General features: G+C 58.3%; 52 protein-coding genes, 1 tRNA gene and 7 pseudogenes (2 of these 60 only partly in view). 33 read left to right on the top strand and 27 right to left on the bottom strand.

The features are described 5' to 3' along the window. A protein-coding gene (sbcB, locus tag AC07UI_RS08555; RefSeq protein WP_494992067.1) for an exodeoxyribonuclease I crosses the window boundary here: on the top strand, nt 1-769 show its 3' portion. The gene continues 659 nt to the left of window position 1, outside the view; the window shows 769 of its 1,428 coding nt (coding positions 660-1,428); the start codon falls outside the window, past its left edge; the stop codon is at nt 767-769. A 98-nt stretch (nt 770-867) separates the two neighbouring features. Here the strand turns inward: sbcB and mvaT are convergent, their stop codons facing one another. Further along, a complete protein-coding gene (gene mvaT, locus AC07UI_RS08560; protein ID WP_494992068.1) occupies nt 868-1,245 on the bottom strand; it encodes a histone-like nucleoid-structuring protein MvaT in 378 nt (125 codons plus the stop codon). 350 nt (nt 1,246-1,595) lie between these two features. Here mvaT and purU point away from each other — a divergent pair, with 350 nt between their 5' ends. Both purU and AC07UI_RS08570 read left to right on the top strand, forming a co-directional pair. Next, nucleotides 1,596-2,444: a formyltetrahydrofolate deformylase gene (gene purU / locus AC07UI_RS08565; protein ID WP_494992069.1), complete on the top strand. Its 849-nt coding sequence runs from the start codon at nt 1,596-1,598 to the stop codon at nt 2,442-2,444. Nucleotides 2,445-2,598: 154 nt separating this feature from the next. Next, a complete protein-coding gene (locus AC07UI_RS08570) occupies nt 2,599-2,781 on the top strand; it encodes a hypothetical protein (RefSeq protein WP_494992070.1) in 183 nt (60 codons plus the stop codon). On the opposite strand, the gene gpgF is transcribed toward AC07UI_RS08570, so the two are convergent. The 5 genes and pseudogenes from gpgF to AC07UI_RS08595 all read right to left on the bottom strand — a co-directional run. Further along, nucleotides 2,768-3,763 carry a glucosaminyl phosphatidylglycerol flippase gene (gene gpgF / locus AC07UI_RS08575; protein WP_494992071.1) on the bottom strand — a complete coding sequence of 332 codons (996 nt, stop codon included), beginning with the start codon at nt 3,761-3,763 and terminating at the stop codon, nt 2,768-2,770. The genes AC07UI_RS08570 and gpgF overlap by 14 nt on opposite strands. Next, a complete protein-coding gene (gene gpgD, locus AC07UI_RS08580; RefSeq protein WP_494992072.1) occupies nt 3,760-4,536 on the bottom strand; it encodes an N-acetylglucosaminyl phosphatidylglycerol deacetylase in 777 nt (258 codons plus the stop codon). The genes gpgF and gpgD overlap by 4 nt, the downstream gene beginning before the upstream one ends. After that, a complete protein-coding gene (gene gpgS, locus AC07UI_RS08585; protein WP_494992073.1) occupies nt 4,529-5,650 on the bottom strand; it encodes an N-acetylglucosaminyl phosphatidylglycerol synthase in 1,122 nt (373 codons plus the stop codon). The genes gpgD and gpgS overlap by 8 nt, the downstream gene beginning before the upstream one ends. Before the next feature lie 230 nt (nt 5,651-5,880). Further along, complete coding sequence (locus AC07UI_RS08590) at nt 5,881-6,645, bottom strand: methyl-accepting chemotaxis protein (protein ID WP_494992150.1); 765 nt, start codon at nt 6,643-6,645, stop codon at nt 5,881-5,883. A gap of 93 nt (nt 6,646-6,738) precedes the next feature. Further along, nucleotides 6,739-7,770: pseudogene (locus AC07UI_RS08595) on the bottom strand (cache domain-containing protein); the annotation flags it as partial. Between the two features lie 193 nt (nt 7,771-7,963). Between AC07UI_RS08595 and AC07UI_RS08600 the strand changes: the two are divergent. Both AC07UI_RS08600 and AC07UI_RS08605 read left to right on the top strand, forming a co-directional pair. Then, nucleotides 7,964-8,169: pseudogene (locus AC07UI_RS08600) on the top strand (helicase HerA-like domain-containing protein); the annotation flags it as partial. Between the two features lie 15 nt (nt 8,170-8,184). After that, a pseudogene (locus AC07UI_RS08605) lies at nt 8,185-8,572 on the top strand (helicase HerA-like domain-containing protein); the annotation flags it as partial. On the opposite strand, the gene AC07UI_RS08610 reads toward AC07UI_RS08605, so the two are convergent. Further along, the gene (locus tag AC07UI_RS08610) at nt 8,473-8,943 is read right to left on the bottom strand and encodes a DUF721 domain-containing protein (RefSeq protein ID WP_494992074.1); all 471 of its coding nucleotides are present in this window, start codon (nt 8,941-8,943) and stop codon (nt 8,473-8,475) included. The pseudogene AC07UI_RS08605 and the gene AC07UI_RS08610 overlap by 100 nt on opposite strands. A gap of 308 nt (nt 8,944-9,251) precedes the next feature. Between AC07UI_RS08610 and secA the strand changes: the two genes are divergently transcribed. The 4 genes from secA (at nt 9,252) to AC07UI_RS08630 (ending at nt 15,074) form a co-directional block, all read left to right on the top strand. Continuing rightward, a complete protein-coding gene (gene secA, locus AC07UI_RS08615; protein ID WP_494992075.1) occupies nt 9,252-11,993 on the top strand; it encodes a preprotein translocase subunit SecA in 2,742 nt (913 codons plus the stop codon). 121 nt (nt 11,994-12,114) lie between these two features. After that, a complete protein-coding gene (gene argJ / locus AC07UI_RS08620) occupies nt 12,115-13,332 on the top strand; it encodes a bifunctional glutamate N-acetyltransferase/amino-acid acetyltransferase ArgJ (protein WP_494992076.1) in 1,218 nt (405 codons plus the stop codon). Between the two features lie 168 nt (nt 13,333-13,500). Further along, on the top strand, nt 13,501-14,133 hold the full coding sequence (locus AC07UI_RS08625) for a glutathione S-transferase family protein (RefSeq protein WP_494992077.1): 633 nt from the start codon (nt 13,501-13,503) through the stop codon (nt 14,131-14,133). Continuing rightward, nucleotides 14,130-15,074 (top strand): Nudix family hydrolase, encoded by a 945-nt coding sequence (locus AC07UI_RS08630; protein WP_494992078.1) that lies wholly within the window; start codon nt 14,130-14,132, stop codon nt 15,072-15,074. The genes AC07UI_RS08625 and AC07UI_RS08630 overlap by 4 nt, the downstream gene beginning before the upstream one ends. A gap of 127 nt (nt 15,075-15,201) precedes the next feature. On the opposite strand, the gene AC07UI_RS08635 is transcribed toward AC07UI_RS08630, so the two are convergent. Genes AC07UI_RS08635 through AC07UI_RS08645 form a run of 3 tightly spaced genes read right to left on the bottom strand, consistent with a single transcriptional unit; the run spans nt 15,202 to nt 18,785 of the window. Beyond that, complete coding sequence (locus tag AC07UI_RS08635; RefSeq protein ID WP_494992079.1) at nt 15,202-15,783, bottom strand: cob(I)yrinic acid a,c-diamide adenosyltransferase; 582 nt, start codon at nt 15,781-15,783, stop codon at nt 15,202-15,204. A gap of 2 nt (nt 15,784-15,785) precedes the next feature. After that, nucleotides 15,786-17,822 carry a sensor histidine kinase gene (locus tag AC07UI_RS08640; RefSeq protein WP_494992080.1) on the bottom strand — a complete coding sequence of 679 codons (2,037 nt, stop codon included), beginning with the start codon at nt 17,820-17,822 and terminating at the stop codon, nt 15,786-15,788. Between the two features lie 45 nt (nt 17,823-17,867). Next, a complete protein-coding gene (locus AC07UI_RS08645) occupies nt 17,868-18,785 on the bottom strand; it encodes a putative 2-dehydropantoate 2-reductase (protein ID WP_494992081.1) in 918 nt (305 codons plus the stop codon). Nucleotides 18,786-18,930: 145 nt separating this feature from the next. On the opposite strand from AC07UI_RS08645, the gene AC07UI_RS08650 reads away from it, so the two are divergent. After that, complete coding sequence (locus AC07UI_RS08650) at nt 18,931-19,416, top strand: YajQ family cyclic di-GMP-binding protein (protein ID WP_489073061.1); 486 nt, start codon at nt 18,931-18,933, stop codon at nt 19,414-19,416. Nucleotides 19,417-19,551: 135 nt separating this feature from the next. Then, entirely contained in the window at nt 19,552-20,394 is an 843-nt protein-coding gene (locus AC07UI_RS08655; protein WP_494992082.1) for a mechanosensitive ion channel family protein, read from the top strand. A 303-nt stretch (nt 20,395-20,697) separates the two neighbouring features. On the opposite strand, the gene AC07UI_RS08660 is transcribed toward AC07UI_RS08655, so the two are convergent. Then, nucleotides 20,698-22,023, bottom strand: a complete 1,326-nt coding sequence (locus tag AC07UI_RS08660) for an OprD family porin (RefSeq protein ID WP_494992083.1) — start codon at nt 22,021-22,023, stop codon at nt 20,698-20,700. A 912-nt stretch (nt 22,024-22,935) separates the two neighbouring features. Here AC07UI_RS08660 and AC07UI_RS08665 point away from each other — a divergent pair. Beyond that, complete coding sequence (locus AC07UI_RS08665) at nt 22,936-23,361, top strand: HIT domain-containing protein (protein ID WP_494992084.1); 426 nt, start codon at nt 22,936-22,938, stop codon at nt 23,359-23,361. A 3-nt stretch (nt 23,362-23,364) separates the two neighbouring features. After that, nucleotides 23,365-23,571 (top strand): SlyX family protein, encoded by a 207-nt coding sequence (locus AC07UI_RS08670; protein ID WP_489073069.1) that lies wholly within the window; start codon nt 23,365-23,367, stop codon nt 23,569-23,571. Nucleotides 23,572-23,664: 93 nt separating this feature from the next. On the opposite strand, the gene AC07UI_RS08675 is transcribed toward AC07UI_RS08670, so the two are convergent. Further along, the gene (locus tag AC07UI_RS08675; protein WP_494992085.1) at nt 23,665-24,267 is read right to left on the bottom strand and encodes a cold-shock protein; all 603 of its coding nucleotides are present in this window, start codon (nt 24,265-24,267) and stop codon (nt 23,665-23,667) included. Nucleotides 24,268-24,649: 382 nt separating this feature from the next. On the opposite strand from AC07UI_RS08675, the pseudogene AC07UI_RS08680 reads away from it, so the two are divergent. The 18 genes and pseudogenes from AC07UI_RS08680 to nadA form a co-directional block, all read left to right on the top strand. Further along, nucleotides 24,650-24,766, top strand: a pseudogene (locus tag AC07UI_RS08680) (DNA starvation/stationary phase protection protein); the annotation flags it as partial. A gap of 198 nt (nt 24,767-24,964) precedes the next feature. Next, nucleotides 24,965-25,186 carry an FmdB family zinc ribbon protein gene (locus tag AC07UI_RS08685; protein ID WP_010457489.1) on the top strand — a complete coding sequence of 74 codons (222 nt, stop codon included), beginning with the start codon at nt 24,965-24,967 and terminating at the stop codon, nt 25,184-25,186. A gap of 107 nt (nt 25,187-25,293) precedes the next feature. After that, nucleotides 25,294-27,069, top strand: coding sequence for an aspartate--tRNA ligase (gene aspS / locus AC07UI_RS08690; protein ID WP_494992086.1), 1,776 nt, complete (start codon nt 25,294-25,296; stop codon nt 27,067-27,069). A gap of 114 nt (nt 27,070-27,183) precedes the next feature. Beyond that, on the top strand, nt 27,184-27,930 hold the full coding sequence (locus AC07UI_RS08695; protein ID WP_160106257.1) for a YebC/PmpR family DNA-binding transcriptional regulator: 747 nt from the start codon (nt 27,184-27,186) through the stop codon (nt 27,928-27,930). A 180-nt stretch (nt 27,931-28,110) separates the two neighbouring features. Then, nucleotides 28,111-28,635, top strand: a complete 525-nt coding sequence (ruvC, locus tag AC07UI_RS08700; RefSeq protein WP_258699405.1) for a crossover junction endodeoxyribonuclease RuvC — start codon at nt 28,111-28,113, stop codon at nt 28,633-28,635. A gap of 118 nt (nt 28,636-28,753) precedes the next feature. Then, nucleotides 28,754-29,362 (top strand): Holliday junction branch migration protein RuvA, encoded by a 609-nt coding sequence (gene ruvA, locus AC07UI_RS08705; RefSeq protein WP_123426655.1) that lies wholly within the window; start codon nt 28,754-28,756, stop codon nt 29,360-29,362. Next, nucleotides 29,363-30,424, top strand: a complete 1,062-nt coding sequence (gene ruvB / locus AC07UI_RS08710) for a Holliday junction branch migration DNA helicase RuvB (RefSeq protein WP_494992087.1) — start codon at nt 29,363-29,365, stop codon at nt 30,422-30,424. 138 nt (nt 30,425-30,562) lie between these two features. Next, the gene (gene ybgC, locus AC07UI_RS08715; RefSeq protein ID WP_494992088.1) at nt 30,563-31,030 is read left to right on the top strand and encodes a tol-pal system-associated acyl-CoA thioesterase; all 468 of its coding nucleotides are present in this window, start codon (nt 30,563-30,565) and stop codon (nt 31,028-31,030) included. After that, a complete protein-coding gene (tolQ, locus tag AC07UI_RS08720) occupies nt 31,020-31,715 on the top strand; it encodes a protein TolQ (RefSeq protein WP_494992089.1) in 696 nt (231 codons plus the stop codon). The genes ybgC and tolQ overlap by 11 nt, the downstream gene beginning before the upstream one ends. 23 nt (nt 31,716-31,738) lie before the next feature. Next, nucleotides 31,739-32,191: a protein TolR gene (tolR, locus tag AC07UI_RS08725; RefSeq protein WP_494992151.1), complete on the top strand. Its 453-nt coding sequence runs from the start codon at nt 31,739-31,741 to the stop codon at nt 32,189-32,191. Beyond that, nucleotides 32,191-33,288 (top strand): cell envelope integrity protein TolA, encoded by a 1,098-nt coding sequence (gene tolA / locus AC07UI_RS08730; protein WP_494992090.1) that lies wholly within the window; start codon nt 32,191-32,193, stop codon nt 33,286-33,288. Before tolR ends, tolA begins: the two co-directional genes overlap by 1 nt. Before the next feature lie 38 nt (nt 33,289-33,326). Next, complete coding sequence (gene tolB, locus AC07UI_RS08735; RefSeq protein WP_494992152.1) at nt 33,327-34,586, top strand: Tol-Pal system beta propeller repeat protein TolB; 1,260 nt, start codon at nt 33,327-33,329, stop codon at nt 34,584-34,586. A 52-nt stretch (nt 34,587-34,638) separates the two neighbouring features. Beyond that, a complete protein-coding gene (pal, locus tag AC07UI_RS08740) occupies nt 34,639-35,136 on the top strand; it encodes a peptidoglycan-associated lipoprotein Pal (protein WP_123426662.1) in 498 nt (165 codons plus the stop codon). 6 nt (nt 35,137-35,142) lie between these two features. Beyond that, nucleotides 35,143-35,970, top strand: a complete 828-nt coding sequence (gene ybgF, locus AC07UI_RS08745) for a tol-pal system protein YbgF (RefSeq protein ID WP_494992091.1) — start codon at nt 35,143-35,145, stop codon at nt 35,968-35,970. 181 nt (nt 35,971-36,151) lie between these two features. Next, nucleotides 36,152-36,799: a 7-carboxy-7-deazaguanine synthase QueE gene (gene queE, locus AC07UI_RS08750; RefSeq protein ID WP_494992092.1), complete on the top strand. Its 648-nt coding sequence runs from the start codon at nt 36,152-36,154 to the stop codon at nt 36,797-36,799. Between the two features lie 13 nt (nt 36,800-36,812). Beyond that, nucleotides 36,813-37,502, top strand: coding sequence for a 7-cyano-7-deazaguanine synthase QueC (queC, locus tag AC07UI_RS08755; protein WP_494992093.1), 690 nt, complete (start codon nt 36,813-36,815; stop codon nt 37,500-37,502). Nucleotides 37,503-37,565: 63 nt separating this feature from the next. Next, nucleotides 37,566-37,641 (top strand) — tRNA-Lys (locus tag AC07UI_RS08760). A gap of 274 nt (nt 37,642-37,915) precedes the next feature. Then, a complete protein-coding gene (gene nadA, locus AC07UI_RS08765; protein WP_494992094.1) occupies nt 37,916-38,974 on the top strand; it encodes a quinolinate synthase NadA in 1,059 nt (352 codons plus the stop codon). 737 nt (nt 38,975-39,711) lie between these two features. Here nadA and AC07UI_RS08770 read toward each other — a convergent pair. The 10 genes and pseudogenes from AC07UI_RS08770 to AC07UI_RS08815 all read right to left on the bottom strand — a co-directional run. After that, complete coding sequence (locus AC07UI_RS08770; RefSeq protein WP_494992095.1) at nt 39,712-40,200, bottom strand: RDD family protein; 489 nt, start codon at nt 40,198-40,200, stop codon at nt 39,712-39,714. A gap of 95 nt (nt 40,201-40,295) precedes the next feature. After that, on the bottom strand, nt 40,296-40,508 hold the full coding sequence (locus tag AC07UI_RS08775) for a cold-shock protein (protein WP_105346577.1): 213 nt from the start codon (nt 40,506-40,508) through the stop codon (nt 40,296-40,298). 399 nt (nt 40,509-40,907) lie between these two features. Continuing rightward, nucleotides 40,908-42,032, bottom strand: a complete 1,125-nt coding sequence (gene gcvT / locus AC07UI_RS08780; protein WP_494992096.1) for a glycine cleavage system aminomethyltransferase GcvT — start codon at nt 42,030-42,032, stop codon at nt 40,908-40,910. A 42-nt stretch (nt 42,033-42,074) separates the two neighbouring features. After that, on the bottom strand, nt 42,075-43,451 hold the full coding sequence (locus AC07UI_RS08785) for an L-serine ammonia-lyase (RefSeq protein WP_494992097.1): 1,377 nt from the start codon (nt 43,449-43,451) through the stop codon (nt 42,075-42,077). Nucleotides 43,452-43,652: 201 nt separating this feature from the next. Beyond that, complete coding sequence (gene gcvP, locus AC07UI_RS08790) at nt 43,653-46,505, bottom strand: aminomethyl-transferring glycine dehydrogenase (protein ID WP_494992098.1); 2,853 nt, start codon at nt 46,503-46,505, stop codon at nt 43,653-43,655. Nucleotides 46,506-46,516: 11 nt separating this feature from the next. Next, a complete protein-coding gene (gene gcvH / locus AC07UI_RS08795; RefSeq protein ID WP_494992099.1) occupies nt 46,517-46,900 on the bottom strand; it encodes a glycine cleavage system protein GcvH in 384 nt (127 codons plus the stop codon). Nucleotides 46,901-47,312: 412 nt separating this feature from the next. Then, a complete protein-coding gene (gene gcsR / locus AC07UI_RS08800) occupies nt 47,313-48,821 on the bottom strand; it encodes a transcriptional regulator GcsR (RefSeq protein WP_494992100.1) in 1,509 nt (502 codons plus the stop codon). Nucleotides 48,822-48,988: 167 nt separating this feature from the next. Continuing rightward, nucleotides 48,989-49,348, bottom strand: coding sequence for a DUF5064 family protein (locus tag AC07UI_RS08805; protein WP_494992101.1), 360 nt, complete (start codon nt 49,346-49,348; stop codon nt 48,989-48,991). Nucleotides 49,349-49,428: 80 nt separating this feature from the next. Further along, nucleotides 49,429-49,562, bottom strand: a pseudogene (locus tag AC07UI_RS08810) (carbamate kinase); the annotation flags it as partial. A gap of 93 nt (nt 49,563-49,655) precedes the next feature. Next, nucleotides 49,656-49,739: pseudogene (locus AC07UI_RS08815) on the bottom strand (hypothetical protein); the annotation flags it as partial. A 387-nt stretch (nt 49,740-50,126) separates the two neighbouring features. Between AC07UI_RS08815 and AC07UI_RS08820 the strand changes: the two are divergent. Further along, nucleotides 50,127-50,213, top strand: a pseudogene (locus tag AC07UI_RS08820) (hypothetical protein); the annotation flags it as partial. A gap of 32 nt (nt 50,214-50,245) precedes the next feature. After that, nucleotides 50,246-51,115: a DNA-3-methyladenine glycosylase family protein gene (locus AC07UI_RS08825; protein WP_494992153.1), complete on the top strand. Its 870-nt coding sequence runs from the start codon at nt 50,246-50,248 to the stop codon at nt 51,113-51,115. Between the two features lie 129 nt (nt 51,116-51,244). Here the strand turns inward: AC07UI_RS08825 and AC07UI_RS08830 are convergent, their stop codons facing one another. From AC07UI_RS08830 to AC07UI_RS08850, 5 genes are all read right to left on the bottom strand, one after another. Continuing rightward, complete coding sequence (locus tag AC07UI_RS08830) at nt 51,245-52,603, bottom strand: CoA transferase (RefSeq protein ID WP_494992102.1); 1,359 nt, start codon at nt 52,601-52,603, stop codon at nt 51,245-51,247. Nucleotides 52,604-52,798: 195 nt separating this feature from the next. Beyond that, nucleotides 52,799-53,200, bottom strand: a complete 402-nt coding sequence (locus tag AC07UI_RS08835) for a YbaN family protein (protein WP_494992103.1) — start codon at nt 53,198-53,200, stop codon at nt 52,799-52,801. A gap of 172 nt (nt 53,201-53,372) precedes the next feature. Further along, nucleotides 53,373-53,981, bottom strand: a complete 609-nt coding sequence (locus AC07UI_RS08840; RefSeq protein ID WP_494992104.1) for a biliverdin-producing heme oxygenase — start codon at nt 53,979-53,981, stop codon at nt 53,373-53,375. A 112-nt stretch (nt 53,982-54,093) separates the two neighbouring features. Further along, the gene (locus AC07UI_RS08845; protein WP_494992105.1) at nt 54,094-56,679 is read right to left on the bottom strand and encodes a TonB-dependent receptor; all 2,586 of its coding nucleotides are present in this window, start codon (nt 56,677-56,679) and stop codon (nt 54,094-54,096) included. Between the two features lie 120 nt (nt 56,680-56,799). Next, a protein-coding gene (locus tag AC07UI_RS08850) for a FecR family protein (RefSeq protein ID WP_494992106.1) crosses the window boundary here: on the bottom strand, nt 56,800-56,934 show its final stretch. Its footprint extends 834 nt past the window's final position; 135 of the gene's 969 nt are visible here — the last part of the coding sequence; the start codon falls outside the window, past its right edge — the gene reads right to left on this strand; the stop codon is at nt 56,800-56,802.

Below are 56,934 nucleotides of genomic sequence, written 5' to 3' on the forward strand. Positions count from 1 at the left end.
GCATATCTCGGGGCGGTTTTCCGCTGCCCGGCATTACATTGGCGTGGTTCTGCCGCTGGCCTGGCATCCGCGTAATCGTAATGCCTTGATCGTTTGCGATCTGCACCTCGATCCACAGGGGTTGATGGATCCGGACGTCGAATCCTTGCGTCAGCGGCTGTATACACGCCACGACGATCTGGCGGAAGGCGAGTTGCCCGTACCGCTCAAACTGATTCATATCAACCGTTGCCCGGTGGTGGCACCGTTATCGGTACTGCGGGCCGAAGATCGGCAGCGCCTGCAATTGGATGTGGCTGAGTATCAGGCCAGAGCGCTGCGGCTAACTGACGCACAAGAAGTTTGGCGAGATAAAGTCCAGGCTATTTATTCCAGCGAGGACTTTGTCCCTAGCCTGGACCCTGAGCAACAGTTATACGATGGCTTTATTGGTGACAGGGATCGCCGTTTATGTGAGCAAGTCAGGACTGCCGACCCTGCTCAATTAGCGCAAGAGCAATGGCCGTTCGATGATGAGCGCTTGCCGGAATTACTATTTCGCTACCGCGCCCGTAACTTTCCAGGCACCTTGAGTGGTCAGGAACAAGAGCGCTGGCGATTATTCTGTCAGCAACGTTTGTCAGCGTCTGAATGGGGGGCGCCCAATACGCTGAACGCTTTTAATGAGGCCACCGTCGAGTTATCGGCAAGTGCTACATCGGTTCAGCGCCAAGTGCTCAATGAGTGGCACGATTATGCTCAATCGTTACGCAAGCGGTTGAGTCTTTGAAATCAGTGAGTTCACTTGCCTGAACCGCAGGTATAAAAAAACGCCAGCTAGCTGGCGTTTTTTTCAGGTCGCAAAGTGGTCCGCGACGGGTGTTTCACTTAGCCCAGCAGGGTAGCCCAGCCTTCAACCACATCACCGCCCCACTTGGCTTTCCACTCTTTCAGAGTCTTGTGGTTGCCACCTTTGGTTTCAATGACTTCGCCATTGTGCGGGTTTTTGTATTGTTTAACCTTGCGAGCACGTTTGGTGCCGGTAGTTTTCACAGCACCACGTGGAGCTTTGCTGGTTTTGGATTCTGGATCCAGCAGCGCAATGATGTCGCGCAGGGATTTTGAATATTCGCCCATCAGGGTGCGCAGTTTGCCTTCGAATTCCAGCTCGGTTTGCAGTTTGTCGTCTTGGGACAGATTCTTCAAACGGGCTTGCAGCTCTTTGATAGCTTCTTCGGTGGCGCGGTATTCGTTGATCAAGGACATGAGGACTACCTATGTTGGGCACTGGATGACAAGGTTACAGTGTCTTAATGATAGGCAGGCAGTTTCGGCAAGTAAACATTTATGCGGGGTTTTACTTAATTTAATTAGAGTGGTTAGCGAAAAACTCCCGGAATCAGTTTAATGCGGTGATTGCGTTGTCACAGATGCTCACAATAGAAGCCTTGCGCAATTTTAGGAAAAGACCTCGCGGGTTTTGAACGCAGCAAAGGGGGGGGCGCAACGGCAGTCCGCGTCTGACGAGCCGATCGATCAAAACGTCAGGAATACTGCAGTTTTACCGCGCAATGGCTAGAATGACCGCCTTTGCGAAGTTCTGGAGTTTCCCCCTCATGCGCACTTTTCGGCTGGTGATTGCTTGCCCGGACCGCGTCGGCATCGTTGCTAAAGTCAGTAACTTTCTGGCATCCCACAACGGCTGGATCACCGAAGCGAGCCATCACTCGGATAATCTCAGTGGTTGGTTCTTTATGCGTCACGAGATTCGTGCCGATTCGCTGCCCTTCGGGCTTGAGGCTTTTCGCGAGGCGTTTGCGCCGATTGCCGAAGAGTTCTCGATGGTCTGGCGCATCACGGATACCGAACAGAAGAAGCGTGTGGTGTTGATGGCCAGCCGTGAGTCCCATTGTCTGGCGGACCTTCTGCACCGTTGGCACAGCGACGAGCTGGACTGCGAAATTTCCTGCGTTATTTCCAACCACAACGACCTGCGCAGCATGGTCGAGTGGCACGGCATTCCTTATTACCACGTGCCGGTGAATCCGCAGGACAAAGAGCCGGCGTTTGCCGAGGTCTCGCGCCTGGTCAAACAGCACGACGCTGAAGTCGTGGTACTTGCCCGTTACATGCAGATCCTGCCGCCCGAGTTGTGCCGTGAATATGCCCACAAGGTCATCAATATTCACCACAGTTTCCTGCCGTCCTTTGTCGGCGCCAAGCCGTATCACCAAGCTTCCATGCGCGGCGTGAAGCTGATTGGCGCAACCTGCCACTATGTGACCGAAGAGCTGGATGCCGGCCCGATCATCGAGCAGGACGTGGTACGTGTCAGCCATAGCGACAGCATCGAAGACATGGTGCGTTTCGGCCGTGACGTCGAGAAGATGGTGCTGGCCCGCGGCCTGCGCTATCACCTGGAAGATCGGGTACTGGTACACGGCAACAAAACCGTGGTGTTCTGATGATCGTTCCCACGCTCTGCGTGGGAATGCCGCCATGGACGCTCCGCGTCCGCTATCGAGAGTTGACGCAGAGCGTCACAGGATGCATTCCCACGCAGACGGTTGGACGTGGGAATGATCCGAATGCACCCGGTTGTGCCTGGAGGACATGAACATGGCTGATCCACTGGATAAAGCGACGTCCAAAGCTCCGGCGACGGTAGGTGAGGGTTGCTTGAGCCGCTATGACCCGGATGATCTGAGTTCGCAGGACGGCACTGACTTTCCTGGCGCCGCCGAGTTGTGGGAGCAATTACAGGATGAACCGGCGAGGGAACCCGCCTCTAAGCCTGTTTGAGTTTCATCAGCTTGTGCAATAACGGTCGCCCGACCATCAGCAGGAATACCGGCCCGCCTGCCAATAGATAGAAGTAGTAGGTCACGGCCCGCCAGATCAGAATCGCTGCTGCCGCAGTTGACTTGCCCACCATCGGCGCCAACAGCGCTGCCGAAGTGATCTCGGCCGCACCTGCACCGCCGGGAAGCAGGCTCAATTGCCCGGCGCTGAGTGAAAGCATCTGGACCAGAAAGCTCCAGGCCCACTGCACGTCCACGCCCAGACCACGCAAGGCCAGATACAGCACGCTGTAGCGTAAGGCCCAATGCAGGCAGGTCAGGGCAAACACGCGGGCCAGTGTTTGCCACGGCAATTTGAGGGTGGCGGTGAAGGCCACCAGAAAGTGGAGCAGCTTGCGTGCCCATCGACGTCGGGTAAGGGCTTTGACGTTCATGCGTTTGAGCAGCCGACCGCTGAGGCGAATCAGCAAGCGGTGGTAGCGCGCCAGGATCACGCCGCTGCACAGCCCGCCAAACATCGAGATGGCGCTCAGGGTCAGCATCCATTCGAGGTTTTGACTCAAATGCTGGAACAGCGCGTAAATCAGAATGGCGCTCAATGCGCACAGAAAGAACAGCAAATCACTCAGTTGATCCATGGCAAACACGGCACTGCCATGGGCTGGGCGCACGCCGTTGCGCGCCAGCAGAGCCATCAACGTCAATGGGCCGCCACTGCCTCCGGGCGTCGCGCACATGGCGAACTCGGTGGACATCACCACCCCGAGACTTTTCAGGCGTCCGATCTGGCCGCGCTGCTCACCCAGCAACAAGCGCAGGCGCACCGAATTCAGTACCCAGCACAGCACAATCATGCCCGGCATCGTCAGTAACAGCGCGAGCGGGAAACGCTGCACTCGCAGCCACATATCGCTACCGCCCAGCAAGAAGGGGACCAGCATGGCCAGCAATAAGGCGACGGCCAGCCAGATTGCCCTCCTCATGCGGCATACCTGGCAGTCGTGGTTTGAGCTGACAGCCAGTTGGCCTTGGTCATCGGCACGCGACCGTCAGCCAGCAAGCGCTTGAGGGTTTGTAGCCAATAGTTTCGCGAGTACCCGTGGCGCATGTCCACCGGGTGCAAGCCGAGGCGAATAACCGTTGCTTGCCGCCAACGCTGTTCGCGTTGATCGTTGAGTATCTTCGACAGACCACGGCGCCAGGCACTGCGCGAACTCCAGACCAGCCCCGGTGCATCGACCGGAGTGAAGTCCGGCAAACGATAAAGATGCTGTGGATCGCTGGTGTAGTGCAGCGGCAGTTGGCGTAGCGCCTGGCGCGTACCCTGGCTCATCAGCCAGGCCGGCGCGACAAAACCTTCCAGTGGCCAGTGATAGCGCTGGAACAGTTCGATCCCGGCGTGCAAGCGGTCGAGGGCAGCGTTTTGCGACAGTGCGTAGAATTCGCCCTCATGGGTATAAATCCGCCGCATGAACCAATCCCGTGGATTCACTGGAATGGGGCTGTCGTCGCAATGAAAATAGCCGTGCAGCGCCAGCTCATCGCCCAGGGCTATGCGGCGGGTCAGCAGGGAACGAAATCCCGGATGGGCGTCCAGCGCATTGTGCTTGTGGAAGTCGGGCACCACCAACCAGGTCATGGGCACATTACCCAGTGCATCCACCGCTTCGACAAACGGCTGATAGTCCGCCCAGGTTTGTGGCGCAACGTCATGCAGGACCAGTAACACACTGGGGGAGCTCATGGGCTCAACCATGGGCCCGCAGCGGCTGCTGGTTGCCGAGCACGGCGCGATAGTGCCCCAACAGACTGCTCACCACTGCGTCCCAGGCATAATGCTGTTCGACATGGCGTCGGGCCTGCCGGCCGATTGTGGCGCTGCCGAAAGTGAACAGTTCACGCACGGCATTGGCCATCGCCAGCGGGTCGTCCGGTGTGCAGAGCAGACCGCAGACGGGTGTGACGATCTCTTTGAGCGCACCGGCAGCCACGGCGACAACCGGTATTCCACTGGCCATGGCTTCGAGGATCACCAGACCGAAGGTTTCCTGGTCGCCGGCGTGGAGCAGCGCATCAGAACTGGCCAACAGCCTGGCAAGCTGTTGTGCGGGGTAGAACTCACCGACTACCGTGACGTTATTCGGCACCGCGGCCGGCATGGAGGAGCCGACCAGCAGCAGGTGATAGTGGTTGCCAAGGTGTTTCATGCAACTGAGCAGAACCGGCAGATTCTTTTCCTTGGAGCCACGCCCGGCGAAGATCAGCAGGCGGGTGCTTTCGGCAATGCCCAGTTCGGCGCGTAAAGACGGGTCTCGAGCGCTCGGGTGGAAGGTTTGCAGGTCCACACCCAAATGCTGCACAAAAACGTTTTTCACCCCAAGACCGATCAGCTTGTCAGCCATGACCTGGCTGGGTGCCAATACCCGATCGAAATTGCCATACAGCTTACGGATATACGCTTCGACATTCGGTGTGCACCAGTTGCCCATGCGGTTGCTCGCCAGCAGTGGCAGGTCCGAGTGATAAAAGCCGATCACCGGCACGTCCAGTTGACGGCGAGCGTCCAGGGCGGCCCAAGCGGTGAGGTAAGGATCGCCGACTTCAATCAAGTCCGGTTGCAGGTCGCGCAGAGCATTGCGCCAGGGCGTCAGACGCCAAGGGAAACGGTAGCCTTTACCGAAGGGCACGGCGGGAGCCGGGACTGTGTAAATACCGTCCTGCTCACTCAGATACGCCCCGGGGATCAGCAAGCTGTGACGGATACCTGGCTGACGTCCCAGGCGACGGTGTTTGGCATCCAGATAAGTGCGCACGCCACCGCTGGCAGGGGCGTAGAACATGGTTATGTCAGCGATATGCACGATGAGCATCCCTCCTATCCGGTGTTCCCTTTAGGGTTGACCTTTATGAAGGATAGATGTTCGGTGCGGGATGTGCGCAATACACAGCCCACCTGTAGGAGCGAGGCTGCCCGCGAAACCAGCGACACGGAATTGCTGGTACACCGCGTTATCGTTCATCGCGGGCAAGCCTCGCTGCTACAGGTGAGAGCATACCTCTGTAGGAGCGAGGCTTGCCCGCGATGAGGCCCAGGAGACCGCTAGATCCGGAAGCTGCCCACCAACTGCTTCAAGCGCGCCGCTTGCTGCTCCAGGTCGGAGCACGCGCGCAAGGTCGATTGCAGGTTTTCCACGCCTTCCTGGTTGAGGGTATTGATCTCGGTGATATCGACGTTGATCGATTCGACCACGGCGGTCTGTTCCTCGGTGGCGGTGGCTACCGACTGGTTCATGCCGTCGATCTCGCCGATGCGCTGGGTCACGCTGTTCAGGCGCTCGCCGGCGAGGTTGGCGATTTCCACGCTGTCTTGGCTGTGGCGCTGGCTTTCGCCCATGGTGCTTACCGACTCACGGGCCCCGACCTGCAGTTCTTCGATCATGGTCTGTACCTGTTGCGCAGACTCCTGGGTGCGATGAGCCAGGTTGCGCACCTCATCGGCGACCACTGCGAAACCACGCCCGGCTTCACCGGCCCGAGCCGCTTCGATGGCTGCGTTGAGCGCCAGCAGGTTGGTTTGTTGGGAAATGCTGGTGATCACTTCGAGAATCTGCCCGATGTTCACCGTCTTGCTATTGAGGGACTCGATGTTGGTGCTCGAAGCGCTCAGCATGTTGGACAACTGATTCATCGCCTTGATGCTTCTGTCGACCACTTGCTGACCATCCTCGGCCAGGCTGCGTGCATCGCTGGAATGCTGCGAGGCGAGGGCGGCGTTCTGGGCGATTTCCTGGGCGGCAGCGCCGAGCTGGTTGATCGCCGCGGCAACGCTGCTGGTACGCGAAGCCTGCTGGTCGGAGTTGAACATCGATGAGTTGGAAGCGCTGACCACCCGCAAGGCCACTTCGTTGACCTGGCCGGTGGCGGAGGCGACTTCTCGAATCGAGGTGTGAATCCGCTCGACGAAGCGGTTGAATGCGGTGCCGAGGATGCCGAACTCGTCCTGCGTCTGGATGGTCAGGCGCTTGGTCAGGTCGCCTTCACCTTCGGCAATGTCCTGCATCGCGCGGGTCATTGTGTGCAGTGGCTGGATCAGGATGCGAATCAGCATGCCGAGCAGGGCGATGATGATGGCCACGGCAATAATAGTGGCAACGATTGCCGAGGTGCGGAAATTGCTGAGCTTCGCGAAGGCTTTGTCCTTGTCGACGGACAGACCGATGTACCAGTTGACCGAGGACAGTCCCTTGATCTGGGTAAAAGTGACGATGCGGGTTTTACCATTGACCTCAATTTCGCTCAGGTCTTTGCTCAGGCGCGGAGTGTCTTGCGGGTAGACGTCCTTGAGCGTCTTCATCACCAAGGCCTTATCCGGGTGCACGAGAATTTTGCCGTCGGCACTTACCAGAAATGCATACCCCATACCGCCGAAATCCAGTGCGTTGATGCTATCGGCAATCACCTGCAAGCTCAGATCGCCGCCAACCACGCCGACGTTCTGGCCGCCCTTGAGCACGCTGTTGACGATGGAAATCACTAACTGGCCGGAAGCCAGATCGATGTAAGGTTCGGTCAACGCCGAGCCACTGCTGCTCTCTGCGCTCTTGTACCAGGGACGGGCGCGCGGGTCGTAGCCGTCCGGCATTTTGCTGTCCGGGCGAATGAGAAAGGTGCCGTCCTTGTTCCCTAGATAGGCGCCCATGAAACTGGAGGTTACTGCCTTCTGTTCAAGCAGATTGGCGACGTTACCCATGTCCGGGTTGAGCGCAACGGACTGTGAAAGGTTTTCGATCAACAAACTGCGGCCGGCGAGCCAGGTCTGGATATTCTTCGCTGTGACGGTGCCCATTTCCTGCAGGTAATTTTCCAGGTCCTGGCGAATCGCACTACGCTGCAAATAGTCGTTGTACAGCGTGAAGGAGGCGAAGGCGGCAATAACGATCAGGGCGGCGGCAAGCAGTATTTTATGGCTGAAGCGCAGATTTTTGTTCATGACTGTGGTGTCCGCTAAGGTCTTAATGTCCAGGGCGAGCGGCTATGAAAGCGCGCAAAATGGGCAATGTTGAAAGTAAGCTGATATTTCCATCTCTCCTTAGGGAATTATCGGACCTTATTTTCAGTCTTCTCTTGTCTCTCGCTTTTCTATATCGACCGTGCAGGGCTAAAGATTAACCATGGGTGACAAAATGCCTGGCTCACTGCAACTCGTTATCGGTGCCGATCTTGAGGGACAACCAATTGCTCAGGCCATGCGTCTGGCCAACCGTCACGGGCTGGTGGCCGGAGCTACCGGTACGGGAAAACCGTGACCCTGCAACGTCTGGCGCAAGCCTTCAGCGATGCCGGCGTTGCAGTGTTTGCCGCCGACATCAAAGGCGATTTGTGCGGTTTGGTTTGGGTGACTGCGATGGTCCAGCGTGTTCTGGTGGCTGCGCCGCAATCGCGAATCGGGCCTTTGAGTGACGCCGAGCGTGCCGCCCTGATCGCCGGCTCACCGTTGGTCGGACGTTATGACAAACCGATCGATCGTGAATCGGCGCTATCAAGTGCTGATGAGCCGCAAAGGGCTGGTGCCAGAGCCCGGTGCCGCGTCGGGCAAGGCGGCTGAAGAACCGGGCTTCACTGACAAGGCCGGTGAGTTTCTGGGGACGGCGGGCGGACAAATGTTGAAGTCGGCCATGCGTCAGGCAGCCAATCAGTTGGACCGGCAATTGGTCCGTGGTTTGGCGTGGCTGGCCAGACGCTCCAGAGCGGCGCGCAGGTTGGGGTCGCTGATACCGTCGGCGGTGGCCTGAATGGTCTCGGCGGCGTTTGTCGACAAGTCCATGGTGTGGCCGGCTGCGCCTTGTTGCACAGTGGGGGGTTGAACCTTGAACAGAATGCGCGTCAGGCTGGAGAATTCGTCGAACACCTGTAACTGACGCTGCAGGCGTTTTTGCTGATAGCGCAGCCGGGTCGCCCAGTGACCGTCGGTGACGATCAGCAACAAACTGCCTTCACGCCAGGAAGCCACATGGCAGTGTTCACGAGCGGCGGGTTGCAGCTGGCTTTCAAGCAAACGCTGTAAATGCGCTAAACGTTGAGCGTGGCTGAATATCGCTTTTAAAGGCTTGGCTTCGCGAAGCAGGACGGCGGGTGCTCTGGCCGTAAGAGGGCGAAAAGCCATGATCAGACACCTGAAGTAACAGAACCGCCATGGTAGCAGAAAGTGCCGGACGCGCTTGTCCCCCATTGCTTTACAGCTGGTTTACCCATTAAATCAACGAGTAACTTCTACCGCGATTGGGTTGAAGTTCAGCAAAAAGCCCCTATTTAAAGTGAGCCCCGTCACAGCGCTGTGCCAGCATCGTGGAATAACGCCACTTTCCTCACAATCGTTTCCGGGTAGAATACTCGTTCGCATGCGGCCATAAGGGCTGCACGGGCGACTCACGGGGCCGCCCTCCATCCCTATGTGTGGAAGAACCTGTCGATATGTTTGCGCCTTTGTTAAAGAAACTTTTTGGAAGCAAGAACGAGCGCGAAGTCAAACGCATGCTCAAGACGGTACAGATCGTCAATGCCTTCGAAGAGCAAATGGTGGCCCTTTCGGACGAGCAATTGCGCGCCAAGACCGAAGAGTTCAAGGCCCGCATAGCCAAAGGCGAGACCCTCGACAAGCTCCTCCCTGAAGCCTTTGCGGTTGCCCGTGAAGCCGGTAAGCGTGTCATGGGCATGCGCCACTTCGATGTGCAGTTGATCGGCGGCATGACCTTGCATGAAGGCCAGATCGCAGAAATGCGTACAGGTGAAGGCAAGACCCTGGTGGCGACACTCGGCGTTTACCTGAACGCGCTGTCCGGCAAGGGCGTGCACGTTGTAACCGTGAACGACTACCTGGCTCGTCGTGACGCCAACTGGATGCGTCCGCTCTATGAATTCCTCGGCATGACGGTCGGTGTGGTGACGCCGTTCCAGCCGCCGGAAGAGAAGCGTGCTGCCTATGCTGCCGACATCACCTACGGCACTAACAACGAATTCGGTTTCGACTACCTGCGCGACAACATGGCTTTCAGCATGGAAGAAAAATTCCAGCGTGAGCTCAATTTTGCGGTAATCGACGAAGTCGACTCGATCCTGATCGACGAAGCCCGTACCCCGCTGATCATTTCCGGTCAGGCCGAAGACAGCTCCAGGCTCTATATCGAGATCAACAAGCTGATCCCGCTCCTGGAGCTGCATGTCGAAGAAGTGGAAGGCGAAGTCACCAAGGCTGGCCACTACACCATCGACGAGAAGACCCGCCAGGTCGAGCTGAACGAAGCCGGTCACCAGTTCATCGAAGAGATGCTGACCCGCATTGGTTTGCTGGCCGAGGGCGAGAGCCTGTATTCGGCACATAACCTGGGCCTGCTGACCCACGTTTATGCCGGTCTGCGTGCGCACAAGCTGTTCCACCGCAACATCGAATACATCGTTCAGGACGGTCAGGTTGTGCTGGTCGACGAACACACCGGTCGTACCATGCCGGGACGTCGTCTCTCGGAAGGTCTGCACCAGGCCATCGAAGCCAAAGAAGGCCTGAACATCCAGGCCGAAAGCCAGACCCTGGCTTCGACCACCTTCCAGAACTACTTCCGTCTGTACAACAAACTGTCCGGCATGACCGGTACGGCCGACACCGAAGCGTTCGAATTCCACCAGATCTACGGTCTGGCGGTAATGGTCATTCCACCGAACAAACCGCTGGCGCGTAAAGACTACAACGACCTGGTGTTCCTCACTGCGGACGAGAAATACGCCGCTATCATTGCCGACATCAAGGAATGCATGACCCAGGGCCGTCCGGTGCTGGTGGGTACTGCGACCATTGAAACTTCCGAGCACATGTCCAGTCTGCTCCAGAAGGAAGGCATCGAACACAAGGTTCTGAACGCCAAGTTCCACGAAAAAGAAGCAGAAATCATCGCCCAGGCCGGTCGTCCGGGCGCACTGACCATCGCCACCAACATGGCCGGTCGTGGTACCGACATCCTGTTGGGCGGTAACTGGGAAGTGGAAGTAGCATCCCTTGAGGATCCGACCCCTGAGCAGATCGCCCAGATCAAGGCTGACTGGCAGAAACGTCACCAGCAAGTGCTCGAATCGGGCGGCTTGCAGGTCATCGCTTCCGAGCGTCACGAATCGCGCCGTATCGACAACCAGTTGCGTGGTCGTGCCGGTCGTCAGGGTGACGCTGGCTCCAGCCGTTTCTACCTGTCGCTTGAAGACAGCCTGATGCGCATCTTCGCCTCTGATCGGGTGAAGAACTTCATGAAAGCCCTGGGCATGCAGCCCGGCGAAGCAATCGAGCACCGCATGGTGACCAACGCTATCGAAAAGGCTCAGCGCAAGGTAGAAGGTCGCAACTTCGACATTCGTAAACAACTGCTCGAGTTCGATGACGTCAACAACGAACAACGTAAAGTGATCTATCACATGCGTAACAGTTTGTTGGCCGCCGATAACATCGGTGAAACCATCGCCGACTTCCGTCAGGACGTGCTCAACGCTACCGTCAGCGCACACATTCCTCCGCAGTCGCTGCCTGAGCAGTGGGATGTAGCCGGCCTTGAAGCCGCTCTGTCGAGTGACTTCGGTGTGAAACTGCCAATCCAGCAGTGGCTCGACGAAGACGATCACCTCTACGAGGAGACTCTGCGCGAGAAGCTGATGGCCGAACTGCTGGCCGCTTACAACGAGAAAGAAGAGCAAGCGAGTGCCGAAGCACTGCGCACCTTCGAGAAACAAATCGTTCTGCGCGTGCTGGATGACCTGTGGAAAGACCACCTGTCGACCATGGATCACCTGCGCCACGGCATCCACTTGCGCGGCTATGCACAGAAGAACCCGAAGCAGGAGTACAAGCGCGAGTCCTTCACCTTGTTCTCCGAGCTGCTGGATTCGATCAAGCGCGACTCCATTCGTGTGTTGTCCCACGTACAGGTTCGCCGCGAAGATCCAATCGAAGAAGAAGCTCGTTTGCGTCAGGAAGCCGAATCCCTGGCTCAACGCATGCAGTTCGAACACGCCCAAGCCCCTGGGCTGGAGCATCCGGAAGCATTGGATGAGGGCGTTGATCTCGATGTCGCCCTTGCCGCTGCGCCGGTTCGCAATGAGCAGAAGCTGGGTCGCAACGAACTGTGCTACTGCGGTTCGGGCAAGAAGTTCAAACATTGTCACGGCCAGATCAACTAAGATTTCCGCCAGACACTGAAATACCCGCGCCGCGACCGGCATCAGCCGTCGCGGCGTTTTTCCATTTGAAACACTGTCCTTCGTGACGACAGTGCTGACATCACATTAGAGGAGCGCTTTCATGGCTGTTGGTCTTGGTCCTTTGCCAACGTTGCACCCGGTTGCCGGTTTTGAACTCGGTATTGCTTCGGCCGGCATCAAGCGCCCGGGGCGCAAGGATGTTGTGGTCATGCGCTGCGCTGAAGGCTCCACGGTTGCGGGCGTGTTCACCCTGAACGCCTTTTGCGCCGCTCCGGTGATCCTGGCCAAGCAGCGAGTGCAAGGTCCGGTGCGTTATTTGCTGACCAACACCGGTAATGCCAACGCCGGTACTGGCGAGCCAGGACTGGCCGCTGCCGCGCGTACCTGCGCCAAACTGGCTGAATTGACCGGTGTCGACGCCAATCTGGTATTGCCGTATTCCACAGGCGTGATTGGCGAGCCGCTGCCGGTCGAGAAGATCGAAGGCGCCCTGCAAGCCGCCCTCGACGATTTGTCCGTGGACAACTGGGCCGCCGCCGCCACCGGCATCATGACCACCGACACCCTGCCAAAGGGTGCGAGCCGCCAGTTTCAGCACGACGGTGTGACTGTCACTGTCACCGGCATCAGCAAAGGCGCAGGGATGATTCGCCCGAACATGGCGACGATGCTCGGCTACATCGCCACCGACGCTAAAGTCTCCCGCGATGTGTTGCAGAACCTGCTGCTGGACGGCGCCAACAAATCGTTCAACCGCATCACTATCGATGGCGATACTTCGACCAACGATTGCTGCATGCTGATTGCCACTGGCAAGGCTGATCTGCCGCAAATTACCGAGGCCAGCGGTCCGCTGTTCGCGGCACTCAAGCAGGCGGTGTTCGAAGTCTGCATGGAGGTGGCTCAGGCCATCGTCCGTGACGGCGAGGGCGCGACCAAGTTCGTCACGGTTGAGGTAAACGGCGGCGCTAATCATCAGGAATGCCTGGACGTCGGTTACACCGTGGCTCACTCGCCGCTGATCAAGACCGCGTTGTTCGCTTCCGATCCGAACTGGGGTCGTATTCTTGCTGCCGTCGGCCGTGCTGGTGTACCGGATCTGGACGTGAGCAAGATCGACGTGTTTCTGGGTTCAGTCTGCATCGCCAGCCACGGTGCGCGCGCAGCGACTTACACCGAAGCGCAAGGCGCGGCGGTAATGCAGCAGGAAGAGATCACCATTCGCATCGAACTGGGCCGCGGGGATTGCAGTGAAACGATCTGGACCACCGACCTGTCCCACGAATACGTGAAAATCAACGCCGAATACCGTACGTAATTACGATTTCGCCAGTACCCCGTTCCCCTTGTAGGAGCGAGCTTGCTCGCGATGGACGTTAACGATAACGCGTGTTTTCTGAGTAAACACGCCGCCCTTGAGTCCATCGCGAGCAAGCTCGCTCCTACAAGGGAGTCCCGCGATTCTCCTCATTGAAGGTGTCTGAACATGAGCTTCCACCTGATCATCGGCGACAAACTCTATTCTTCCTGGTCCTTGCGTGGTGCGTTGGCGCTTGAACTGACCGGCACTACTTACACCGAAGAACTGATCAAACTGAACCAGCCTGACACCCGTCAGTTGCTCCTCAAGCATTCGCCTACCGGCAAAGTCCCTCTACTGAAAACCGAGCACGGCACCATTGCCGACTCGCTGGCGATTGCCGAATACCTGGTCGAGCGCTTTCCAGAGGTCGATTTGTGGCCGCGTGACATCGCCGCCCGTGCCCAGGCGCGATCCGCTTGCGCGCAAATGCACAGTGGTTTCTTCGGGGTGCGCGGCAATATGCCGTTCGACCTGAGCCACGATGCTCCACTGTCGCCGATGCCACCTGAAGCGCAGGCCGATATCGAACGCATGCTGGCGCTGTGGGCTGAATGCCGCGCGGCCGCTACCGAGCCCGGGCCTTTCCTGTTTGGTCGGGTCAGCCTGGCGGACGCATTCTTTGCGCCGATTGCCGTGCGTTTGCGCACCTATCGGGTGGCCTTGCCGGCGGTCGATGCGGCGTATGTCGAAACGATTTACCAATGGCCAGCCTTCAAGGCCTGGCAGAAGGCCGGTTTAGAGGAAGTAGTACGGTGAAACGAGTACATGTGGCTGCGGCCGTTATCCGTGATAGCAACGGCAAGATTCTCATCGCCCGACGTGCCGACACTCAGCATCAGGGTGGCCTTTGGGAGTTTCCCGGCGGCAAGGTCGAGGCGGACGAAGCGGTGGAGACGGCGCTTGCCCGCGAGCTGCAGGAAGAGTTGGGCATTGTGGTCAGCGCGGCTCGACCGTTGATCAAAGTGCAACATGACTACCCGGACAAGCAGGTATTGCTGGATGTCTGGGAAGTCTCAAGCTTTACCGGCGAACCTCATGGCGCCGAGGGGCAACCCTTGGCCTGGGTGGCTGCCCGGGATTTGACGGGCTATGAGTTTCCGGCTGCCAACCAGCCGATTGTCGCGGCGGCCCGTTTGCCGGGTGAATACTTGATCACCCCAGACGGTCTGGAAACCCCGGCCTTGCTACGGGGCATACAGAAAGCCATCGCCGGTGGCATCAAACTGATTCAGCTGCGTGCGCCAAACGGCTATGACCCACAGTACCGCGACCTGGCGGTGGATGCGGCGGGTCTGTGTGCGGGCAAGGCGCAATTGATGCTCAAGGGGCCGTTCGAGTGGCTGGGAGACTTCCCGTCCGCAGGTTGGCACGTGACGTCGGCACAATTGCGCAAGTACGCCAGCGCCGGTCGACCATTGCCCGCGTCGCGCTGGCTGGCGGCTTCTTGCCACAATGCCGAGGAGCTGGCCTTGGCTGAACAGATGGGCGTGGACTTCGTCACGCTGTCGCCGGTTCAGCCTACTCAGACTCACCCGGATGGGCAGCCGTTGGGTTGGGATCTGGCGGCACAGTTGATCAGAGGCTTCAACAGGCCTGTGTTTTTGCTCGGTGGTGTCGGCCCGGCCGAACGTCAACGCGCCTGGGAAAGCGGTGCGCAGGGCGTGGCGGGGATTCGGGCGTTCTGGCCTGAGGCTTGATTCTGTGGTGTAGCCACTGGCCTCATCGCGAGCAAGCTCGCTCCTACATCTAGGGTACGCGATCACCTGTACTGTAAGCGAGCTTGCTCGCGATTGCGGCGTCACAGGCGACACATGCCCCCCCTGACTAAACCTCAGGCTTCGCCGCCGCCTCCCAAAGAATCTCGGCAACACCCTGACGTTTAGCGATCAAACGAGCGGCAACAAACAGCAAGTCCGACAGCCGATTGACATACGCCAGGCCAACCCCGGTCAGCGGTTCGACGGCGTTCAAATGCTGGCAACGTCGCTCGGTACTGCGGGCCAGGCTGCGGCACATATGCGCTTGTGCGATCAACGCCGAGCCGCCGGGCAGAATGAAATTCTTCAGCGGCCCCAGCTCTTCATTCCAGCGATCGATTGCCGCCTCCAGGCGCTCGACTTCACCTGAATTGAGTGCCTGATACACCGGCATCGCCAACTCGCCACCCAGGTCGAACAAGCGATGCTGGCAGGGCGCCAGGACTTCAATCACCTCGGTCAATCCTGGACACTCGCGGCTTTGCTCGGCCAGTCCGGCCAACAACAATCCCAGCTGGCTGTTCAAGGTATCGACTTCGCCAATGGCCTCGACTCGCGGATGGTCCTTGGGTACCCGACGTCCGTCGCCCAGACCGGTTTCACCTTTGTCGCCGGTGCGTGTGTAAATCTTCGACAAGCGAAAACCCATGCTCACCTCTCCAGTTGACTGAGTTCGTGGGAGGCGAGCTGGGTGCCCGCCAATGGCAGGCGCAAGGTGACACAGGTGCCTTGGCCCAGGGTCGACTGTACTTCCATCTGACCCTTGTGGTTGTTGGTGATGATGAAGTAGGAAACCGACAGCCCAAGCCCGGTGCCCTGGCCGATTTCCTTGGTGGTGAAAAACGGTTCGAAGGTGCGCTTGCGCACGTTTTCACTCATGCCTATGCCGTTGTCTTCAACCTGAATTTCCGCCCAGGGCGGATTCAAGCGGGTGCGCAAAGTGATCCGCCCTGGTTCTCTATCGTCTTCACGCTGGTGAATGGCCTGCGCAGCGTTTTTCAGCAGGTTGAGCAGCACTTGCTCCAGCTCGTTGGCGGTGCCCGGAACCGGGCCCATCTGCGGGTCGAACTGGCGAACGATGGCTTGGCCCTTGAAGTCGAAACCGATGGTCAGATCGAAGTCGTTGCTGGCAATTTCCACCGCTTGGTCGATCAACGCCGGCAGATCGCATGGAGCCAACTGGCGGTTGCTACGGCGGCTGAAACTGAGCATGTGCGTCACGATTTTCGCTGCGCGTGCTCCGGCTTGCTGGATGCCGTCGAGTAACTGTGGCACCTCACGGCTTTGCAGATAGCGGTTGACTGTCTCCAGCTGGATGCCGATCTGCTCGGCTTGTTCGAGGTTCTTCGGCAAGTCCGACGACAAACGACGGCGAATATTCTGAACATTGTGCAGGATCGCCCCCAGAGGGTTGTTGATCTCGTGGGCCATGCCGGCGGCGAGGCCTCCGACCGAGAGCATCTTCTCCGATTGCACCATCATTTCTTCCAGAGACAGACGCTGGGTGATGTCATCGATCCGGATAACTACCCCGCGTCCGGCACCGCCCATCAACGGGTAGAAGGTCAGGGCGTAGTGCCTGGCTTCATCGTCCTTGACCCAGGTGACGCGCTCGATTTTGGCCACGGTGTGCTGTTCCACTGTTTCCTTGAGTTGTGGCAGGAACGGTTTTAGCGGCTCGAACGCAAGGAAGATCGGTTGATTCAGGGCTTCGTCCAGACGGGTTCCGGAAAGGGCGCTGGCTTCCTGATTCCATTGGGTCACGTAGAGCTGTTCGTCCAGCGCGATCAGCGCCGAGGGCATCGAGTCGATGATGCTGTTGAGGTAGTTTTGGAAACCAGTGAGTTTCTTCTCGATCTTGCTCCGAACCTGGACTTCCAGTTCCAGCTTGCGATTGGTGTGACGGGTCTCTTCGGCAAGTCCCTGGGCCTGGTCATAAGCTGCCTGGGAATCGTCCCGTGCACGTTTGAGCTGTTGCTCACGGGCTTCGATCCGCGAAAGCATGGTGTTGAAGGCTTCGGCGAGGCTGCCGATTTCATCGTGATTACCGCGAGCGGCGCGCAAGGCGTAGTTCTCCTCGCGGGTCACTTGTCGGGACAGCTCTTCGAGTTGGTGGATCGGCTGGGTGATCAGGCGCTTGATTTGCTGGGCGATCACCAGCCACAGCAGCACACTGAAGATCAGAATCCCAAGACTGGCAGTCAGGGTGCCTGTGTAGAACGCCATCGGCAGTTCGCTGCTGGCCACCAAGAGCAAATGCCCTGGCGGCTGGCCGGGGCGGGGCAGGGTGATCAGCTGATTGCTGCGAAACTCGGTCACTTGCCAGGCTTCAATATGCCGATAACGCTCTGGCAGTTTGAGCCGTTCGCCGTGTTGCAACTGCGCCAGACGTGCGCCTTTGCTGTCGTAGAGTGCGGCTGCGCGTAATGGCGAATAGCTGTTGAGCTCATTGAGCAGATTTTCGGCGCTTTGTGGCGAGTCCAGCGCCTGCGCGGCCAGGCTCGGATTGGAGATCAATCGACCTATGGTCTGCAAGGCCTGTGGTGCCATGCTTTCCTGAGAGATCCAGTACGCGGCGCTGATAAACGTCAGGTTGGCGACCAGTAGCACGGTGATTAGCAGAACCAGCAGGGCCGCGAACAGTTTCTGGCCGACCGGAAGGTTTTCAAGGCGCTGGCGCAATGGCATTGAGGTTGTCACTGAAGAGGAACAAGTGGGCAGCGTAGCCGCTGCTCAGTCGCTGGGCAATCCGCGCGTGCGCAGGTGCTCGATCAGCCGCTGTTGTACCTGATTGAGGTGGGGCAGGGTCAGCTGATGTCGAGACGCAACATTGCAGGCATGACCCAGCAGGTAGCTGATCTCGGTCCTGCGGCCGTTGGCGACGTCCTGATACATCGACGAGTAATTGGCCGCAGTCGCCTGAATGACTCGCTCGACTTCGTGTTGCAGATCTTGCGCTGCTGCCGGCTGGCCGCAACGCTCCAGTAGTTCAGTCAGCTCGGCGCAGAGGGTGGCGACCTCGCAGTGATGTTGCAGCAATCCACCGTTACGGCAGTCGTGCAACACGGTCAGCGGGTTGATGGCGCAATTGAGCGCCAGTTTTCGCCAGAGCCGAGTGAGGATATCCGCGCTCCACTCATGGGGGATGCCGCCCGCGCTCAGATCATCCAGCCAGATTGGCGGGGTAGGGTGGCCGGCATCACCGAGCCATGTATAACCGTGGCCGGCGAATACCACACGCCAATCGCCATCGCGAAACGCACCTTCGGTACTGGAAGCAAAAATGCAACGCGCCTGCGGGACCCGCGCCGCGACCGCGTCCTGACTGCCCAGACCGTTCTGTAACAGAATCAGTTCGGCATCGGGAGTCAGGCGGGGCGACAGTTGCGCGACGGCTTTTTCGGCGTCGTAAGCCTTGCAGGCTACGAGCAATCGGGTGATAGGCTCGCCACTGTCGACGGTTTCACCAGGGATCTCGTAGAACTGTGCTTCACCTTGCTCCACCAGCGTGAGCCCGCCTGTTGCCCGGTAGGCCTGCAAGCGTGCCTGATCGCGCAGAATCAGCCTGACTGGCAAGCCGGCCCGGGCCAGGCGTGTAGCCCACAAGGTGCCGAGGCTGCCTGCGCCGAGAACGTGCCAGGTGGTCGACATCAGCTTTTTGCTCTGTTTGGCACACGCATGCGAGGCTCGCAGTGAAGGAGAGGAAAGACCCGTTATAATGAGCCGGCACTTTAACCGCAAGCCTGGCGTACTCCATCTATATTGAGCGGCGCCCTTTTGACATTGGAGAAATTACATGCCGTCGTTCGACGTGGTATCCGAACTGGACAAACACGAAGTTACCAACGCGGTCGAGAACGCCGTCAAGGAGCTCGACCGTCGCTATGACTTGAAAGGCAAAGGCAGCTTTGAGTTCAAGGAAAAAGATCTGGTCGTCAACATGACCGCTGAAGCTGACTTTCAGTTGGAGGCAATGATCGAAATCCTCAAATTGGCGCTGGTCAAGCGCAAGATCGATGTGCAGTGCCTCGAGCTCAAGGACGCTTACGCTTCCGGCAAATTGATGAAACAGGAAGCGACCCTCAAGGAAGGTATTGACAAGGAGATGGCAAAGAAAATCGTCGCTCATGTCAAGGACGCCAAGCTCAAGGTTCAGGCGGCCATTCAAGGTGAGCAGGTGCGTATCACCGGCAAGAAGCGTGACGACTTGCAGGAAGCGATTGCCGCACTGCGTGCCAAGGAGTTCGGTATGCCGCTGCAGTTCAACAATTTCCGCGACTGATCAGTGTTTCGGGAACCTCCTGGCGTTATCGGCGTCCGAGGCCCGTGGAAGGGCAGAAACGATTGAGCTCAAGAGATCTTGGTCGTTCTGCCGATTAGTATTGCGAGCCGGGGACCCGGTAATCAGGAGAGATAGATGGACTTGAATGCGGAAGTGGACCACCTGGTCAGGGCGTCCCAAGCCTGGGTTCCGATGATCATGGAATACGGTAGCCGGGTGCTGCTGGCGGCCATCACACTGGCGATCGGTTGGTGGTTGATTAACAAACTGACCCATAAAGTCAGCAAGCTGCTGGCCTTGCGCAATGCCGATCAGGCCTTGCAGGGTTTTATGAGCAGCCTGGCGAACATCATTCTCAAGGTGCTGCTGATCGTCAGCGTGGCCTCGATGATTGGTATCGAAACCACCTCGTTCGTCGCGGCGATCGGCGCGGCGGGCCTGGCGATTGGTTTGGCATTGCAGGGCAGCCTGGCGAACTTCGCCGGCGGCGTGCTGATTCTGCTGTTCCGTCCCTTCCGTATTGGCGACTGGATCGAAGCGCAGGGCATCAGCGGCACAGTCGACAGCATTCAGATCTTCCATACCGTGTTGCGCACCGGTGACAACAAGACCGTCATCGTACCCAACGGCAACCTGTCCAATGGCATCATCACCAACTACAACCGTCAGCCGACCCGTAAGGTCGTGCTTGATGTAGGTGTTGATTACGAAGCCGACTTGCAGAAGGCTCGTGAGGTTTTGCTTGAACTGGCCAATGACGGGCGAGTGCTGACCGATCCGGCGCCAGTGGCTGTGGTATCGACGCTGGGCGACAGCTCGATCACCGTTTCTTTGCGTGTCTGGGTGAAAACCGCGGATTACTGGGATGTGCTGTTCCACTTCAATGAACAGTCCCGTGATCGCCTGAAGGCGGCGGGTATTAATGTTCCGTTCCCTCAGCGAATGATGCGTGTGGTTCAGGAAGTAGCTGCGCGGTAATGTCGCTTGTTATGACTTGGCTGTTCGGTCAAGCATCAGTGGCGATCAGCCCCTTGAGTGTTTTACCCCTCCGGTAATCATTCTTCCAGCGCAAAACACTTCCGGTAACACCGGGCATGAAGTGCGAGCAAATGGTTTGTTCTGCAGAGGAAGATACTTGGGTGGCTGCTTTATACTTAGCTAGCTTGCTATGTAGTTGCAACGAAAAAAACTGCAATGGAGTCGCAATAAAAAAGCCGCTCACCTGAATCAGGTGAGCGGCTTTTTAGTAGCGCCGGGCTCTAAATTGCTGTGTTGCAGGTGTTACAGGATGCTCAGCGGGTACTCAACAATCAGACGAGTGTCGTAGAGGTTGTCGCTGTAACCACGGAAAGCCTCGTTGTTGTGGTAGTTAGCGAAGCGCACACGGAAGGACAGGTCTTTGGCCGGGCCTTCTTGCAATACATACTTGGACTCGACGTTCCACTCGTACTCTTTGCCTTCACCCAGACCGTTGGTGGTGATGTTGTCACCTTTGACGTAACGGGTCATGAAGCTCAGGCCAGGAACGCCGTAGGTCGCCATGTTCAGGTCGTAGCGAGCTTGCCAGGAGCGTTCGTCACGGCCCACGAAGTCGGAGATCTGAATGGAGTTGGCTACGAAGATTGTGCTGTTACCATCGACACCGTAGTAGTAACCATTGTCACCGCTGGAGCGTTGGTGAGCGATGGTGAACTTGTGAGCGCCGAGGGTATAGGCAGCTGCCAGGCTCCACAGTTTGTTGTCTACGCCTTTGGTGCCGTCGCCGATCATGTCAACCTGGTCGCCGCGCTTGTCGCCTTCGGTTTTATAACCGTTGAAGTCGAAGTTCAGGGACTGGCTTTCTGCGATTGGCAGGGTGTAGTTCAGGTTGATGTACTGCTTCTTGAAGTATTCATCAACCTTGGATGCAGCCAGCGCACCGGTGAAGTTATCGGTGAAGGCATAGCTTGCGCCGAAGATGTTGGCAGCAGTCAGACCTCTGCCGCCATTGCCGTTAGCATCCGCAACACCGCCGATGCTGTCCTTGCCCATGCCGGTTTGCTTGCTCAGGGCGGTGAAACGACCTGCGCTCAACTCAAGGCCTTTGATCTCTTTGCTGGTGATCAAAGTACCTTCGGCAACTTCTGGCAGCAGACGGCTGTCATCGGTAGCGAATACTGGGCTGGCAACGAATTGACGGCCGTATTTCAAGGTGGTGTCGGAGATACGGAACTTGACTGCAGCGCCAGTCTTGGACTGGGTTTTTTGCTCGCTGCGGTCGCTACCTACCGCGAACAGGCCGTTGCCTGCGCGACCTGCGCCGCCGTCAAGTTTGGCGGAGCCCATAGCCATAGCGTCAACACCGACGCCGATGGTGCCTTGAGTGAAGCCGGACTCGTAGGTCAGCAGTTCGCTGACACCCGTGTCCTGACGATAGCCACTAGTTCCCGACGTTGGGTTGCTAGCGCCGTGCTTGTAATCGCGGTTCATGTACTCCATACGAGTCTTGGCTTTCAGGCTGCTGTCTTCAACAAAGCCCTTGGCGTCGTCCTGGGAGGACGCGATTGCGAACTGCGAGGTGCCTGCTGAAACAGCCAGTGCGATCATGCTCCACTTCATCACGCGCATCGTGATTTGCTCCTTTGGTTTTTAGAAGAGTACTGCCGTCCCGCCTGTTCTATTATCCGGGCGGCTCTTTCTTTTTGTGTCGGCGCAAACTTATATCACGCTGACAATGTTGGCGATACTTACGTATCTATCCTTTTGGCTTCTTTACGAGCGTGTCGCAAAATGCTCGGTCGATGTCGCATATCTGTAGTCCCACTGTATCCGGACTGACAACTTCAGTACTGCCTTCAAAGGCCGGAGCATAGGTAAAATGGTTCTATGTCCAGGCAGTGAAATCTTCATGGGCGACCTTGCCACTATTATTATTTGTCTGAAAGTACCACTTCCAGCAGGCACCTTTTCGACGATGTGGGTGTGAATGCAACAACCGTGCACAAACACGTTTTCTGCTACCGATTTTTTCTACTACCTCGGATGGAGCTACAGAAGCCTCATGAAACCGGGGTTTCAAGATTGCTTTGTTTGAGCTTGACGGCGCTATTTTCCTCGTGTTGTACCCAATGAAAATAGCGCGGCAACCAAAAATGTTACCGGTCCACACTCTGAGTGAGTAAACGGCGGATGTTCGACGCACTCAGCGTAGACGTATTGTACGGTTTTGGTGCAAAACTTCATCAGGGTGGGCGAGATTAATACAGGGGGGACGACAGATGCAAAGTGGCGCCCCCGGCTTCTAGTGGTCATTTTTTGACGTGCGGCTATTCATTGATCCTTGATTGGGCGATTGGGCGAGAAATGTTCCATGTTGGGGCGTCCCCGGGCTGGACGGGGAGATTGCTGTTTGCGCAAGGGCGGTTGTTCGCCGTGAAGGGCGTGCCAATCGCAGGTATGCTGCTGTTCTGTCGCTTGGCGAGCAGCCGATTGAGTTGGGCGCTAAGCTGAAAACTGATGAACTGAGCGGGAGTGCGCGCGGTGTTCGCTTTAGATCCACGACTTCAACAAGACACGGTACCGATCGGGGACTTCCCCTTGTGTCGGTTGCTGTTGTCCAACGATTCGAATTACCCCTGGTTCATCCTGGTACCGCGTCGCGAGGATATCAGTGAGTTGTTTCAGTTGGATGCGGCGGATCAACAGCAGCTATGGCAAGAAACCACGGCATTGGCAGAAATGCTCAAGGACTCGTTCGATGCGGACAAGTTGAATGTTGCGACCTTGGGTAATGTGGTCAGTCAACTGCACATGCACGTTGTTGTGCGTAAGCGTGAAGATGCCGCATGGCCGGCACCGGTCTGGGGTAAACATCCGGCAAAACCTTACAGTGCAGAGCAGGTATTAGCTGTTCGCGAGCGGCTGCGATTGGTGTTGACTGATGATTTTCAGTTTCTGGAGGGCTGAGCAATGAGCTCTGAAGCGAGAATTACCGAGTTGGAAAGTCGGCAGGCTTTTCAGGATGACACAATTCAACAGTTGAGCGATGTGCTCGCCACACAGCAACGGGTGGTCGAGCGTTTGCAATTGCAGATGGCCGCGCTGCTCAAACGCCAGGAAGAAATGGCCGGGCAGTTCGAGTCTTTCGAGGAAGACGCTCCGCCGCCGCATTATTGATTGCTTTGGATGCCTCAACAGGCAGCCATAAAAAAACCGCGAGCAGCCTGGCTGCTCGCGGTTTTCTTTTTTTGCAGGGATAGGGGGCTGAAATCAGCGGCGTGGCAAAGCAGCGATCACGTCTTCAGCTTGCAGGCCTTTATCACGGTTCATGACGGAGAACTCCACGCGCTGGCCTTCGACCAGGACGCGATGCCCTTCACCCCGTATAGCACGGAAGTGCACGAAAATATCATCACCAGAGTCGCGGGAAATAAAACCGAAGCCTTTAGAGGTGTTGAACCACTTGACGGTACCGGTATCGCGATTGGTCATGTCGTAACTTTGTGGGGCAGCTGCTGGCGACGGAGTATAGAAACTGATGGCCAGGTGCAGGAGAACGGCGATCAGTGCAGTCAGAAGGCTGACCAGGATGGCCGGTTGGCCACCAATTACTGGCAGAGGAGCGAGCAGCGTAAGGGTTTGCAGGACGACAGCAAGCACCAGCAGAGCGCTGACCAGATTTTGCAGTTGATAACGGGGGCCTTTGTTCCAGTAAGGAATAACTGGAGCGAGGGTCAGGTTGAGCAAGCCGAAAAACGCCAGATAAAGCGCATCGGGTTGTTGCAGGTAAGGTACGGCTTCGGATCGCAGGCTAGGGATAAAGGACAGCAGCAGGGCTGCAGCGCCCGTTAGCAGATGGACGATTTTCAACATTTTGATTAACTCACGTTAAGACGGATCACAAGGAAGAGCTGATTGCGAACGTTCGCTTCTGAACAATATGAGGCGCTGGACACGTACGCGGCATCAGCCTATGCGCTGCAGTCAGAGAAATGGACTTCAGCGACACATCCCTATTTAACAGCAAAGCCGGGCCCTTCTCAAATCAGGCGCTGCCGCCAAATGTGCCCGTTGATCGCCGGCCTGGAAGTTGTTGCGCCCGTTTGTCTTGTAGAGGCTCGTTCTAGACGGGTGATCAGGATTTTCAGGCTGCCCGCTGTTTTTTCACCGGCAGCTGAAATCGGTCGTCGTCCTGGCGTTCGGAGGTCACGGCGCTTGCCGAGCGAATTCGGGCTCCTGGTTTTCCAACCCCGGGATCTTCCCGTTGCTTGATAAAGTCAGTGATGAGCCGACGGCGGATCTGCTGACCCAGCGTATGCAGGTAGATAAAAAGACCGCGTGGATGCTGCGCTCGTTGCTGGATCATGGCTGATGGCCTCAAGCGCTCTGGCGCGGTGGCCGCATAGCTTGAGCAGCAGGCGTTGCCAGCAGCTCTATAGGGATGAACGCCAACCTGTGCAGTCATACGGCTGCACAGGCTCGATTTAATGGATATAATCGCGCCCTTTGCTGCGTAGCCCGGGCTATTCGTGCGGGCGCGGGCTGTAGAATTGATTGCCGAGACAACTCCATGCCGATGTACGACTATCAATGTGCTTCCTGCGGTCATCAACTGGAAGCCATTCAAAAGATCAGCGCGGCGCCGCTGGTCGACTGCCCTGCCTGCCAGGCGCCTGAACTGAAAAAAATGCTGTCCATGCCCGGGTTCCGCCTCAGCGGTACCGGCTGGTACGAGACCGACTTCAAGACAGGTTCGAAGAAGAATCTGGCCGGCGGCGACAAAGCTGACTAAGTTGAACGACACGCGCGAGCTCTTGCATCACAGGCACCTTATTGAAGTGCGGTGGTGCGGCAAGACCTCCAATCGAATTTCGAATTACGAGAAGTGAAACCACTACCATGATGCGCAGCCATTATTGCGGCCAACTGAACGAAAGCCTGGAAGGTCAGGAAGTTACCCTTTGCGGATGGGTCCACCGTCGTCGTGACCACGGCGGGGTGATTTTCCTCGATATTCGTGATCGTGAAGGTCTGGCCCAGGTGGTGTTCGATCCGGATCGCGCCGAAACCTTCGCCGCCGCCGACCGTGTGCGCAGTGAGTACGTAGTCAAAATCACCGGTAAGGTGCGTCTGCGTCCGGCTGGTGCCGGCAACGCCAACATGGCTTCCGGTGCTATCGAAGTGCTGGGCTACGAGCTGGAAGTGCTGAACGAAGCGGAAACCCCGCCGTTCCCGCTCAACGAATACTCTGACGTTGGCGAAGAAACCCGCCTGCGTTATCGCTTCATCGACCTGCGTCGTCCGGAAATGGCCGAGAAGCTGCGTCTGCGTTCGCGCATGACCACCAGCATCCGTCGCTACCTGGACGAGAATGGCTTCCTTGACGTCGAGACGCCGATCCTGACCCGTGCCACGCCAGAAGGCGCACGTGACTATCTGGTGCCGAGCCGTACTCACGCAGGTAGCTTCTTCGCCTTGCCGCAATCGCCGCAGCTGTTCAAGCAATTGCTGATGGTTGCCGGCTTCGATCGTTACTACCAGATCGCCAAGTGTTTCCGTGACGAAGACCTGCGTGCCGACCGTCAGCCGGAATTCACCCAGATCGACATCGAAACCAGCTTCCTCAACGAAGCCGACATCATCGGCCTGACCGAAGGCATGATCCGCAACCTGTTCAAGGAAGTGCTGGGTCTGGAATTCGGTGAGTTCCCGCACATGACCTGGGACGAGGCCATGCGTCGTTACGGTTCCGACAAGCCGGACCTGCGTAACCCGCTGGAACTGGTTGACGTTGCCGACCAGCTCAAGGAAGTCGATTTCAAGGTCTTCAGTGGCCCGGCCAACGATCCGAAAAGCCGTATCGCCGCTCTGCGCGTTCCGGGCGGGGCGAGCATGCCGCGCAGCAAGATCGACGACTACACCAAGTTCGTCGGCATCTACGGTGCCAAGGGCCTGGCGTACATCAAGGTCAACGAACGCGCCAAAGGCGTCGAAGGCTTGCAGTCGCCAATCGTCAAGAACATCCCTGAAGCCAACCTCAATGTGATCCTTGATCGCGTTGGCGCGGTCGATGGCGACATCGTGTTCTTCGGTGCCGACAAGGCCAAGATCGTCAGCGAAGCCCTGGGCGCGCTGCGGATCAAGGTCGGTCACGACCTGAACCTGCTGACCTGCGAGTGGGCGCCGATGTGGGTCGTCGACTTCCCGATGTTCGAAGAGAACGACGACGGCAGCTTCACCGCATTGCACCACCCGTTCACCGCGCCGAAGTGCACGCCAGAGGAGCTTGAAGCCAACCCTGCGACCGCGCTGTCCCGTGCCTACGACATGGTGCTGAACGGCACCGAGCTGGGTGGCGGTTCGATCCGTATCCACCGCAAGGAAATGCAGCAATCGGTATTCCGTCTGTTGGGTATCAGCGAAGCGGAACAGGAAGAGAAATTCGGCTTCCTGCTCGACGCCCTGAAGTACGGCGCACCACCCCACGGTGGTCTGGCTTTTGGTCTGGACCGTCTGGTGATGCTGATGACTGGCGCCCAGTCGATCCGTGAAGTGATCGCCTTCCCGAAAACCCAGAGTGCTGCCTGTGTCATGACTCAGGCACCAGGTCTGGTGGATGCCAAGGCATTGCGCGAACTGCACATCCGTCTGCGCGAACAGCCTAAGGCTGAGTAAGATCGACCACAAAGGCGTATCGATCGATGCGCCTTTGTGTCAGATCCAGATTGTGTTGCCCGCTCGCCTTCATGGGCGTGCGGGCATTGTTTTAAAGAGAATTCGGAGCGAGTTATGGCAGGTCATTCCAAGTGGGCGAACATCAAGCACCGCAAAGAACGTCAGGATGCCAAGAAGGGCAAGATTTTCACCAAGTGGATTCGTGAACTGACTGTCGCGGCCCGTCAGGGTGGCGGTGACCCGGGTTCCAACCCGCGTCTGCGTCTGGCGCTGGACAAGGCCCTTGGCGCGAATATGAGCCGTGACATTATCGACCGCGCGGTTGCCCGTGGTGCTGGCGCTGCCGACACCGATGACATGGTCGAGCTGAGCTACGAAGGCTATGGCCCGGGCGGCGTAGCGGTGATGGTCGAGTGCATGACCGACAACCGCAATCGTACCGCAGCGGCTGTACGCCATGCGTTCAGCAAATGCGGCGGCAACCTGGGGACCGACGGTTCGGTGGCTTATCTGTTCGAACGCAAGGGGCAGATTTCCTTTGCGCCAGGCGTTGATGAAGATGCGCTCATGGAAGCAGCCATGGAAGCCGACGCTGATGACGTGGTCACCAACGAGGACGGCTCGATTGACGTGTTCACCTCGTTCGCCGGTTTCTACTCCGTGCGTAATGCCCTGGAAGCGGCCGGTTTCAAAGGTAATGACGCGGAAATCGTGATGTTGCCGACCACCAGCGCCGAACTGGACCTGGAAGGTGCCGAAAAAGTCCTCAAGCTGATCGATATGCTTGAAGACCTGGATGACGTGCAGAACGTGTACTCCAACGCAGATATCCCGGAATCGGTGGCCCAACAGCTCGGCTGATCGACCCCGTCACTGCAGGAAGCCTGGCTTGCCAGCGATGAGGCACTTGAGCCTTGCGCCGGTCTTCAGATTGCCATCGCTGGCAAGCCAGGCTCCTGCAGCTCAGGTGTCGGTCTCCCGTTATGTCTCGCCGACGCTGCCTGTTCCATGCCGGCCTCATTCTCTAAACCCGCAGGCGTTATGACTTTAATTCTTGGTATCGACCCCGGTTCACGCATTACCGGTTATGGCGTGGTACGCGATACCGGCCGTGGCTGCGTGTACGTGGCCTCGGGCTGTATTCGTACCGGCAGCGGCGAGTTACATGAACGGTTGCAAATTGTTTATCGCGGTGTGCGCGAAGTCATTCAGACCTACGGTCCGGTCACCATGGGGATCGAAAAGGTCTTTATGGCCCGCAATGCTGACTCGGCCCTGAAGCTCGGCCAGGCTCGCGGCGCCGCCATCGTCGCCGGTGCCGAAGAAAGCCTGGAAATCGCCGAATACACCGCAACCCAGGTCAAGCAGGCGGTAACCGGGACCGGTTCGGCGAATAAAGAGCAGGTGCAGATGATGGTCATGCACATGCTGAAACTGACCAGCAAACCGCAAATCGATGCCTCGGACGCCCTGGCAATCGCCATTTGTCATGCCCACACCCGCTCCAGTCTGTTACCTCATGGTCTGGGCACGGCTCGCAGTCGCGGCGGTCGCCTTCGCCTCTGATCTGATAGGATCAGCCCACTCATTTTGTCCGTTGAGCGTTTTGCGCCTGTCCTGTCGGCGATCACGCTCACTTTGTTACCCGTAAGCCAGATCTGGCCAACGCTTAAGGATTTGAAACGTGATTGGACGTTTGCGCGGCACCTTGGCTGAGAAACAGCCGCCGCACCTGATTCTGGATGTAAACGGCCTGGGCTATGAGCTGGAAGTGCCGATGACCACGCTCTATCGACTGCCGTCGGTCGGAGAGACGATCGCCTTGCACACCCATTTGGTCGTGCGCGAAGACGCCCAATTGCTCTACGGTTTCATTGGCAAGCGTGATCGCGATTTTTTTCGTGAGCTGATCCGCCTCAATGGCGTGGGCCCCAAGCTGGCGTTGGCCTTGATGTCGAGCCTTGAAGTCGATGAATTGGTGCGCTGCGTGCAAGCGCAGGACACTTCAGCGCTGACCAAGGTGCCGGGCGTCGGCAAGAAGACTGCCGAGCGTTTGCTGGTGGAACTCAAGGATCGCTTCAAGGCCTGGGAAACCGTGCCAAGCATGTTCGCACTGGTACCGAACCAGCCGGATGCACCGATGCCGGTGGTCACCGCCGAAAACGATGCGGTGAGCGCGCTGATTTCCCTTGGCTACAAGCCGCAGGAGGCCAGCAAGGCGATTTCTGCCATCAAGGAGAAAGGTTTGAGCAGTGAAGACCTGATTCGTCGCGCCCTGAAGGGAATGATTTAAGTGATTGAAGCTGATCGTCTGATCGCCGCCACGGGTGGCCCCCGTGACCGCGAGGAAGTCCAGGACCGGGCGATTCGTCCCGTCAGCCTGGCCGAGTACATCGGCCAACCGACCGTTCGCGAGCAAATGGAGCTGTTTATCCAGGCCGCCCGTGGGCGCAACGAGTCGCTCGATCACACGCTGATCTTCGGCCCGCCGGGTCTGGGTAAAACCACCCTGGCCAACATCATCGCCCAGGAAATGGGCGTGTCGATCAAAAGCACCTCGGGTCCGGTACTTGAGCGTCCGGGTGACCTGGCGGCGCTGTTGACCAATCTTGAACCCCATGACGTGCTGTTCATCGATGAGATCCATCGGCTGTCGCCCATCGTCGAGGAAGTGTTGTACCCGGCCATGGAAGACTTCCAGCTCGACATCATGATCGGCGAAGGGCCGGCGGCGCGTTCGATCAAACTCGACCTGCCGCCGTTCACCCTGGTCGGTGCCACCACTCGCGCCGGGATGCTGACCAACCCGTTGCGTGACCGCTTTGGTATCGTTCAGCGTCTGGAGTTCTATAGCACTGCGGATCTGGCCACTATTGTCGGTCGCTCGGCCGGGATTCTCGGCTTGCCGCTGGACCCGGAAGGCGCGTTCGAAATCGCTCGCCGGGCCCGCGGTACGCCGCGGATCGCCAACCGTTTGCTGCGCCGGGTGCGGGATTTCGCGGAAGTGCGGGCCAAGGGGCACATCACCAAGCCGATTGCCGACCTGGCGTTGAACCTGCTGGATGTCGATGAGCGTGGTTTCGACCATCAGGACCGACGCCTGTTATTGACCATGATCGAGAAGTTCGATGGTGGCCCGGTGGGGGTGGACAGTCTCGCGGCGGCCATCAGCGAAGAGCGGCATACCATCGAGGATGTGCTTGAGCCATATCTGATCCAGCAGGGCTACATCATGCGCACCCCGCGTGGGCGAGTGGTGACCCGGCATGCGTACCTGCATTTCGGTTTGAACACTCCTGCGCGCATGGGTGAGATGCCCGTGGCAGACGAGTTTCTGGATGCCATAGACGATTAATGAACCCTTCGCGTTGATTTTTTCGCCGATTGCGTGGTCCCAAAGGCTGGCATCGCGATGATTTCGCAAGAAAACGCGTTCGAAAATGAAAAACAGTTGCCTGGCCGGATTGGCAACCTGAGGAGTAAGCACTAGAGTATGCGCGCGCAAAACGGGCTGGAGTCGTTCGCACATCGTTGTCGCGTTTATTACGAGGACACCGATGCCGGCGGCATCGTGTATTACGTTAATTACCTTAAGTTTATGGAACGGGCTCGAACCGAGCGGCTACGCGAACTGGGCTTTGCCCAATCGCAGCTTGCAGGGGAGGACCTGTTGTTCGTCGTGCATTCCAGCGAAGCGCGCTATCACGCGCCGGCGCGACTGGATGACGAGCTTCTGGTAAGTGCTGAAGTAATCGAATTGAACCGCGTCAGCCTGCGCTTTAAACAGCAAGTCAGGCGGGCTACGGATAATGCACTGCTCTGCGAAGGGCAGTTTTTGGTGGCCTGTGTGCGCACCCATAGTTTGAAACCCCGGGCCATTCCCGAAGCTCTACGTGCGGCCTTTGCCGACGTGAGCGGCGCGGGTACACACTCAGAGCAGGAGATAAAGCGTGGAAGCTAACGTCGTCGACCATACCTCCATGTGGAGCCTGGTCAGCAATGCCAGCGTCGTGGTGCAGTTGGTAATGCTGATCCTGGTAGCCGCATCGGTGACCTCGTGGATCATGATCTTTCAGCGCAGCAACCTGTTGCGCGCCGGCCGCCGTGCCCTGGAGGGCTTTGAAGAGCGCTTCTGGTCGGGTATCGACCTGTCGAAACTCTATCGTCAGGCCGGTAGCAACCCGGACCCGGACTCAGGCGTAGAGCAGATTTTCCGTGCCGGTTTCAAGGAGTTCTCCCGTCTGCGTCAGCAGCCAGGCGTTGATCCGGAAGCGGTCATGGAAGGCGTGGCGCGTGCCATGCGCGTGGCCATTTCCCGCGAAGAAGAAAAGCTCGAGCAGAGCCTGCCGTTCCTCGCCACCGTGGGTTCCGTCAGCCCGTACATCGGTCTGTTCGGTACGGTCTGGGGCATCATGAACTCCTTCCGTGGTCTGGCGGCTGCCCAGCAAGCGACCCTGGCCACTGTGGCTCCAGGTATCGCCGAAGCGCTGGTCGCGACCGCTATCGGTCTGTTCGCAGCCATTCCTGCGGTAATCGCTTACAACCGTTTCGCCGCTCGCAGCGAAACCTTGATCGGCCGTTACTACACCTTCGCCGATGAGTTCCAGGCGATCCTGCACCGTAAAGTGCACACCAGCGAAGAATAAGCAGGTAATTCCCAATGGCTTTAATCGCTCGAGCTCGCAAAAAGCGCAAGCCGGTTGCCGAGATGAACGTAGTGCCTTACATCGACGTGATGCTGGTGCTGCTGGTCATCTTCATGGTGACCGCACCGATGCTCAATCAGGGCGTGAAAGTTGATCTGCCCAAGGTTTCCAGCGAAGCCTTGCCGCAAGACAACAACACTCAGGTCCTGACCATTTCGATCAAGGCTGACAAGACCTATTACTGGAACCTTGGCAGCGAAGTCAACACCGACAAGCAGCAGGACAAGGCGATGACCTTGCCGCAGATGACCGACGCCGTGACCAAGATCATTCGCGCCGGTACAGAAGGTGGCAAGCGTACCCAGGTCTTCATCCGCGGCGATAAAACCGTCGATTATGGCTCCGTGATGGGGGCAATGGGTGGGCTGCAGAAAGCTGGGGTCGGTAATGTTGGCTTGATTACCGAGGCGCCCTGATGCACCAACAGCGAGAGCCGTCCGCCTCGGAAAGCTACTTCTGGCCTAGCGTTTGGGCATTAGCCCTGCACGTTCTGGTGTTTGGCATGCTGTTCGTCAGTTTCGCCATGACCCCGGACTTGCCGCCAGCCAAGCCGATTGTCCAGGCGACCCTGTATCAACTGAAATCGAAAAGTCAGGCAACTACCCAGACCAATCAGAAGATTGCGGGTGAGGCGAAGAAATCCGCCGCACGTCAGACCGAAGTCGAACAGATGGAACAGAAGAAGGTTGAGCAGGAAGCGGTAAAGGCTGCGGAACAAAAGAAAGAAGAGTCAGCTCAAAAGGCCGAGGAAGCGAAAAAGGCCGACGAGGCCAAGAAGGCGGATGAAGCCAAGAAGGCGGATGAGGCGAAGAAGGCTGAACAAGCCAAGAAAGCCGACGATGCCAAGAAGGCTGCAGAAGCAAAAAAGGTTGAAGAGAAACAATTGGCTGATATAGCCAAGAAGAAGGCTGAAGAGGAAGCCAAGAAAGAGGCTGAAGAAGAGGCCAAGAAAAAGGTCGCTGAGGAAGCCAAGAAAAAAATTGTCGAAGACGCGAAGAAGAAAGCCGCGGACGACGCCAAGAAGAAAGCTGAAGCGGACGAGGCGAAGAAGAAAATCACCGAGGATGCGAAGAAGAAAGCTACTGCCGATGCTGCCAAGAAAAAGGCAACTGACGCGGCGCGTAAATCGACCGAAGAGAAAAAGGCTCAGGCCCTGGCTGATTTGCTTTCCGACAAACCACAGCGTCAACAAGCCCTGGCCGATGAGCGGGGCGATGAAGTCGCCGGCAGTTTCGACGATCTGATTCGTGCTCGGGCAGCGGAAGGTTGGGCACGACCTCCTTCGGCACGCAAGAACATGACGGTAGTACTGCAGATTGGCATGTTGCCGGACGGTACGGTGACTTCGGTGACTGTGGCCAGGTCCAGTGGTGATGGTCCGTTCGACAGTTCTGCTGTAGCGGCGGTCAAGAACATTGGTCGTTTGACAGAAATGCAGGGAATGAAACCGAGCGATTTCGCTCCCTATCGTTCATTCAAGATGACATTCACACCTGAGGATCTAGCCTTGTGAGAAACCTTCTTCGAGGATTGCTTGTCGTTATTTGCTGCATGGCAGGGATAGCGGCAGCGGATGAAAAAAACATTCTGGTCACCAGTGGCAGTGACCGGGCCACGCCGATTGCAGTAGTGCCATTCGGTTGGCAGGGCGGCAGCGTGCTGCCGGACGACATGGCGGAAATCATCGGTAATGACCTGCGCAACTCGGGTTATTACTCGCCAATTCCGAAGCAGAACATGATCGGTCTGCCGACTCAGGCCAGCGAAGTCATTTATCGTGACTGGAAGGCTCTTGGTGCCCAGTACATCATGGTCGGTAGCATTGTTCCTGCCGGCGGTCGCCTGCAGGTGCAGTACGCACTGTTCAACGTCGCCACCGAGCAGCAAGTGCTGACCGGCAGCGTGTCAGGCAGCGTCGATCAACTGCGCGACATGTCTCACTACATTGCTGACCAGTCGTTCGAGAAGCTTACCGGCATCAAAGGTGCTTTCTCGACGCGCATGCTGTACGTGACTGCCGAGCGTTTTTCGGTGAGCAACACGCGTTACACCTTGCAGCGTTCCGACTATGACGGCGCGCGCGCAGTGACCTTGTTGCAATCGCGCGAGCCAATCCTGTCGCCGCGTTTCGCACCTGATGGCAAGCGTATTGCCTACGTGTCGTTCGAACAGAAGCGCCCGCGCATCTTCGTTCAGCACATCGATACCGGTCGCCGCGAGCAGATCACCAACTTTGAAGGTCTCAATGGCGCGCCAGCCTGGTCGCCGGATGGCACGAGACTGGCTTTTGTACTGTCCAAAGACGGTAATCCGGATGTTTATGTAATGAATCTGGGGTCGCGTCAGATCACTCGCGTCACCAGTGGTCCAGGCATTAATACCGAGCCGTTCTGGGGTAAGGATGGTTCAACCATCTACTTCACGTCGGACCGTGGCGGCAAGCCGCAGATCTACAAAACCAGCGCAGGTGGCGGCGGTGCGGAGCGTGTGACCTTTATCGGTAACTACAACGCCAACCCGAAATTGTCAGCAGACGAGAAGACGCTTGTCATGATTCACCGTCAGGATGGCTTCACCAATTTCAAGGTGGCGGCTCAGGATTTGCAACGCGGTAGCGTAAAAATCCTAACTGATAGCACTCTGGACGAGTCGCCTACTGTCGCGCCCAACGGCACCATGGTAATCTACGCCACCCGCCAGCAGGGCCGGGGAGTCTTGATGCTCGTGTCCATTAATGGACGCGTAAGGCTCCCGCTTCCTACCGCTCAAGGCGAAGTCAGAGAACCTTCCTGGTCCCCTTACCTGAACTGACGCGGCGCTACACGTTGTACTTAACACATTGGGGTTCATTAGGAGTTTCACGATGGAAATGCTGAAGTTTGGTAAGTTTGCTGCGCTGGCTCTGGCCATGGCTGTAGCTGTAGGTTGCTCGTCCAAAGGCGGCGACAACGCCGGTGCAGGCGCTGTTGATCCAAACGCTGGTTACGGCGCTAACACTGGTGCTGTGGATGGCTCCCTGAGCGAAGAAGCTGCTCTGCGCGCAATCACTACCTTCTACTTCGAATACGACAGCTCGGACCTGAAGCCAGAAGCCATGCGCGCTCTGGACGTTCACGCCAAAGACCTGAAAGCAAACGGCGCTCGCGTTGTTCTGGAAGGCAACACCGACGAACGTGGTACTCGTGAGTACAACATGGCACTGGGCGAGCGTCGTGCGAAAGCCGTTCAGCGCTACCTGGTACTGCAAGGTGTTTCCCCAGCTCAGCTGGAACTGGTTTCCTACGGCGAAGAGCGTCCAGTTGCTACCGGCAACGACGAGCAGTCCTGGGCTCAAAACCGTCGCGTCGAACTGCGTAAGTAATTCGTCATGCGAACGTGCCGTCGTGCTGTAACTGTTTTGGCTCTCAGCCTCATGCCGCTTGCGGTGTGGGCTGCGGTTCCTGTGGTCGATGACAACAACTCCGGTTATAACAATAGCGGGAGCAGTTATCCGCCTGCGGGTTACGGTACGAACGGCGCCTATGCCGGGGGAGGGGTTTCGGCTCCTGTCTCGGCACAGGGTGAGCTGTTCAACCAACTGCAACAAATGCAGGAGCAAATCGCCCGGCAACAAGGTGTGATTGAAGTTCTGCAAAATGATGTTGCGCGCATGAAGCAGGAAAACCTGGAGCGATACCAGGATCTTGATCGGCGTATTGGAACCGGCGGCGCACCTGCCGCGGCTCCTGATAATTCTTCTGCTGGTGGCGATGTCAATGCCGCCGGTGCAGCTGCAGCGCCTGCCACTCAGGCACCTGCAGCAAGTAGCGAACCGGGTGATCCGGCGAAGGAAAAGCTGTATTACGACGCAGCCTTCGACCTGATCAAGGCCAAGGATTTCGACAAGGCCAGCCAAGCCTTCGCCGCATTCCTGCGCAAATACCCGAACAGCCAGTATGCGGGCAACGCTCAATACTGGTTGGGTGAAGTGAACCTGGCCAAGGGCGACCTGCAAGGTGCCGGTCAGGCTTTTGCCAAGGTTAGCCAGCTGTACCCCAAGCATGCCAAAGTGCCGGATTCGCTGTACAAGCTTGCTGATGTAGAGCGCCGACTGGGTCACACCGATAAGGTCAAAGGCATTCTGCAGCAGGTTGTGAGCCAGTATCCGGGCACTTCCGCCGCTCAGCTGGCCCAGCGTGACTTGCAACGTATGTAAGCATGTAGCTTGTAGAAATAGTTACGTCGTTTTGAAGAAACCCGCGCCCATTGCGGGTTTTTTCGTTAGAATTCATACCCTTTTTATGAAACACGCTTCTTGGGATTCGCGCGGTTGCGGGGTTCCTTGAAGTGCCTGACGGAGGCGGACAGCCTGTTTAGCTGTTACGCCCGTGGCGACTATGCAAGACACATTGAGAATCACCGAAGTCTTTTACTCGTTGCAGGGTGAAACGCGGACTGCCGGGCTGCCCACAGTATTTGTGCGTCTGACCGGTTGCCCATTGCGTTGTCAGTACTGCGACAGCGCCTACGCTTTCAGCGGTGGCTCGATCATGTCCCTGGACAGCATCCTCGAACAGGTTGCCGGCTACCGCCCGCGCTATGTCTGTGTGACCGGCGGTGAGCCGTTGGCGCAACCCAATGCCATTCCTTTGCTCAAGCAGCTGTGTGATGCCGGATACCAGGTGTCGCTGGAAACCAGTGGCGCTCTGGATATTTCTGCGGTCGATCTGCGGGTCAGTCGGGTTGTCGACTTGAAAACACCTGGCTCCAAAGAGGCTCAGCGTAACCGCTATGAAAACATCGAGCTGCTGACGCCAAACGATCAGGTCAAATTTGTCATCTGTTCTCGTGAAGACTACGACTGGGCAGTGTCCAAACTGATTCAGTACGGTCTGGATCGGCGTGCCGGCGAAGTATTGTTCTCGCCCAGCCATCATGACTTGAATGCTCGCGACCTGGCTGACTGGGTTGTTGCGGACAACCTGCCAGTGCGCCTGCAACTGCAGCTGCATAAATATCTTTGGAATGACGAGCCGGGGCGCTGAAATGACTGAGCAAATGAATCAACAGCTATCTAATGAGAAGCGTGCGGTAATTCTGCTGTCTGGCGGCCTTGACTCGGCAACTGTCGTGGCCATGGCACGCGCCGACGGTTACAGCTGCTACACCATGAGCTTCGACTACGGTCAGCGTCATCGGGCCGAGCTGGATGCCGCTGCTCGGGTCGCCCGGGATCTTGGCGTCGTCGAGCATAAGGTGATCGGTCTGAATCTGAACGGCATTGGTGGCTCGGCTCTGACCGACAGCTCTATCGATGTGCCGCAAGCGCCAAGCGAAGGCATTCCGGTGACTTACGTGCCAGCGCGCAATACCGTGTTCCTCTCGCTCGCTCTTGGCTGGGCGGAAGTGCTCGGCGCGCGGGATATCTTTATAGGCGTCAATGCGGTGGACTATTCCGGTTACCCGGATTGTCGTCCAGAGTTCATCGAGGCATTCGAGCGTATGGCTAACCTGGCGACAAAGGCCGGGGTAGAAGGGCAGGGCTTCCGTATCCAGGCACCGCTGCAGAACTTGAGCAAGGCCGATATCGTCAAGGCAGGTGTACGACTTGGCGTCGACTACGGGCTGACGGTGTCCTGCTATCAGGCGGATGATAACGGTCGCGCATGTGGGAAATGTGACAGTTGCCGTCTGCGTGCTGAAGGCTTCTCTGCGGCGGGAATCAGCGACCCAACACGTTATTTTTGATTTATTTCATTTAGGGTGTTGAATTCCCGTTAAAAATCAGTATTATACGCGCCACCACACAGCGGGTCGTTAGCTCAGTTGGTAGAGCAGTTGGCTTTTAACCAATTGGTCGTAGGTTCGAATCCCACACGACCCACCATTTTAGATGTAGATGTTTGAAAATCTGGAAGGCCCACGAAAGTGAGGATTTCCAGATTTTTTTTTGCCCTGGATTTTATCGCTGTCCAATCAGGGCGCTTCACTGTTTTACGCAGGTCAGAATCATCTTTTGAATCCAGCGGATATTCTGTAGCCTTGCGCAGCTGCAATACTGTCCATGCCTGATGGACCCACTCTCCCGGCGGTACCCTGAACGGTCCAGAGCCGGTGGTATACTCGACTTTCGCGCACTAGCGCTTGCAGGTCTTGCGAACATGACGCAAATTTCCGAACGCCTTCTGGTTCAAGCCCACCTCGACGCCAAACAGCCCAAACCGCTAAGCGCCGAAGAGGAAGCCTATTACCGTGCTGCCATCGCTGCTGAGCTCAAGGCTCAGGACGCTGTACTGGTTGCCCACTTCTATTGCGATCCGGTCATTCAGGCTCTGGCCGAAGAAACCGGCGGCTGTGTGTCCGACTCGTTGGAGATGGCCCGCTTCGGCAACGCCCATCCGGCCAAGACTGTGGTGGTCGCCGGAGTGAAATTCATGGGCGAGACCGCGAAAATCCTCAATCCGGAAAAGCGTGTGCTGATGCCGACCCTGGAAGCGACCTGCTCGCTGGACCTGGGTTGCCCGGTGGACGAGTTCTCGGCGTTTTGTGATCAGCACCCTGAGCGCACGGTGGTGGTGTATGCCAACACTTCAGCGGCCGTCAAAGCCCGCGCTGACTGGGTCGTGACTTCCAGCTGTGCACTGGAAATCGTCGAGAGCCTGATGGATAACGGTGAGACGATCATATGGGGCCCGGACAAGCATCTGGGCACTTATATCCAGCGCCAAACCGGTGCCGACATGTTGCTCTGGGACGGTGCCTGCATCGTTCACGAAGAGTTCAAGTCCAAGCAGCTCGAAGACATGAAAGCGCTGTATCCGGATGCGGCGATTCTGGTTCACCCCGAGTCGCCAACTTCGGTCATCGAACTGGCCGATGCAGTGGGTTCTACCAGTCAGCTCATTGCAGCTGCGCAAAAACTGCCAAACAAGACGTTTATCGTGGCCACCGACCGCGGCATTTTCTACAAAATGCAGCAGCTGTGCCCCGATAAGGTCTTCATCGAGGCGCCAACGGCCGGTAACGGTGCGACATGCCGCAGTTGCGCGCATTGCCCGTGGATGGCGATGAATACCCTTGAGCGCACGCTACAGGCCCTGCGAGAGGGGGCCAACGAGATCTTCGTTGACCCGGCGCTGATTCCCCAGGCCATTCGTCCGCTCAAGCGCATGCTCGATTTTACCCAGGCTGCACGCATGAAGCTGGCGGGCAATGCCTGATCCCTGTAGGAGCCGAGCTTGCTCGCGATGACGGCCTGACAGCCGGTCTGGCTCCTGCGGATGTACACAGATCAAATGTGGGAGCGGGCTTGCCCGTGAAGGCGGCCTGACAGCCGGCCTGTCTCCTGCGGATATACGCCGATCAAATGTGGGAGCCGAGCTTGCTCGCGATGGCGGCCTGACAGCCGACCAATCTCTTGCTGGTGTACATATCCGTTTCTGCAGTAACGGCCACTTTAGGTTCCGCCCTTACGGCGGGTCACTTGGAAAAGCCCCAAGTAACCAAGGGCTTTTGCCCCTTTCGTTCGGCCCTTCGCCTAGGCTCAGGGTGCCCTCGCTCCGGTCCTGCTCCGTGGGCCCGCCGCCATCGGCCATCCATGGCCGGGGGCGGCTAACCCGGCATCCATGCCGGGTTGCCCACTGCGCAGAACCTCTACTCGGCCTCTCGAGGGGGCGGTGCATCAAGATCAAAAGCGAGGCGGCCGACCGGCCGGCCTGAGCTTACGCGCACGCGATTCCCTGTAGGAGCTGCCGCAGGCTGCGATCTTTTGATCTTGCCGTTGCTGTTGCTTTGCTTTGGATCTGCCTGCCCCTTTCCCAGAGGCCGAACGCAGGCGTTGCGTGAAACGGATATGTACCCAATCCCAGGCAGCCGTTACCGCAGAAACGGATATGTACTCAAAATCAGAAGATCGCAGCCTGCGGCAGCTACAGGTTTTATGTACATCGACCTAAAGCTACTTCGTCTTCTTCGGAATCCGCACCAACTGGCTGTTTGAGTAGATGTCGTGCCAGCTGCGTTTCTGTTTGTCGAACAACGACCAGATGAAACCCAAACCTACACAAAGCAGCGAAGCAATCGACACGACAAAGCGCAGCAAGGCCTGCCACAGGCTGATAGCTGTACCGTCGGGGTTCTGTACGCGAATGCACCAGACTTGCATGCCAAGGGTCTGGCCAGACCAGGACCAGAATTTGGCGAAGAAGCCGAACAGGACGAAAAACAAAATCGTTGATAGCAGCGGATCACCGTCCAGTGCACCGGCATCTGTCAGGGCGCGCATTTTAGCTTCGCCAATGATCGCCATTTGCACCATCTTGTAAATGCCTCCGGTGACGATCAGTAGGGCGGTGCACAACAGGAAGTCATAGAACATCGCTGCCAGGCGGCGGCCCAGGCCTGCGGCGGGAAAGTCGCCTTGAGGGCTTAGCAGGTGTTTCGACATGACAGGACTCTCGGCTGAAAAAAGCCATTTTACGGAATTGCACGCACAAAAAAGCCCCTGATGTCAGCATCAGGGGCTTTTTGTTGCAGTCGGGATTAACCTTCTGCTTGTACTTCGTCAGCCTGCATGCCTTTCTGGCCTTGCACAGCAACGAAAGTCACTTTCTGGCCTTCTTTCAGGCTCTTGAAGCCGCTGCCCTGAATCGCGCGGAAATGGACGAACAGATCCGGACCGCTTTCTGGAGTGATAAAACCAAAACCTTTTTCGTCGTTAAACCACTTGACGGTACCGCTCTGACGTTGGGACATTTCTTATTTCCTTTGACGCAAAAATTAATGACAGCCTCTTTCTAATGAAAGAGTACTGGGGCTGGTTGCAGGAAAGTAAGAGACGTCGAACGGGTTGTAGCAAACTTATGGCTACTGCCCAGGTCACGGTTCCAAGCGACCCATGCAAACACAGTGAAGAAACTCTACGCCAACTAAGGGAGAAAAAACAAGCCCTCAGAAGCCGCGGTTTTACTCAGCGTGGGGTCGTTTACAGACTGGCGATGTCGCTTATTCGATAGAGCTGTTCAATTGTTTTCGATCGTTATAAACCAAGTTCATTATCGAAATTTATAGCCAACCGCATGCACTGTTTGGTGGCGGTTGCGTTACAGATTAGTGCACTGTTAACGCAACCGCGTTACTTATAGAAACAGTCAATCAACCGCGATAGTAGCGTTGTGGAACAAATGGCATTTTGCTTACATTCATAGGCACCTTTTTCCCACGTACAATTGCCCAGACGGATGTATCAAGTGCCATGTAGTGGCTGTCGAGGTAACCCATGGCCAATGGGCCACCCAATGATGGTCCAAAGCCGCCGCTGCACACGCTGCCGATCACTGTGCCTTCTTCGTTGACGATTTCTGCGCCTTCACGCACTGGCGTGCGCTCCTGAGGTAACAGGCCGACCCGTTTGCGGCTCGCACCGGCTTGCTGCTGAGTGAACACGGTTTCTGCGCCAGGGAAGCCACCGGCACGGGAGCCATCGGCGCGACGAGCCTTGGAGATGGCCCAGAGCAGGCTGGCCTCGATAGGCGTGGTCTCGGTGTTCATATCGTGGCCATAAAGGCACAGGCCGGCTTCCAGGCGCAGCGAGTCGCGAGCACCGAGGCCGATTGCTGCCACTTCCGGTTCGGCCAGCAGTGCGCGGGCCAAGGCTTCTGCATTTGTGGCCGGTACGGAGATTTCGAAACCGTCTTCACCGGTGTAGCCGGAACGGCTGACGTAGCAGTCCACGCCCAGCAACTTCACGCTGGTGAATTGCATGAAGGTCATTTTCGACACGTCAGGTGCCAGGCGTGCCAGTACCGTTACCGCCGCCGGGCCTTGCAGCGCGAGCAGGGCGCGTTCTTCAAACAGTGGCTGAATCTCGCACTGGTCGCCGATGTATTTGCGCAGGTGCGCGAGGTCCTGATCCTTGCAGGCGGCGTTGACCACCAGGAACAGTTCATCGTTACCGAGGTTGGCGACCATCAGGTCATCGAGTATGCCGCCGGTTTCATTGGTAAACATCGCATAACGTTGCATCCCCACCGGCAGGTCGATGATGTCCACCGGCACCAGGGTCTCCAGTGCCTTCGCGGCGTTGGCGCCGGTCAGGCGAATCTGGCCCATGTGCGAGACATCGAACAACCCGGCCTGATCACGGGTGTGCTGGTGTTCTTTCATCACGCCCAGCGGGTATTGCACCGGCATGTCGTAACCGGCGAATGGGACCATGCGCGCGCCGAGCTCCAGATGCAGGGCGTGCAGCGGGGTTTTCAACAGTTGTTCGGTGGACATGTTCAGCTCCTGAAAAAATGTACTGATGCAGCCAGGCTCGCATCAGCACTCAATGATGTTGACCGCCAAACCGCCGCGGGCGGTTTCCTTGTATTTGCTTTTCATATCGGCGCCGGTCTGGCGCATGGTGCGAATGACCTTATCGAGGGAGACGTAGTGTTGACCGTCGCCGCGCAGGGCCATGCGCACCGCATTGATGGCTTTTACCGAGCCCATGGCGTTGCGCTCGATGCACGGCACCTGAACCAGACCGCCAATGGGGTCGCAGGTCAGTCCGAGGTTGTGTTCCATGCCGATCTCGGCGGCGTTTTCCACTTGCTGCACGGTGCCGCCCAGCACTTCGCAGAGTGCCCCGGCGGCCATTGAGCAGGCGACACCGACCTCGCCCTGGCAGCCGACTTCGGCGCCGGAGATCGAGGCGTTTTCCTTGTACAGAATGCCAATGGCCGCCGCGGTGAGCAGAAAGCGCACCACACCGTCTTCGTTGGCTCCCGGGATAAAGCGCATGTAGTAGTGCAAAACCGCAGGAATTATCCCTGCTGCGCCATTGGTCGGTGCAGTGACCACGCGACCGCCGTTGGCGTTTTCTTCGTTGACCGCCAAGGCGTACAAATTGACCCAGTCGAGTACCGACAGTGGATCGCGCAGGGAGGCTTCGGGGCTCTTGCACAATTGCCGATGCAGCGCTGCCGCACGGCGTTTGACCTTCAAGCCGCCGGGCAGAATTCCCTCGTTGCGGCAACCGGCGGCGACGCAGTCCTGCATCACTTGCCAGATATTCAGCAAGCCGGCACGGGTTTGCGCTTCCGGGCGCCAGGCGCTTTCATTGGTCAGCATCACCTGGCTGATGGACAGGCCGTAGGTGGTGCAATGACCGAGCAAGTCCTTGGCACTCTTGAACGGGAAGGTCAGCGGCGTGGTGTCTTCGACAATGCGGTCAGCGCCCGCAGCATCTTCATCGACGACGAAGCCACCACCGACCGAATAATACTCGCGGCTGCGAACCTGCAAACCGGCGGCATCGAAGGCACGAAAGATCATGCCGTTGGGGTGATAGGCCAAGGGTTTGCGGATCATCGCCAGGTGGAGTTTTTCGTTGAATTCTATGCTGTGTTCACCGAGCAGGTTCAAGCGTCCGTTGCTGCGAATCTCGTGCAGGCGGGCAGCAATGGTCTCGGTATCCACGGTATCCGGGTGTTCACCTTCCAGGCCCAGTAACACGGCCTTGTCGCTGCCGTGGCCCTTGCCGGTAGCGCCGAGCGAGCCGTACAGCTCGACTTTGACGCAGGTGGTTGCCGCCAGCAGGTTTTCACGACGCAGGCCTTCGACGAAGCGCGCAGCGGCACGCATCGGGCCGACGGTGTGGGAACTGGAGGGGCCGATGCCAATCTTGAACAGGTCGAACACGCTTAACGACATGGTTGTTCTCCGGTTTCTTGTAATGAGGATCGACGCAGATTCTGAGAATTGGCAAAGATCCTTGTGGGAGCGAGCTTGCTCGCGATAGCGGTGTGACAGGCAGCATTGATGTCGACTGACACGGCCCCATCGCGAGCAAGCTCGCTCCCACAGGGTATTGTGGTGACCATGAGGGGGCGAGCAAGTCGCCCCCTCATTGGTTTAAGCGTAGCTTTCGATCGACGGGCAAGCGCAGATCAGGTTGCGATCGCCGAACACGTTGTCGACCCGACCGACCGGTGGCCAGTACTTGCCTTCGATCAACGATGCAACCGGGTACACCGCCTGTTCACGGCTGTACGGATGCGTCCACTCACCAACGATTTCCGCCGCGGTGTGCGGCGCGTTTTTCAGCGGGTTGTCGTCCTGGTCCAGGGTGCCGTTTTCCACCGCGCGGATTTCTTCGCGGATGCGGATCATGGCGTCGCAGAAGCGGTCCAGTTCTTCCTTGGATTCGCTTTCGGTCGGCTCGATCATCAGCGTGCCGGCCACCGGGAAGGACATGGTCGGGGCGTGGAAGCCGAAGTCGATCAGGCGTTTGGCGACGTCGTCGACGCTGATGCCGCTGCTGTCTTTCAATGGGCGCAGGTCGAGGATGCATTCGTGGGCCACCAGACCATTGCTGCCGGTGTACAGCACCGGGTAGTGCTCTTCGAGGCGCCGGGAAATGTAGTTGGCGTTGAGGATCGCCAGCTGCGAGGCACGCTTGAGGCCCGCGCCACCCATCATCCGAATGTACATCCAGGTGATTGGCAGAATGCTCGCGCTGCCGAACGGTGCCGCGCAGACCGCGCCTTCCTTGCGCTCCATGGCCGCGTGACCCGGCAGGAACGGCGTCAGATGGGATTTCACGCCAATCGGGCCGACACCCGGGCCGCCACCGCCGTGGGGGATGCAGAAAGTCTTGTGCAGGTTCAGGTGGGACACGTCGCCGCCGAACTTGCCCGGTGCGCAGAGGCCAACCATGGCGTTCATGTTGGCGCCGTCGATGTACACCTGGCCGCCGTGGTCATGGATGATCCCGCAGATTTCGCGGATGCCTTCTTCGAACACGCCGTGGGTCGAGGGGTAGGTGATCATCAGCGCGGCGAGGTGTTCGCGGTGCTCGATAGCCTTGGCGCGCAGGTCTTCGATGTCGACGTTGCCGCGGGCATCGCACGCGGTCACCACCACGCGCATGCCGGCCATGTTGGCGGTCGCCGGGTTGGTGCCGTGGGCGGACGAGGGGATCAGGCAGATGTCGCGACGGTCTTCGCCACGGCTCTGGTGATACGCGCGGATCGCCAGCAGACCGGCGTATTCACCCTGGGAACCGGCGTTGGGTTGCAGGGAGATGGCGTCGTAACCGGTGGCGGCGCAGAGCATCGCTTCCAGTTCATCGGTCAGCTGCTGATAGCCGGCGCTTTGCTCGGCCGGGGCGAACGGGTGCAGGGCACCGAATTCGGCCCAGGTCACCGGGATCATTTCGCTGGCGGCGTTGAGTTTCATGGTGCACGAACCCAGCGGGATCATGGTGCGATCCAGGGCCAGGTCCTTGTCGGCGAGTTTGCGCAGGTAGCGCATCAGCTCGGTTTCCGAGTGATAACGGTTGAACACCGGGTGGCTGAGGATCGGCGATTGGCGCACCAGTGCAGCCGGGATGCGGCTTTCGACCGAGGCGGCGAGGGCGGCGAAGTCCGGCAGGGCCTTGCCGTCGGCCAGCACGCTCCACAGGGTTTCAACGTCAGCCTGGCTGGTGGTTTCGTCCAGCGACAGACCCAGACGTTCGCCATCCACCACCCGCAGGTTGATGCGCTGGGCGCGGGCCTGGTCGTGCAGGGCGGCGGTGTTGGCGCCGGTGGCCAGGGTCAGGGTGTCGAAGAAGTGTTCCTGCTCGACGTTCAGGCCCAGATCGCTCAAGCCTTGGGCAAGGATCGCGGTCAGCTGATGGATGCGCTGGGCGATCTGTGTCAGGCCTTTAGGGCCATGGTAGACGGCGTACATGCTGGCGATGTTGGCCAGCAGCACCTGCGCGGTGCAGATGTTGCTGGTGGCTTTCTCGCGGCGGATGTGTTGCTCGCGGGTCTGCATGGCCAGGCGCAGGGCCGGCTTGCCGAAACGGTCTACGGACACGCCGACCAGACGGCCGGGCATGTCGCGTTTGAACGCATCGCGGGTGGAGAAGTACGCCGCGTGCGGGCCGCCGAAGCCCAGCGGCACGCCGAAGCGTTGGGCGCTGCCGATGGCCACGTCGGCGCCGAATTCGCCTGGCGGGGTCAGTACGGTCAGGGCCAGCAGGTCAGCGGCCACCGCGACCAGGGCGTTGGCCGCGTGGAAGCGTTCGGTCAGTTCGCGGTAGTCGAACAGGTCGCCGTTGCTGGCCGGGTATTGCAGCAGGGCGCCGAAGAACGCACTGACGTCGGTCAGCTCGCGTTCGTCGCCGACCACCACCTCGATGCCCAACGGCTCGGCGCGGGTGCGCAAGACGTCGAGGGTCTGCGGGTGGCAGTGGCGGGAAGCGAAGAAGGCGTGGCTGCCTTTGTTCTTGCTCAAGCGTTTGCAGAAGGTCATGGCTTCGGCAGCGGCGGTGGCTTCATCGAGCAGCGAGGCGTTGGCGATCGGCAGGCCGCTGAGGTCGCTGATCAGCGTCTGGAAGTTCAGCAGCGCTTCCAGACGACCCTGGGAAATCTCCGGTTGATACGGGGTGTAGGCGGTGTACCAGGCCGGGTTTTCCAGCAGATTGCGCAGGATCGGCGATGGCGTATGGCAGTTGTAGTAGCCCTGGCCGATGTAGGTCTTGAACAGCTGATTTTTGGCGGCGATGGCTTTGATCGAGGCCAGGGCGTCGGCTTCGCTAAGGCCGGCGCCCAGGTCCAGCACGCTGGTGCCCTTGATGCTGTCGGGGATGACGCTGGCGCTCAGGGCTTCCAGGGAGTCGAAGCCCAGGCTGTTGAGCATGGCTTGCTCGTCGCCCGAACGCGGGCCGATGTGGCGCGCGATGAATTCGTTGGCGGTGCTCAGGTTGACTTGAGTCATGGCGCTATTCCTCAGGCTTCGGCGTTGGCTTTGATCAGACGGTCGTAGGCGTCTTGATCCAGCAGGTTGGCGACAGCCGAGGCGTCGGTCGGCTTGAAGCGGAAGAACCAGCCTTCGCCCAGCGGATCTTCGTTGACCAGTTCAGGGCTGTCGTTGAGGGCCGGGTTGGTTTCAACCACTTCACCGTCCAATGGCATGTAAACGCCGCTGGCAGCCTTTACCGATTCGACGGTGGCGGCTTCGGCGCCTTTGTCGTAGGACTGCAGTTCTGGCAGTTGCACATAGACCACGTCGCCCAAGGCGTTCTGTGCGAAGGCGGTGATGCCGACTGTAACGCTGCCGTCAGCTTCGGTGCGCAGCCATTCGTGATCTTCAGTAAAACGCAACTCGCTCATGGAAACTCCTCAGGGGCCAGACTCGTCTGGTAGACGCGATTGAATGCTCGTGCAGGGCAGAGCTGAATGAGTAATTGCTTAGCAAAATTGCGGCCAATGTTTTTTATTCTTTATAAATCAATTGCTTGGGTGTTTTTGAGTGGGCAAATAAATCCATAGCTGTAGCGAAATCGCTACAGCGGAAGGCGAAGAAAAAAGCCTATGAGGATCAAAGCCTTGCATGGCGGAGATTACCGAGGGGTGTATCGATATCATTCCACTGTAGCGCTTTCAGTACAGGTGGAGGTCGTTTTTGATGCGTCGTCCTTCGTAGGAGCGAGGCTTGCTCGCGATGAACGATAACGCGGTACGTCTGGCGCACCTTATTGTCTGAATCGCGGGAAAGCCTCGCTCCTACAGGGCGCAGATGGCTTCAGACCTTGCCGGGAATGCCGTATTTGCGCAAACGATGGGCGATGGCGGTGTGGGAGGTTTGCAGGCGGCTGGCCAGTTGGCGGGTCGAGGGGTAATTGACGTAGAGTTTTTCCAGCAGGGTTTTCTCGAACTCTTCCATGGCCTGTTCCAGGCTGTCGACTTCGGTGTCGCTCTGGCGCGCCACGGAAGTGCCAGCGATGTCCAGATCACCGATGTCCACCAGCGTGCTTTCGCAGATCGCTGCGGCGCGGAAGATCACGTTCTGCAATTGCCGGACATTGCCCGGCCAACGGTTACCCAGCAGCGCCGGATAAGTGCCGGGAGCCAGGCGACAGACCGGACGCTGAATCTGCGCACAGGCCTGCTGCATGAAGTAGCGCGCCAACAGCAGAATGTCCTGGCCGCGTTCGCGCAGCGGCGGGACTTCGACATTCAGCACGTTCAGGCGATAGAACAGGTCTTCACGAAAGCTGCCTTCGCTGACCATTTTTTCCAGATCGCGGTGGGTGGCGCTGAGGATCCGCACATTGACCCTGACCTCACGATCACCACCAACCCGGCGGAAGCTGCCGTCGTTGAGAAAACGCAGCAGCTTGGCTTGCAGATAGGGCGACATCTCGCCGATTTCGTCGAGAAACACCGTGCCCTGGTTGGCCAGTTCCATCAGCCCCGGCTTGCCGCCGCGCTGGGCGCCGGTAAAGGCGCCGGGGGCGTAGCCAAACAGCTCACTTTCGGCGAGGTTTTCCGGGAGTGCCGCACAGTTCAGCGCCAGAAACGGCGAACTGTGGCGTGCACTGATGGCGTGACAGGCGCGGGCCACCAGCTCTTTGCCAGTACCGGTTTCGCCCTGGATCAACAACGGTGCGTCGAGGGCCGCCACCCGCTGGGCGCGGGCCTTGAGGGTACGGATCGCCGGGGACTCGCCGAGCAGTGCGTCGAAGCCTTCGGCATGGTCGTGATGCAGCGCGGACAGGCGTTCACCGATGCGATTGGGCTGGTACAGCGTCAGCAGAGCCCCGGCGTCGGTGATCGGTGTGGCGTCGAGCAACAGGGTCTGGCCATTGACGGTGATTTCGCGCAATGGCAGACGGAAGCCATGTTCGAGCAACGCATCCAGCAGCGTCGGATCGGCAAACAGTTCGGTGATACTTTCCCCGGCCGGTTCGCGGCCGTACAAGGCAACGAGCGCCGGGTTGGCCAGCAGGACGTTGCCAGCGCTGTCCAGAGCCAGCACCGGGTCGGTCATCGCCGCGAGCAAAGCGTCAAGCTGCAGATGACGGCGCTGGCCGGGGAGGATGTCGACCACTGTCACCGCTTGCACGCCACGCACGCTGAACAGTGCATCACGTAGCTCTTCCAGCACCTGCGGGCTCAACGTCGGGGCGTCGATGTAGACGTTGGGTGGAACCATTTCCACCGCATCCAGATTGAGATTTCGCCCGCCGAGCAAGGCCAGGACTTCCTGGGTGATGCCGACGCGGTCGATGAAACTGACGTGGATACGCATGGGGCGGTTGACGGTTCTGCAATGCGAGGGGTGGCAAGTATGCCTTGGAGGAGGGTAGTTGGTGAAATGTCGAAATTATCGTCGGTTTCGAAAACCACTACACACCCCAGCCCTCTCCCCAAGGGTGAGGGGTGGATGTCCCTTGCGCCGATAATTTCGGAGCAGGTTTACTCCAGATGCTCCGGCTTGACCGGGTCACCGGATTTGACACCGAGTTGCTTGCGCACGTCCTCGAACATCTCGTCGTAGTATTTGTGCATCGAGATGATGTTGGCGGTCTTGGGCATGCCGTATTTCTGTGCGATATGGGTGGCGTGGCGAGCAAAATCGAAGGCCTGGTCCTTGGGCAGAAAAAACGACTCCTTGAGCTCCTTACCCTCGACAGTCCCGTGCAGGGTGAAGAGCATGCCTATGCCTTCCTTGGGATCCTGGACCACTTCATAGTCGATACACAGGTCATAGCTGACGTCGCCTTTTTGCAGCGCGTGGCGCTCGATGTGCAAATGCCCGGGTTCGAATATGGCCATGGGTGTCTCTCCTTCAAGGCTGAAGAAGGGCAGACCACCGGTCTGCCCTCGAAATTCTTGCAGCAAGCTTCTCGGTAGTCGCTGATCCCGGGTTTCGCCGTGCTGATGCGAGTACCGGCCTGCCCTGGACGATCGCTTCGATGTCCGAGAGTGAACCGATCACCGCGACTTTGCCAGTGTTGTGGGCGAACTTGCAGGCAGCCTGGACTTTGGGGTCTGCCTGTTGCGGTCATGGTTTCACCGCGACGCAGGATCGCCTTGATCGTGTGCATAGGGTTTTGCGCTTGCTCCAGGGCGATATTGGCCGGATGACGGCAGCCACAGTGTTGCCTTCGCCGAAGATCGGGGAGAAATATCCAGGGGTACTGAACGGCAGGACGAAGTAACCCAATAACTGATGTGGATCGGTGCATGGATACATTTCATTGTTTATGAACGGTTTATGGTTATTTCAACGGTATGACAGTGGATGCTGTGGAAGCCTTTTCCAGAGGCTGTGGCTAATATGAAAGCTGAATGGATTCAACTGCCTGGAAATATGAACTTAGTCCGTTTTATCAAATGTGCGCTGTCTGATAGCGATTTCCGCTGGGTGATTGATTTATCAGCAACACACCACAGAACTGCAAAGCGATGGCTGGCGCATAGAATAATTAGTTCTAAGCAAGACAGGGTTTGTGGCGTTACCTGATAAACGTTATTACCCTGTGATTACTTGGTTGGATGAATACGTGTTGTAGTTTCGCTCGTTTGAAAACACTTGAACGCCGAGGTAAAAATGACCCAGCCGACGCAAAAGCTTCGACTCAGCGCGTTAATCGCTCTGGTAGTGGGTTCGATGATCGGCAGCAGGATCTTTTCGTTGTGACTGAGCGCGATGTTTGCAGTGCAGAAGAAGTGACACTTTTTCTGCCTTACCGGCCGCCGTATGACTGGTCGGCGATGTTCGGTTTCCTCGCTGCACGGTCGATTGCCGGGTTGGAGACCGTGGCCGATGGCGTGTATTCACGCAGCATCAGCCTGAAAGGTGTCCATGGCACGCTCAGCGTGCAACCGGGGACGGGAGATGCACTTGAGGTGACGGTGCGTTTTGCGGACCGGGCCTCTATGCCGCAGATTCTGGGGCGATTGCAGCGCATGTTTGATTTGGCGGCTGAGCCGCGGATGATCAATCAGCAATTGGCGCGTGACCCGTTGATGGGCCGGTTGACGGCCGCTCGCCCGGGGCTGCGCGTACCTGGAGCATGGGACGCTCTGGAGTTGGCGATCCGGGCGGTGTTGGGCCAGCAGATCACCATCGGCGCGGCGATTAAACTGGCAGGTAAGCTGGTGGCGCAGTATGGCGAGCCGCTGCGCGCACTGAACCCGAAACTGCCGGGGTTGACCCATGTCTTCCCGGAGCCGGCGGTCATGGCCGCAGCTGATCTCGCTGCATTGGGGATGCCCAAAAGTCGTGGCAGGACGTTGTCTGGGGTCGCGCAGGCCTTGCTGGATGATCCGCAGATATTCGAACCCAAGGCCAGCCTGCAGGACAGTGTGGCGAGATTGCTGGAGTTACCCGGTATTGGTGACTGGACGGCGCAGTACATTGCCATCCGCCAGTTGCGCGAGCCCGATGCGTTTGCATCGGGCGATGTGGGGTTGATCAATGCCTTGGCGGCCCTCGAAGGCAAGCCGGTCACGGCCCGACATCTATTATTGCGAGCCGAAGCCTGGCGGCCGTGGCGGGCCTATGCGGCACAGCATCTTTGGACGTCGCTCAGCTGATCATCGATTGCCGTTCAACGGATCTCTGGCCTGGCAATCAAACCTTGCAATGCCTCGACACTGACCTTCGGATCCGGACTGCATGCTGTGCCTGTACAAGCGGGCTTGCTCGAGAAAGTCACTTTAAAATCACCACCATTTCGCCCGATGTGAACCTGACTCACAGGCTGGAGATGCCCACTGCAATGGTGAGCCGGTAATCTTCAACGGCACTTGCAGGCGATGGGCTGGCCCCCAGGTTGTCTGCTCGACCAGCATGCCTTGATCCTCTGCATCTTCTGCCCGCAGAGGCTCTTGCGCGTTGCCAGGCCCATGCTCCACCAACAACTTCGCGGTGCGCGCCAATGACAATCGGGCCGAGCTGCCGTGGCCATGATTCAAGCGTTCTGTCAGCGCGCGAATCGCGCTGGCGGCCATCAGGTAACCGGTCCCATGGTCCAGTGCCTGGACCGGCAACGGCGTGGGTCTGTCGGTCTTTTTCCAGAGCATGCCAGCGTCGGCAATTCCGCTGCTCATTTGTACCAGGCTGTCGAAACCCCGGCGGTTTTGCCAGGGGCCACTCCAACCGTAGGCGTTGAGGCAGACATCAATCAGGCCAGGAGCGATGTTCTGGCGTTCAATCTGCCCGTAACCGAGACGTTCCAGTGCGTCGGCGCGGTAGCCGTGGAGGAGGATGTCGGCCTTCCCCAATAGACTTTCGAATACGGCGCGATCGACGCTGTCATGGAGATTCAGTCGGGCACAACGTTTGCCCAAGGTCACCTCTGGTATGACACCGGGCTCATCCCAATCCGGCGGATCGATGCGCAGCACATCGGCGCCAAGCCCGGCGAGGAAGCGGCTGGCAATCGGGCCTGCGAGCACGCGGGTCAAGTCCAATACCTTGATCCCGGCCAGTGGTTGCGCCACCGAACCTTGCCATTTTTCTGCGGCTTCACGGCTGCTCGGTGCGAAATGGATCAGCGGCTCGGCATTCACCGCCACACCTTGGGGATGCACTTGCCATTGCGCCCAGGAGCGCATTTCGGCGGCGCAGCCTCCGGCGTCGACGAGCGCTTGTTCCAGCTCGGTTTTTCCCCATTGTTCGACCTTGGCGGCCATCGCCGCCCGATCAGCGCACTGGCCCAGGACGCGTTCGGCGCTGGCGCGGTGATGCGGTGCATTGGTGTGCAGACGGATCCAGCCGTCGCGGGTGGCGTAGTCACCGGCTATCGGGTCCCACAGTGGCGGGACGCTCCAGCCGACTGGACGCAGTGAGGTGGCGAACCAGAACGACGCCAGACGCCGGTCGACTTCCAGCGCGGGCAAGCGGCCGGTCTGGCTGCGAAGCAGTTCGGCAACGGCAAGGCCTGCGGCAGCGATGCTGGCAGCAGCCAGATCGGTGACGGCAAACGCCGAGGGCAGGGCGCCGAGGGAGGTGAAACGGATGGTTTCAGGGGGTTGCGGCAAGCCAAGTGCAGCATGAATGGACGTCAGAAAATCAGTCATCAAAGGCCCTCCGGAAGAGGGGGAATCATAGATTAATGATCAAAAGATCAAAAGCTGCGCGGGTATCTGTAGGCGCGAGGCTTGCCCGCGAAATGGGCGTTGCGGTGTATCAGACCAACCCGCTCATCGTTGATCGCGGGCAAGCCTCGCTCCTACGGGGGTTACCCCCGAAAGTTGTGGCGAGGGGGCGGTGGATCAGGACGTCTGCGGCACAGTTTCCGGTCGTGACCAGATCCACAGATTACCCAGGCTCATGCCGGCAATGGCCAGGTAGATCGGCCAGCCGTGGTCGAGCATCACCAGCATTAGCCCGGCGCATAGCAGCATGCTGAGGGTGGCGCTGACCTTGGCTCTACGGGCGATGATTTTGCCGTTGCGCCAGTTGTTCAGGATCGGCCCGAACAGCCGATGGTTTTCCAGCCAGGCACTCAGGCGCGGCGAGCTTTTGGTCGCAGCCCAGGCGGCCAGCAGGATGAACTCGGTGGTCGGCAAACCTGGCACGACGATGGCGATCAGGCCCAAGGCCAGACTGGCGTAGGCCAGCAGGCCAAAGAGGAGGCGGGCGGGTTTTGAGGTGGGGAGGGATTGGCGGGTCATAGGCTTGATTGTATCGGTTCTTTTGAAACATCTCCGAACCCTGTAGGAGCGAGCGGTGCGGCGATCCGACTTGCCCGCGATCAATGCGCTGCGGTGTATCAGACAGACTGCGTCATCGTTCATCGCGGGCAAGGGCTAGGCGCCCCCCTGCTCCTACAAAAGCATGTCCGGTTCAGGCTAGTTCGGGTGCCGTGGCGTACGCCTGTTCCAGCAATACGGTGAAGCGGTTGAATGCGTCGATCGCGCCTTTCTCTACATCGACTTCTTCTTCGGCGCTGAGCTCAAGCCCGTCGAGGGTTTTGATGAAGCTCTTCCAGCCTTCGGCACGACCGCCAGCCGGCTCGCCCAGGTGGCGGGCACCGAAGGTGTCGCTCAAGCCCAGGCTGACGGCACGTTTGATCAAAAACGCTGCGCCAAGTTTCGAGCCCTCGGAAACGAAGATCCAGCCCAGGGCTTGGGCTTTACTCGGGTTTTTAACCGCGCCAGCAACCGATGCCGGTACATCTGTCTCGAGATCGGCAAGGTCGGCCCTGGCCTGCTCGGCACGGCAGCGGGCTGGCAGGTCCGGGACGATGCTGATCAGTTCAGCGTCGTTGTACAGCGCCACCAGCTCCGACTGGAACAGGTACTGGGCGACGACGAAACGGGCGAAGCTGGCTTGGGTTTCAAACGGCGCGTGTGCTTTGACCAGCGCGTCGAGTCGGGCATGAGGTTCGTTTGTGATCTGGTTCAGACGCTGGGAGCGCAGGCTTGGGCGCTGGGTTGAATCCTGATTGGTCATGAAGATGTCCTTGAGAATGAGAGGCGCTTTGTAACTAGACGAACGGAAAGACGTGGCAGCGTAAAAATCCTCATTGCGTCATGGATAAGAGCGACGCAGTGAGGACCCCGGATCAGATATCCCAAATCAGGTTGACCGCGAAGTTGCGACCCGGCTGGGTCAGGCGGTCGAGGTTGGCCGGGCTGATCACGGCGGCTTCGCCGACGCTGTCGAAGCCGCGCACGTCATCCCACAGCCAGTACTTCTTGTCGGTCAGATTGTAGAGGCCAGCGTTGACGGTGACCTCGTCGGTGACCTTGTAAAAAGCGCTGAGGTCGAGAATGCCGAAGCCAGGCGATTTGAACTGGGTGCTGACGCCGTCAGGCGACTTGAAGTTGCTGTTGTCGACGCGATCTTTCTTCTTGACCACCGTCCAGCTGAGCAAGGCGCCATAGTTGTCCTGATCGTAGCCCAGGCCAAACACGCCGGTCAGCGGGTTGATGCTGTTGATTGGCTCGCCGGTGTCGTTGTTGCGACCGTAGGCGTAGGCCACCGAGCCCTGGCTGTAGAGGCCTTGTGGTGCGCCAAAGGCATCCAGTTGCAGGCGACCCTTGACCTCGATGCCCTTGATGGTGGCGTGCTTGATGTTGCTGCTCTGGAAGGTCAGCTCGGTGTAGCCCGGGGTGACGGCGTCTTCATTGATGAAGTCGCGATACTGGTTGTAGAACACCGCCACATCGAACGAGCCGGATTCGAAGTTGCCGCGCAGGCCGGTCTCGTAGCTTTTGCTTGTTTCCGGTTGCAGATCAGGGTTAGGCGCCACGCGGTAGCCGGTGGTGGTGTTCTCGAAGCGTCCGTACAACGCCTTGGCGGTCGGGGTGCGGAAACCTTCGGCGTATTGACCGTACCAGGTGTACTGATCGGTCAGCGCGTAGGTCAGTCCAAACTTGGGCGACACACGCTGCCAGGTTTTGTTCTCGTCACTGACGGCGCCTTTGCCATCGGCGGCGACGGTGTTGAGAAATTCCTGGGTGATGTGCGGCTTGAGCTGGGTGTAGTCGTAGCGCAGGCCCGGCAGGAAGGTCCACTGGTTCCAGTTGATTTGATCCTGGGCGAACAGGCTGTAGGTGTTGATGGTCGGGTCCGGGAAGTCGCTGGACTTCTTCAATACATCCGCCGGGCTGATTGCACCGATGGCCGTGCAGCCACGACCGACCACCAGGCAAGTAGCGCTACCGCTGCGCGAGCCGGTGACTTTCTGCTGCTTGAGGGTAGTGCCGTAGGTCAGCAGGTGATCGGTCTCACCGATGCTAAATGCCTTGTCCAATTGTGCGTCGAACACCCACTGCTGCTCTTCAAAGAGCGTGTCGCGCGAGCGCATCACATTGCGGCTGAACGGGAAGTAGTTTTCCAGGGTGCTTTGGTCGGTCTTGGCAATCTGGTAGTTCAGGCTCCACTTGAGGTGATCGGCCACTGTGGTCTCGAGAGCGAAGTTGTTCTCCAGGCCGAAACGCTCTCGGGTAACGGTGTCGTTACCGGTACGCGAACGATACATACCCAGTGGCTGGCCCGCGTTGAACGGACCACCGACGGCGCTTTTCTGATTGATGTCGCGATCGTCCTTGTACTTTTCGTAGGTCAGGCCCAGACGCGAATCTTCGTTGTAGTTCCAGCCAAGTTTTGCCAGCACGTTGGTGATGCGCACGTCTTCGGGGTTGGCGGCAGTGCGCTCCAGCCCGGTGCCGTTGTTGCTGGCGAAGGACTCGGTTTCATGACCGTCGCGCTGACTCAAGTGCAGCAGGCCATCGAACTGATCGACGCGGCCGGCGAAAGTGCCGGACTTCAGCCAGCTCTCGTCGGAAGAGTTGTAGCCGGTCTTCAGGCGTACGCCGAAGTCCTGGCCGGGTTTGATGATGTCGTCCGGGTCGAGGGTGAAATAGCTGACCGCGCCGCCGATGGCGTTACTGCCGTAGAGCACTGACGCCGGGCCGCGGAGTATCTCCACGCGCTTGACGATTTCCGGGTCGACGAAGTTGCGCTGGGTCTTGGCATAGGGGCCGTTGAAGAAGCCGTTGGGGACTTCGACGCCGTCGACCTGGGTCAGAATCCGGTTGCCATCGATGCCACGGATGTTGTAGCCGGTAATGCCGCCACGTTGACCGGCACCGCCCACCGAAACACCCGGCTCGTAGCGCACCAGTTCCTTGATGGTGTTGACGTTCTGGCGGTCCAGCTCCTGACGGTCGTGAACCGTGACGGTGCTCGGCACGGTGGTCACGTCCTGTGCCTGACGAGTGGCACTGATGGTCACTTGTTGCAGGGCCAGTGCGCCGCTGGTACGCCTTTCCAGAACGATGTTGTTGTTACCGAGCTTGCGATAGCTCAGGTTGGTGCCCGACAACAGTCGGTCCAGCGCTTTTTCCGGCGCCAGTGAACCGCGCACGCCAGGCGATGCGACGCCTTCAGCGAGCTCTGCGGGCAGCCCGACTTGCCAGCCGGTGACGGCGGTAAAGGCGTTCAGTGCCGACACCAGCGGCTGCTGGGCGATGGCGAAAGTGTAATCGCCCATGTTGTGGGTCGGTTGTTGGGCTGCTGTGGCGGCCATGGCCGGGGTGGCTGGTGCGCTGGCCAGCAGGATGGCGGCGGTGAGCAAGGACAGCGTGCCGTTTTGCAGGCGTGCAGAAGATGAAGGGGACCGGCTGTTGAGGCGAGGGGACATCGATAGCGCTCCGTGTCGCACGAATCTTATAGGTGCAGATCAGCATTAAAAATGCGAATCAATTGCATTGGCTATAACGAGACGTTCTACCGATGGCTATCGAGTAAAAATAAGTTCGAATCAGTTGAGGATTACCAGTGCCGGGAATTCCTGGAGCCTGGCGGAAGTGATGTGGGCCAGGGAGCGAAGCACCTCCAGCGGCTGGTCGAGACGGTAGTTGCCGGTTACCGCAACATCGGCAAGCTGTGCGTTGTT

It is taken from the genome of Pseudomonas sp. GW821-FHT04C07 (genome assembly GCF_059420325.1).

Coding starts and splice junctions, on each gene's coding strand:
- mvaT (WP_494992068.1), bottom strand. CDS start 1,245: ATGTCCTTGATCAACGAATACCGCGCCACCGAAGAAGCTATCAAAGAG.
- purU (WP_494992069.1), top strand. CDS start 1,596: ATGCGCACTTTTCGGCTGGTGATTGCTTGCCCGGACCGCGTCGGCATC.
- AC07UI_RS08570 (WP_494992070.1), top strand. CDS start 2,599: ATGGCTGATCCACTGGATAAAGCGACGTCCAAAGCTCCGGCGACGGTA.
- gpgF (WP_494992071.1), bottom strand. CDS start 3,763: ATGAGGAGGGCAATCTGGCTGGCCGTCGCCTTATTGCTGGCCATGCTG.
- gpgD (WP_494992072.1), bottom strand. CDS start 4,536: ATGGTTGAGCCCATGAGCTCCCCCAGTGTGTTACTGGTCCTGCATGAC.
- gpgS (WP_494992073.1), bottom strand. CDS start 5,650: ATGCTCATCGTGCATATCGCTGACATAACCATGTTCTACGCCCCTGCC.
- AC07UI_RS08590 (WP_494992150.1), bottom strand. CDS start 6,645: ATGTTCAACTCCGACCAGCAGGCTTCGCGTACCAGCAGCGTTGCCGCG.
- AC07UI_RS08610 (WP_494992074.1), bottom strand. CDS start 8,943: ATGGCTTTTCGCCCTCTTACGGCCAGAGCACCCGCCGTCCTGCTTCGC.
- secA (WP_494992075.1), top strand. CDS start 9,252: ATGTTTGCGCCTTTGTTAAAGAAACTTTTTGGAAGCAAGAACGAGCGC.
- argJ (WP_494992076.1), top strand. CDS start 12,115: ATGGCTGTTGGTCTTGGTCCTTTGCCAACGTTGCACCCGGTTGCCGGT.
- AC07UI_RS08625 (WP_494992077.1), top strand. CDS start 13,501: ATGAGCTTCCACCTGATCATCGGCGACAAACTCTATTCTTCCTGGTCC.
- AC07UI_RS08635 (WP_494992079.1), bottom strand. CDS start 15,783: ATGGGTTTTCGCTTGTCGAAGATTTACACACGCACCGGCGACAAAGGT.
- AC07UI_RS08640 (WP_494992080.1), bottom strand. CDS start 17,822: ATGCCATTGCGCCAGCGCCTTGAAAACCTTCCGGTCGGCCAGAAACTG.
- AC07UI_RS08645 (WP_494992081.1), bottom strand. CDS start 18,785: ATGTCGACCACCTGGCACGTTCTCGGCGCAGGCAGCCTCGGCACCTTG.
- AC07UI_RS08650 (WP_489073061.1), top strand. CDS start 18,931: ATGCCGTCGTTCGACGTGGTATCCGAACTGGACAAACACGAAGTTACC.
- AC07UI_RS08655 (WP_494992082.1), top strand. CDS start 19,552: ATGGACTTGAATGCGGAAGTGGACCACCTGGTCAGGGCGTCCCAAGCC.
- AC07UI_RS08660 (WP_494992083.1), bottom strand. CDS start 22,023: ATGCGCGTGATGAAGTGGAGCATGATCGCACTGGCTGTTTCAGCAGGC.
- AC07UI_RS08670 (WP_489073069.1), top strand. CDS start 23,365: ATGAGCTCTGAAGCGAGAATTACCGAGTTGGAAAGTCGGCAGGCTTTT.
- AC07UI_RS08675 (WP_494992085.1), bottom strand. CDS start 24,267: ATGTTGAAAATCGTCCATCTGCTAACGGGCGCTGCAGCCCTGCTGCTG.
- AC07UI_RS08685 (WP_010457489.1), top strand. CDS start 24,965: ATGCCGATGTACGACTATCAATGTGCTTCCTGCGGTCATCAACTGGAA.
- aspS (WP_494992086.1), top strand. CDS start 25,294: ATGATGCGCAGCCATTATTGCGGCCAACTGAACGAAAGCCTGGAAGGT.
- AC07UI_RS08695 (WP_160106257.1), top strand. CDS start 27,184: ATGGCAGGTCATTCCAAGTGGGCGAACATCAAGCACCGCAAAGAACGT.
- ruvC (WP_258699405.1), top strand. CDS start 28,111: ATGACTTTAATTCTTGGTATCGACCCCGGTTCACGCATTACCGGTTAT.
- ybgC (WP_494992088.1), top strand. CDS start 30,563: ATGCGCGCGCAAAACGGGCTGGAGTCGTTCGCACATCGTTGTCGCGTT.
- tolA (WP_494992090.1), top strand. CDS start 32,191: ATGCACCAACAGCGAGAGCCGTCCGCCTCGGAAAGCTACTTCTGGCCT.
- tolB (WP_494992152.1), top strand. CDS start 33,327: ATGGCAGGGATAGCGGCAGCGGATGAAAAAAACATTCTGGTCACCAGT.
- pal (WP_123426662.1), top strand. CDS start 34,639: ATGGAAATGCTGAAGTTTGGTAAGTTTGCTGCGCTGGCTCTGGCCATG.
- ybgF (WP_494992091.1), top strand. CDS start 35,143: ATGCGAACGTGCCGTCGTGCTGTAACTGTTTTGGCTCTCAGCCTCATG.
- queE (WP_494992092.1), top strand. CDS start 36,152: ATGCAAGACACATTGAGAATCACCGAAGTCTTTTACTCGTTGCAGGGT.
- queC (WP_494992093.1), top strand. CDS start 36,813: ATGAATCAACAGCTATCTAATGAGAAGCGTGCGGTAATTCTGCTGTCT.
- nadA (WP_494992094.1), top strand. CDS start 37,916: ATGACGCAAATTTCCGAACGCCTTCTGGTTCAAGCCCACCTCGACGCC.
- AC07UI_RS08770 (WP_494992095.1), bottom strand. CDS start 40,200: ATGTCGAAACACCTGCTAAGCCCTCAAGGCGACTTTCCCGCCGCAGGC.
- AC07UI_RS08775 (WP_105346577.1), bottom strand. CDS start 40,508: ATGTCCCAACGTCAGAGCGGTACCGTCAAGTGGTTTAACGACGAAAAA.
- gcvT (WP_494992096.1), bottom strand. CDS start 42,032: ATGTCCACCGAACAACTGTTGAAAACCCCGCTGCACGCCCTGCATCTG.
- AC07UI_RS08785 (WP_494992097.1), bottom strand. CDS start 43,451: ATGTCGTTAAGCGTGTTCGACCTGTTCAAGATTGGCATCGGCCCCTCC.
- gcvP (WP_494992098.1), bottom strand. CDS start 46,505: ATGACTCAAGTCAACCTGAGCACCGCCAACGAATTCATCGCGCGCCAC.
- gcvH (WP_494992099.1), bottom strand. CDS start 46,900: ATGAGCGAGTTGCGTTTTACTGAAGATCACGAATGGCTGCGCACCGAA.
- gcsR (WP_494992100.1), bottom strand. CDS start 48,821: ATGCGTATCCACGTCAGTTTCATCGACCGCGTCGGCATCACCCAGGAA.
- AC07UI_RS08805 (WP_494992101.1), bottom strand. CDS start 49,348: ATGGCCATATTCGAACCCGGGCATTTGCACATCGAGCGCCACGCGCTG.
- AC07UI_RS08830 (WP_494992102.1), bottom strand. CDS start 52,603: ATGACTGATTTTCTGACGTCCATTCATGCTGCACTTGGCTTGCCGCAA.
- AC07UI_RS08835 (WP_494992103.1), bottom strand. CDS start 53,200: ATGACCCGCCAATCCCTCCCCACCTCAAAACCCGCCCGCCTCCTCTTT.
- AC07UI_RS08840 (WP_494992104.1), bottom strand. CDS start 53,981: ATGACCAATCAGGATTCAACCCAGCGCCCAAGCCTGCGCTCCCAGCGT.
- AC07UI_RS08845 (WP_494992105.1), bottom strand. CDS start 56,679: ATGTCCCCTCGCCTCAACAGCCGGTCCCCTTCATCTTCTGCACGCCTG.